Here is a 57671-nt window from a genome sequence, read left to right as displayed (position 1 = left end):
GGGTGATGGAACTCATGCTCATCCAAGCCAGGCTATTTTAGATATGCTGACTATCGTGGAACAAAAACCACATTTAGATAAATTAAAAATTGCTGTATTGGGGAACATCAAACATTCTCGAGTTGCCAATTCCTTCCAAAGTATTTGTAGCACGCTGGGTGTTGGTGAACTGGTATTGATTGCTCCAGAACTTTGGCAGCCTTTAAACCCTGAATACGGTAGGGTAACTGATAATCTAGAAGACGGTTTAGCGGATGCTGATGTTGTGATCTGTTTACGGGTACAGCGTGAACGTTTGTTAGAGACAGAGCATTTAGATCTAGAGTCTTATAGGCGAGATTTTGCCTTAACCCAAAAAAGTTTGGCTTATGCTAAGCCTGATGTCATGGTAATGCATCCTGGCCCAATAAATCGTGGCATAGAAATAGATTCTGATATAGCTGATGGTGAGCGCTCATTTATTCTCCAGCAAGTGGCTAATGGTGTGTTTGCTCGGATGGCTATTTTTGATTCATTGCTCCAGAGTGAATAGAATTATTCCACCAGCTGCCTCCTAATGCCTGAAACAATGCTACTGCATCAGACAGTCTGTTGGTTTGTGCTTGGATTAATGTAAGTTGTGCTTGCTCGTACATTTGTTCATTGGTGAGTAATGTTAGTATACTGACATCACCTACCTGAAATTGACGGCGCGAAATGTTGAGACTACGTAAGGTGGCTTGCTCTGTTTGACTCGCGACATTTAGTGCTTCAGCATCCAACCTAATGGCCTTTAAAGTATCCGTTACATTCTGAAAAGCATTAATAACCGTTAATTTATATTGCTCAACTGTTTGTTTATATGCTGCTTCTGCCGCTCGTTGTTTGTGCAGCAGTATGCCCCCTTGGAAAACGGGCTGGGTGATAATTCCTGCTAGAGACCAAAACAAGGTATCTGTTTGTAATAGATTAACAAGGCTTGCCGCTGCGGTTCCGGCACTAGAGGCACTAGTGAGGCTAATATTGGGTAGGCGATTAGCTGCAGCGACTCCAATGAGCGCATTAGCTGCTTTCATTTGTTCTTCAGCCGCTCGTATATCAGGCCTATGTTCCAACAGTGTTGAGGGAAGAGCAATAGGTAATTCAGTAGGCAGATGCAATGAGTTAAAAGTGAACTCAGGAGTTCGTTTGTCATCAGGAAAACGTCCTGTGAGGGCATTAAGCAGATCACGTTGAAAGGCTAATTGTTTTTCTAATGGCAGCAACGTTGATTTTGATGTGGCTAGAGCTGCTTCTTGCAGCGCTACATTGGCCAAAGAAGTATCTCCGAGCTTGTATTGTTTGTGCATAATGGCTAATATTTTTTCTTGGCTGTTTATAATTTGCTTGGTAACCTTTATTTGTTCACGAAGAGCTGCCTCTTGAATGGCCGCATTAATTACATTGGCTGCTAAAGTAAGATAGGTTGCTTCTAATTGATAGCGTTGTAATTCTGCTTGGGCGACTGAAGACTCGACTTGCCGTCTTATACCACCGAAAACATCGATAGTATAAGAAACAAAAACTTGGCCAGTAAATAAATAATAATTGTTTTGATTGGAGGCTAAGGCTGAGGTGAGGATAGTTGCTATTTGTTGTTTTGTCGGCGCAAACGACGCCCCTACCGCCGGGTAAAATGCTCCTTGTTGTATGCTAATATTTTCCAGGGCCCCACGTAGGGCTTCCTGAGCAACGCCAACGTTGGGATTATGTTTGAAGCTGGCGATGACTAGATCATTCAATGGTTTTGAATGAAATAATTCCCACCATTGAGCAGCAATTTGTTTATTCGTTTGAAAGTGTTGTGCGTTACCCAATTTTGTTTTAGTGGCTACAGTGGGTTGAGTTGTTTGAGGAGTATAGTTTTGGGGTATGTTAATTGCTGGTCGCGTGTAATTAGGGCCTACCTTACAGCTATTTAATAATAAAAAATTGACGAGCAAACTAGCCCACGCTAATGCGCTTCTATTCATTGCATTGCTCTCCCAAATAAGAGCTTACTTTCTTTTTTATAAAAGCGTTCCATTCGGTAGTAGTAAGTAGGTAAAATGAACAAGGTAAGTAATATCGATACGATTAATCCTCCAACTACTATGGTCGCTAATCCACGTTGAACATCAGTGCCTACGCCTGTTGCCAGTGCTGCTGGAAGCATTCCAAAAGAGGCAACGCTTGCCGTCATTAGTACAGGTCTTAAACGTTCAACAGCACCATCAATGACCGACTTATACAGTATTACTGATACGGCGAATATTAGCTACGATAATAATTCCATTTTGCACAGAAACACCAAATAGGGCGATGAAACCAACGGCAGTTGCTGCATTGAGCGTTTGGCCTGTGATATGTAAGGTAATCAGTCCTCCAACCGTTGCTAGTGGAACAACACCTAGGACCAGCAGAACAAACCGTAATTTTTGGAATTGTAGAAAAAGCAGAATAGACATTAGAACTAAAACGATAAGTAAAATATAAGCAAATCGTTTTTGTGCCCGTTCTTGACTTTCGAATTGCCCAGCCCACTCTAAGGTAAATTTTTGATGATCAAACTGAACTTCGGAGTTTATTCGTTTCTGAGCTTCATGGAGATATGAGGTAAGATCGCGGCCTCTGTTATCAATACGTACTGTAATTTCACGTTTCGTTTGTTCGTGCATAATATTACTTTCCCCGGTTTGATAATTGATAGAAGCAAGTTGGGAAAGTACTATTTTTGCTCCAATTGAGCTGCTTAAAAATAGATTCCCTAAAGCTTCGGTACTATTTTTATTATCTTTAGGAAAGCGCACTGTTGCATTGTAAATTCGATTGCCCACATAGATTAGGGCCACTGGGGCCCCTCCTAGACCTGTTTGGATGAGGTTAGTGATATCACCAACATTTATTCCATAACGTGCTATTTTCTTTCGGTCTATTTTTACTACCATCTGTGGAATAGGTGGTTGCTGAAAAACTGAGGCCGATGCTGTTCCTGGAATAGTTTTTAATATGTTGACAATTTCTTCTCCAATACGACGCCCCTCCTTTAAATCCTCGCCATAAATTCTTAAGGCCAAGGGGCTGTGTGAGCCTGAAATCAAGTCATTAATATTATCGATGATAGGTTGACTAATACCGACGGTATAACCAGGCATTTGTGAAAATTGTTGGTCTAATTTTTCAATAAATTGGTCTTTGTTTTCTCTATCGGGCCACTGAGAGTAGGGCTTTAAACCAACACAAGCCTCAACATGAGAGGGAGTCCATGGATCCGTACCATCATCGCTGCGTCCTAACTGTGTGACGACATAGGAAACTTCAGGATGCTTTAATAAGCTACGACGTAATTCGCCGGCCATTTCATTCGCTTTTTCTAAAGAAATACCAGAGGGCATATCCGCTTGAACCCATAGTGAGCCCTCATCTAGATCAGGTAAAAATTCTCGTCCGGCAGTAATGCCTAATAAGAGAACCATAATAAGTACTAAAGCTCCACTAATATAAGCAAATCTAGGGCGAGTTAATAAATGAGCTAATAGTATGCGGTAGCGTCTGGTTAACCATATTAGCGGGCGGTTATGAACTATTTTTCGTGGTTTATGTAGAGCGGTATAAGCAAGCCCGGGAACAAGGGTCAAAGCACAAATTAATGCACCAAGTAGGGCGTAAGAAATGGTATAAGCCATGGGAGTAAATAGTTTTCCTTCTGCTCGTTGAAAAGCAAATAAAGGTAAATAGGCTGAAATAATAATCAATGTAGCAAAGAATATAGGACGGGCAACGTATCCGGTAGCTTTAAGGGTATCTTCAACAGATAACGGTATTTGGGGATTCTCTTCACGTTGACGCAAAATAGCTTCCATGACCACTATGGCGGCATCGACAATGACACCAAAATCAATAGCGCCCAGAGAGAATAAATTAGCGGGAGTATGGGTTTCATTCATCATGATAAAAACGGAAACAAGCGCGGCAGGAATAGCAATAGTTACTACGAGGGCTGTTCTAATGTTTCCAATAAATAAAATAAGAACGAGGCATACAAAAAAAATACCCTCTATAATCGTTTCTCTGACTTGTCTGCTAGTTACTTGGACTAAGTCATCTCTATCAAGGTAAGGCGCTATTTTGACGTCTTGAGATTTTAATTGTTCTTGTAATGTGTCTATTTGAGCATGTAGTTGTTTAAGTACTTGGGATGGGTTTTCATATTTGCGCATCAGTACTACGCCTTGTATAGAATCTGGGTTGTTGTTCTTCCCTAAGATTCCCTCCCGCTCTTGATGGCCAAATTGTAATTGGCCAAGGTCCCTGACAAGTACTGGCACACTATTTTTTTGAGTAACTACCACCTGTCCTAAGTCACTTAGAGAGTTGATTTGTCCTATGCCTCTAACAATATAGCTTTGTTCTCCACGAGAAATACGACCTCCTCCAGCATTAGAGGTATTATTGCCAATTGCGGTAGCGACGTCGTTGAGTACTATTCCGTAATGCTGCATTTTTTGTGGATCAATAACTAGCTCATATTGTTTCGTGAGTCCCCCAAAATTATTGACATCACTAACTCCCGGAACTTGTTTTAAAGTAGGAATTACAATCCAGCGCTGGATTTCTGATAATTCCATTAGATTTTTGGTGTTTGATTCCAGAGTATAGCGATAAATTTCCCCACCAGCCCCTGTAAGGGGATCCAGTGTAGGTTGAATACCATTAGGTAAGGTTGCTTGACTGATATGATTTAAGACCCGGTCACGAACAAAATAATCGTTTGCCCCATCTTGGAAAACTAATGTAATCAATGAAAGAGCAAAGGTGCTACTGGAGCGAATACTAGATAGCTCAGGAACATTAGTCAGCACTCGTTCGAGAGGAATAGTGATTTGTTTCTCGATTTCCTCTGCTGCTAATCCAGGAACTTGGGTTGTTACTTGCACTGTGACATCGCTTAATTCAGGGTAGGCCTCTACTGCCATATGAGTACATGAAATATAACCGTAGAATGCGAGAATAATAGCAACTCCCCAGGCTATGTGACGTCGTCGAAAGCACAATTCAATAAGCCGGTTAATCATTGATAAATATCCCGCCATTAACCACGATGCGGTCACTGTCTTTTAAGCCGGATTCAACGCGTATTGTATTGCCGTCTTCTGTACCGAGTTGAACGATTTTTCTCTCAAATGTCCATGGGGCTGTTTCAACATAAACAGAGGTCGTATCGTTATTCATGAACAGTGCTGAGATCGGAATAAGAATCGATTTGGGTTGTGGAACTGTCACTTTGATTGTGGCATACATATTGGGTTGGAGTTTTCCATCCGGATTAGGGAGAGCGATGCGCGTTTTGTTTCTATGGGTGTCAGGATCCACTAGCGCATTGACAAAAGTAATTTTGCCTTGGAGATATTGGTTCGGATAGGCAGATAAAGAGATTTCTACTGGCTGATTTGGGGCAATAGAACCAATTATGTTTTCTGGAACATTGGCGGTGACCCATATTGTTGAAAGATCCACCAGGCTCATCAATATGGCTGTTGGATCAGTAATGTACGAACCTAGTCCATAATTCAATGCGGTAATTTTACCATCCCTTGGTGCTCTTATCGTTAATGAACTGAAACCATTATTGCTTAAGGTGTGTAATCTGTTAGCTGTGCGTTTTGCTTCAGCTTGAGATTGAATGTAGTTGCTTTCTGCTATTTGTACGTCTTTAACCGCACTTCCACCAGCATGATTTACTGCTTTTGCTCGTTTTAATGCTTCAGTTGCTAATTGGAGCGTCGCTATCGCTTTGTCGTTATCTGAGGAGGCTTGGGCTAAGTCCGGAGAACTAATTTCTGCTAATATTTGATCTTTTTTAACCAAATCACCAATGTTGGCATTGAGTTTTGTTAGGCGCCCGGTTAATGGCGGCAAAAGATTAACATTATGTGTTGGATCGATCTCTATTACTCCAGGAAGAGAAACAATGTGCGGCAAATTAGAAACAGAAACAGGCTTAATCGTTAATTGTGCGCGTAAAGGAGAATGTTCAGGAATTTTAATTTGATTTCCTTGGCGTATCATCATAGGCGGGACATCAGACTGCTCTCGATTCGAATACCAATAGTATTGAAATAAAATAGTAATAAATAACAGACAAACTAATGCCATCAGTAATATGGCAATTGATTGTTGTTTCGTGGAAAGCTTTTGGTATTGAGCACTGATTCTTGCTCTGAATTTCACCTAAGTTGTCCTTGTGATTTTAGCGCGCTGATTCAAAAGGTTATCCGAAAAGTAACGCCTCTACAACAAGCATTAAGGGTTTATTCGGCTATAAAACCATCCCGTTGACCTGGCTATCCCAAAGTTTTTTAAAATAACCTGCTTCATTATTGATTAATTCATCAAATGTTCCTTCTTCTATGATGCACCCGCCTTCCATCACAATGATTCTATCCATATGGCGTATAGTCGATAGACGATGAGCGATGGCAATGACTGTGGCTTTATTTTGCTCTAATATGAGATTAATAGATTGTTGAATTTCTTGTTCAGTAATACTATCCAGGCTTGAGGTTGCTTCATCAAGAATAATAATAGGGGCTTTTTTTAGAATAGCTCGTGCTATGGCAATTCTTTGTCTTTGTCCTCCTGAAAGCTTCACTCCTCGCTCACCAACCAAGGTTTGATATTGTTCTGGAAGAGATTCAATGAAGTGATCGATATTAGCCATTTTGGCCGCTTCTTTAATATCTTGGAGCGATGCATCATCTCTTGCGTAACCAATATTGTCGCCTATGGAGCGATGGAATAGCATAATATCTTGGGGTATCAGCGCTATTTGTTTCCGCAAGGAATCGGAGGTGATGCGATGTATGGATTCATTATCTACGAAAATAGAGCCTGTAGTTGGTGTGAAGTTTTTTAGCAATAAAGAAATCAGTGTTGATTTTCCTGCCCCAGAGTGGCCAATCAAACCTATTTTTTCTCCAGGTTTAATCCTTAGATTGAGATGAGAAAAAATCTGATCTCCTTGGTCATAAGCAAATGATACATTTTGAAACTCTATGCCTCCTTGGCTAATGCTATACTCTTTGGCATCAGGGCTATCTGTTTCTGTATGAGAGGTTTCTAAGATAGAAAATGATGATTTGAAATCGCCGAGCTCTTTCATAAAAGAGCATAAACCGGTCATGAAACTCCATAAATCAAACGAAATAGCAATAGTTGTTAACATGACAAATATAAAATCGCCTGTGGTAATTTGTGCATTTTTTCGCAGATAGATCATGAACAAAAAAATAGTGATTAACATGAACCAATATAATACAGAGCCAATGATGTTGAATTTGAAATCGTATTTATAAAGAGCAATTTGGCGAGGTACATAACTTTCGGACATCATCGTTTTGATCCGCTTTAATTCAGCTTGACGTTTAGCGAAATAAAAAAGGGAAAAAATATTGGTAATATTATCAGAGAATACGCCTATTATTTGATGTTTACTTTCTGCTGCTTCATTGGATAAGTCATTCAATTTTAGGGACATAGGGAACATGATGACAGCAAATAAAATGCACCATAGCGCCATAAATAAAAATACGCTGGTATTGACCAGTAACAGCACGAACACAGAAACGAATACGACACAGAAATGCTTGCCAATGATGTGGTGAATATTAGCAAAGATACTGTCATAGCCATCTAAAATCCCTTTTAGTTTACTAATAATGGAACCCGTGGGAGTATTTTGAAAGTAATTATAAGAATGATATTGCACGTAATCATAGGCTGTGAGCAGAAGTTGTTGCCGTGCATATGGTTCTGATTTCCATTCGGCAAAATTGCTTAGTCGCCAAACCAGATCCAAAGTAACTTGTGCCGTAATAAAAAGAGTAATAGGGGTTATTAAATGGCCGTACTCAATGATTGAGTCGGTAGAAAAGACATCGATTAATAATTTTAATGAGTAATTATTCGCAAATACATACAATGCGGTCATCACAGGAGCTTGCAGCATTAATACATACCACCACTTATAGGGTTTCATTACTCGCCATAGAAATAGCCAGGCAGTGAGGGGATGTTTTTTAAAGTTTTTATTGAACATCAATCTATTCCAAAATAGTGCTCTTATTCATTCAACCTCTTCGGAAACTCTACTACAGAGGAGAATTGCTTCATCGATACGGTGATCGAATCCTTTTTATATACACTCTTGCTCTATGCTCCATATGTCTTTGCCGTTCTCTGTAGCGACTTTCCGACGACGTCTATTACTTAGAAGTCATATCGAATGCCTTTGTTGGGCTTTCATCTTCTAAGTACTCTTTACTAGGCGTTTTATTTAATTTGAAACTATGAAATATAGTTGGACTATAAGCACTATCGCTTTGATTTGCAAAGACAACAGTGGATGTTCTCACCTCCGCTGTTTGTGGTGGTTCAGTCACTGCGCTATTGTATGGCGTCTTGCTCATCAAACCTGGTTCGCTATTTTTTCTTTTTCTTATTGATGTTGGCGAATAAGATGGTGTCTTTTCAAGTTGAATATGATGTATCAAAAATGGTAAAGCAGCTTTATCTGAACACTGATATACAGGTGTACCGCGACCATTTAATAAAATGTCACAAAAAAATGGATAAGGAATTTGATGAATCGTACGCGGTTCATGAGGCATACTCGCATCATTGGGATCAATAAAATAAACATGCTTCAAATCAGCTCCAATGAGCCTTATAATGTGAGTATCGCTTTCCTCTTCGTCTTCTTCTGAGTCGTTTTTAGCTACCTCATAAATCTGATACCCCGGGTCATTAATGGAGAACCAACAATATCTTGGCTTACCGGTACCAATTAGAACATTATTAACATCAATCTCAACTAAACAGGAATAATGGCGCAACTCATCAATCAACGACTGAATCCCCATATTGGGATGCCAGTGGGCTTGGGTATATCCTTGTAGTTTCCAAATATGGTGAATCATCAAGAAATCATAGTAATTAGCGAGGGAGTCGAGATCTAAAACTTCTTTAGTGATTTTATCTTGGGCTAATAAGGTTGCCAGCTCGCTTTCAATATCGTACTGCAATTGCCCGCTAGTCATCTTTACTTCTTTAATTATTGTTTTGGCCTGTTCCGCTTCAATAAAAGTACGAAATGTGCATTCCTGTGGGTAATGAATAAAAGCTGTCGTAAGATAATACGCTCCTTCTTCTTTAATACCCCCTTGCTGCAACATCATTTGAGCCACTTCTTTTTCTGTTAAGTCGAAGAGTAAGTGCTGTGATATATAGTCCTCAAATTGAGTCAAAAACCAATTTTCAAACGCGTGTATTCTGGTCATTTCAGTACATTTTTTACGATAGTTGGAAATAATTATTTCTTTACTACGTTCTGTCCCCATATAAAATTTGCCATAGCGCTGATGCGCTGCGGCATAATACCAGCAGGTGCCTTCCTTTTGCGCTGATTGCGGCTCTCTTTTTCTCGTATTATCAATAAAAGCTAATTTACCATCTTCTTTAAGATAAGAGATAACAAAACCTTGCTGTTTATTTTTCTTTATCTTACCGCCAGGAACCTTTTGAATAACAAAATCTTTTTCGTTTACATAGAACATAATTAATTTATACCTGACATTTGTAAAAAGGGTTAAGGCTCACATAATTTACGGATTGTATCATAAGCGCTCATGAATGTAGTAAACCATTCTGCCCACTAAATTTGCAATTATTGGCGTTTTCTTACGTTGCTAATCTATTGTGGGAGAATGTGCTATTGATACAGTGCTTGACTTTAGGAGGAGCACTATTGTTTTGTGCTCCGTTTTATTTGGGTAACTGTAATGGTTGTTTAAACGATAGTGCTTGTTGTAAATGTTTTAAACTTACTATTGGATTGTGATTCATATCCGCTATAGTTCTAGCTACTTTGAGTAAGCGATGGTAGCCACGAGCAGATAATTTAAGTTGGTTCATCGCTTGGCTTAGAAAATTTTGTTCTGCATCGCCTAGTTTACTTACTAACTCACAAGCTTTGGCACTTAAGTTAGCATTAAGACAATGTTGCCTATCGGTTTGTATTTTTCTGATGGTGATTACTTTTTCGCGGATAATAAGACTTTGTTTGTCTGGGTTGCTATTAGGTTTTACTAGTTCTTGTTGAGATAAGGCGTGAACAGTAATATGCATATCAATTCTATCGAGTAGCGGGGCAGACAATTTGCTCAGGTAGCGACTAATACGTTCAGGGGAGCACAGACAGTTTGCCTGTGAATTGCCCCATTGCCCACAAGGGCATGGATTCATGGCTGCGAGTAATTGAAATTGTGCTGGGAACTCTATTTGTGCAGCAGCTCTAGAAATACAAATATGCCCTGATTCTAGTGGTTCTCTAAGCGTTTCAAGTACGTTTCGATTAAATTCAGGTAATTCATCGAGAAATAAAACGCCGTGATGAGCCAATGAAATTTCTCCGGGCTTAGGAGGATTTCCCCCCCCAACTAAAGACATAGGTGAGGCTGTGTGATGCGGTGCGCGAAAAGGGGGGGATCGCCATTGAGAAAAATCAGGTGACTTACCGCGGATGGAGTTAATTGCAGCACATTCTAAAGCTTGAGTTTCGGTGAGTTCTGGTAATAAGGTAGCAAAACGTTTTGCCAGCATGGTCTTACCACTTCCTGGAGCGCCACTTAATAAAATGCTATGTCCACCGCAGGCAGCGATTTCCATCGCGTTTTTGGCATGGAACTGTCCTTTGATATCAGACCAATCTAATTCCTGATGGGTTGAATGGATAGTGGGTCTAGGAGGCAAGCCAGATAAAGTAGCATCTTTGCTAAGATAAGCGCAAACCTCCCTTAAATTGTTGGCGACATACACCTCTGGAGAGCCCGTTAATGAAGCTTCATCGGCGTTGGCATGAGCAATAATTAATAGTTGTTTATCCCTATGGGCAGCAAGAACTACGGGGATAATTGCAGAAACAGCTCTTAGTTCGCCACTTAAAGCAAGTTCTCCTATGAATTCATGACCTATTAAATTTTTATGGGGAATTTGACCTGAGGCAGCAAGAATACCCAAGGCTATCGGTAGATCAAAACCACTGCCTGTCTTAGGTAAATCGGCGGGCCCTAAATTAACGGTAATTTTGCGGCAAGGGAATTCAAAGTTGCTGTTGATAATAGCGCTGCGAACTCTGTCTTTGCTTTCTTTGACAGCAGTTTCAGCAAGTCCGACTATAGCAAAACCCGGTAAACCATTAGATAAATGGACTTCTACTGATACGGATTGGGCCATAATACCTATGGCACTACGCGTTTTAGTGAATGCGAGATTCATTGTTATTCTTCCTGTATTGTTGGCTTGATTGGTCGACCATTACTTCCAAATGGTGACTAAAAATCAGATATTCTTACATCGATATTCACCTAACCCAGCCTTGATGCAAAACAGGATTAACGCTGTTTTTGTAAGGCTTATTTAATTACAAGGCGCAGGTTTAATAGAGATGAAATGATGAAGAAATCATAAAAATGTTAGGCTCTTTATCAATTATTCCTATGGCTTGATTAAGAGCTCTAAATGTCTATTATTTTTAATCCTTATCTTTTTCTTGATGGCTCACTAATTCATCAATTTGTTGCTGCAGTTGTTCCAGTTTTTCTCGGGTGCGTGCTAAAACTTTACACTGTACATCAAATTCTTCACGAGTCACTAAATCCATGCGTGCGAAAGCTGATTGGAGGACTTCTTTAAATTTGTGTTCAATATCTTTTTCGAGATTCTGTAAGCTAGTCGGTAGCGTTGAAAAAAGTTTTTTTGCTAAGTCATCAAATTGTTTTGGGTCAAACATAGTAACTCCATGCTAGTTGTTGTCGACAGTCTAACAAAACTGTCTAATGAGAACTATACCTTCAAGAACTTTTACCAGGGCTTACGCACGAAAAAAACTTTTGCGCCGATTGTTACTGTGTAATCCGATTTTAATTTTCATGCGTAGGTTCTGTCGCTCTTACCGTGCGTCCTTAGGAGCATATTCACTGGCTGCTTGCAAACCTAAGCTCGCACCAAATTTTTGTGATGCAGAGATAAAGCTAAAAAATGCAATTAGTTCAATTATTTCTTCTTCAGAAAAATATTGTTTCATTCTCTCGATTTCTGTTTGGTTAATATTATGGTGATTTATTGCAAAGAGATTAGCTAAGCGTAATGCCTCATTTAAGCGAATCGAATCCGGTTGCTCATCAGGCGGGCCGGCCTTTGTCATACAATAATGACATAAATTATTAAAGGCTAAAGCACGGCGCAATTGCTCTAAAAAATCGCTATTAAAGTGTTTACTTTTAAAGAATTCATTTTCAAGTTGCTCCCAGTACTTTAAAATACGAGGAGCATGTCCCATGAGGCGTTCAAAAGCTGTGTTACCATGGTCCGACAGTTTAATATAAGACATATTTAATTCTTAGAATTTTATCCTGAGTATAGTATGTTGCAATACGACAACTAGGAGAAGATACAGTGGGAAAGTGCTCTAATGTAAATTAGAGTTAATTAATTTTAAATACCAATAACAATATTTTAAGTTTTTATTATGATCAAAAATCTAACATCTAATATTAGGATAGCTACCTTGCACGATGCAGAGGCTATCGCGTTAGTTCATTTGCGTTCTTGGCAAGAAATGTATAAAGAGTTTATTCCAGAATCTATACTAATGAATTTATCTTTAAAAGAGCGCACTCAACAGTGGTTTGATCTCATCAAACAAGGAGTGAATGTTTTAGTATTTGAAATTGATAATCAGATGGTTGGTTTCGTTAGTATTTGTGCTTTTCGTGACAATAATGCAGATAGTGTGACCGGAGAGATCAGTGCTATTTACATACATCCAGAATACTGGCGTAAGGGATTTGGTGCCCAGTTATGTCGGATTGCAATTTCTGAACTAGAAAGTCAAGGGTATAAAAAGGTCGTTCTTTGGGTATTGGAAGGAAATATTCAAGCGCGAAAATTTTATGAGGCACTGGGCTTTGAAGCGACTAGTTCGACTAAATTAGAAGAGTTTTATGAAAGCGGTGCGTTATTGACTGATATTCTCTATCAGAAAATATTATAAAATGCTAAGTTGCATTCGCGTGTGCGCCCTAATTTAGTATATTCTTTCGCATGTTTTTTGTCTTTTGGCAAAAAACATTACCTCAGGAGCTGATATGAAAATGATTACTGCAATTATTAAACCGTTTAAGCTTGATGATGTTCACGAAGCATTAATGGAAATTGGCGTACCAGGAATTACTATTTCCGAAACCCGTGGTTTTGGTCGCCAAAAAGGGCATACAGAATTGTACAGAGGAGCAGAATATGTGGTCGATTTCCTTCCTAAGATTAAAATAGAATTAGCCTTACCAGTTGACATGGTTGATGCAGCAATTGAAGCAATTTGCAAATCAGCCTATACCGGTAAAATTGGCGATGGCAAAATTTTTGTTTACAATTTAGAACAAGTAGTGCGTGTCCGTACAGGGGAAGTAGGAACAGACGCCATATAAATTAAGCGGCTCGCTTTATGCCGGAGGGGTGCGCCAATATATGGCTTTTTGCGTGATAACTGCATCAAGAGGTATATCCCAGGGTTGAGGTTCGATAAAGTCAACTAGTTGGAATTGGTAGGCTACTCCAAATAGGTGTTTAGGTTTTTTATTTTCTAATGCTTTATCATAATAACCGGATCCCATCCCAATACGTATACATCGCATATCAAAGGCAACTAAGGGCAGGATAATTAGATCGAGTTCTTCAACTGGTATTGCCATATCCAAACTTACATCAGGCTCGGGAATTCCATACTTATTGTTTTTAAACGGTGTAGCAGGAGTTGCTGGCAAAAAAGAAAGTGAGGACTCATCCTTTAGGACAGGAAAATAGCAAAATTTGCCATGCAAGGGAGCGCTTTTCCATAAAGTATATAAATCAATTTCTCCATTGACGGAAAAATACAGCGCTATATTTTTTGCTCGCCTGTATTGTTCTAAAGTCTTAATACGCGTACAAATCTGGCTAGAAGCTGTAGCTCTATAAGTCGAAGAAATTTTAGAGCGTACCCCTTTAATGGTATTTCTAACTGCTATTTTGTATTGATCAGCCATGTGGTTTCTGTTCTTTTATTTTCTCCCTAGATTATTAGGGGTTTATAATTAAAGTTCAAGTAGTAACGTTCACAGTCTCAGTACATCTATATTAAAAAAAATAAAAAAATACTAGGAAAAGAAAAAAAAATACGGTATATAGCCGTCCTGGTATATGATTCCTGATCATACTTGACTTAACGAATAGGTGTTAACTCTCTGAGAGAATGATATGAGCGAATTATTTGAAGAAGATGAAGAAGAAGTAATTGAAGTTGTTGATGACTTTGATGATGTTGAAATAGATACCGAAATTACGGAGACGCCTAGTGCTAGTCTAGACGCACGTAGAAGGTTAGAAAATATGTTAGAAGAAAAACGTCTACGAGAAGAACTTGACGATTTCTTAGATGATTAAAATGGGCATATTATGCACACGAGAGTGTTAGTAGACAAAGGTGATATCAGTCCGGCATTTGCTATTGATGATCGCATTTTTCTGGGGGAGGGCTTATTTGAGACCCTTAGAGTAGATAGTTCTAGGCCTTGTTTCGCAGAGTTGCATTGGCAACGGCTTAGTGATTCTGCCCAGAAGCTAGGTATCCCTTTTGATCTTTCATTAGATGATTGGCAGGAGCATTTGATTGCTCAAATTAAACGAGATAATTTGTATCACGGCGGAATTAAAGCCATATTAAGCGGGGGATCTGCTCCTCGAGGTCTTGCTGAACAAGGTCAAGTCAGTCAGCTAATGTTTCAAACATTCAATTATACGCTGCATAAACACCCAGTGCGCTTATCCAGCGTTTCTTGGCTAAGAGACGCTTCTAGCCCTATTTATAGATTAAAGTCTGTCAATTATTTGGAAGCGATTATTGCTAGACGGCAAGCTCTTGTAGCAGGTGCTGATGATGCCTTATTTTATAATACCGCGCATCATGCAACTGAAACTACTTGTGCTAACCTTTTTTTAATTAAAAATAACAGCCTTTTGACCCCTCCATTAGATGATGGGGTATTACCGGGTATTACTCGTGCCCGTTTGTTAACAATAGCGGCACAAGAGAGTATTTCTTGTACGGAGCATTCTTTAACTAAGGAAATGACAAAGAATGCGGATGCCGTTTTTATTACCAATAGTTTACAAGGTATTCGATTTGTCCATTCGTTAGATGATGTTGTTTTTGATTTAAGTCATCCTTTGTTGGAAGAACTGGTTGCCTTGCTTGCCCAAGAACAAGGATTGTAAGCGTTATTTTCTAGTTTTTCCTTTTTAAAAACTTCATCAGGAAAAGAAACAAAATAGCGAGTCCGGAGAGGATAACGCCCCCATTTCTATAAAAATGTCCAGGATTGGATAAGGCATCTATTCCTGCATAGCCAAAATAAGTATAAATAATTTCAGCCGGTATAAGAAAAATAAATGTAGTAATGATGTAAAGTCGGAATCTTATTCCTGTTATTCCCAGGCCATAGTTGACTATATTGAAAGGAACAATGGGAAATAATCGTAGGAGAGCGACGAACATCCAACCTTTTTCATCGACTCCTGCAATTAACTTGTTAAGCCTTTCTCCTCGTTTTTTTGTAAACCAGTCATAAACTAGATGTCTGGTTATTAAAAAAGAAAAGGCTGCACCAAATGTTGCACCAATCAAATTGAGAAGGGTTCCCATAACCGGGCCAAAAATAGCGCCTCCTGCTAGAGTGAGTATCATGGTAGGCAAAAACATTAAACTGGCCAAACTGTATAGAATTAAAAAAAGAACGGGCGCAAGCCATCCGAGATCATTGATCCAATCAATGATCTCAGGATAGTGTTTGTGAAAAGCCCATGCGCCAAAAATGAATACAACTAAGGCTAAAATAAAACAGATTGTTTTTATATAGTAATTTCGTCTATCAGTCATGATGTACACTTTATTACAGCTCGTGATGAGTCGCAAGTCATCTTGCAAAACAATACTTGATTGGGTATAACCGATATCAATTTCTTTTAGTGAATAAAAAAATGGACTATCTGGGTGGGAACGAAAAACAGGGGAAATGGGTCAAAAAATGGATGAGTACTTTACTGTCGCTGTGCTACAACGTAGACATTTCAAATTATCGTCGCTCGGCGTTTAACTCTTTAATTATTACCCACAGAACTTCGATACGGGATGTATTGCTGTTAGCTTGTTGTTTACCTGGACAACTCACTTTTGTTTTACCTTTGCAATTATGTGACACATTATGGGGCAGACTATTACGTCGTTTTACGGATATTATTGCTATTGATCCAACTACAGTTTTATCGACACGAAGCATAATCAAAGCAATAAAGACGGGAAGGCCTTGTGTTATTTTTCTGCAAGATATACCGGGTTTCTTAGAATATGACCTCAGATTCTATGAGCGATTTAGTTTGCTCTTGCAGAAATTACAGACAGAGGTGATCTCTATTCATCTTAAAGGTTCTAAAAGGGATAAATTATTCCCGCAGATTATTGCTCGCTCGCTCTCCTCTGAGTTATTTATAGTACCAGATCATGACGCAGTGCAACCTCACATCGCCAGTATGCGCCTTTTTCGGTTGATTAGTGATTTGGCCTTTGTCACAGGGTTCCAGCCACAAACATTATTTACGGCATTATTGCAGGGAGTACGTAAGGGAATTGCGCATCGGGCAACAATTGAAGATGCTAATCCCACTTTGTTGACGTACAGACAATTTCTTATTCGCTGTTTTGTTTTAGGAAGGCAAATTAAAAATCAAACAAAGCAAGGGGAATATGTAGGGGTGATGATGCCGACCTCTATAGCTGGGATGGTCACTTTTTTTGCTTTACAGGCTTATAAGCGTATCCCCGCCATGCTGAATTTTAGTACGGGATTCCATAACTTATTCTCCGCATGTTCCGTTGCAGGAATAAAAATTATTTATACCTCCAGACAATTTATTGCTATAGCTCAATTAGAAAGTTTGATCGATGAATTGCAATCAGCAGGACTAAAGATCGTTTTTTTAGAGGATTTAAAAAACTCCATCCATCTCAGGCATCGATGCTCTGGACTCATCAAGGCGATGTTTCCGCACTTAACTTATAAATGTCTCGGCAAAAAGAGCTCCCCTGAACAAGTTGCCCTTATTTTATTTACTTCGGGTTCAGAAGGAACTCCTAAAGGGGTGGCATTAAGCCATATCAATCTATTAGCTAACTGTCATCAAATGATCTCTAGGGTCGATTTTACTGCCAAAGATGTATTTTTTAATTGCTTACCTATATTTCATACTTTCGGTTTGACAGCGGGAAGTATTATTCCTTTAATAACAGGGACTAAATGCTTTTTTTATCCCTCTCCTTTGCATTATAAAATCATTCCTGGTTGCGTTAGGAAATCAGGTGCAACGATTATGTTTGGTACGGATACTTTTTTAATGGGGTATGCTCGTGCCGCGGAGAAACATGATTTTAGTAAAATACGTTATATTTTTGCGGGGGCGGAAAAGGTTAAGCCTGAAACGTTAAAGTATTGGCGTGAGATGTTTGGGGTTTCCATTTATGAAGGGTACGGCGCGACAGAAGCATCTCCGGTAATTTCTCTTAATTGCCCTTTAGCGTCCATACCAGGAACTGTAGGAATGGTTCTGCCTACCATAGCGAGCCGCATTGATCCTGTCGAAGGAATAGCCGAGGGGGGGCGTTTAGTATTGCATGGGCCTAATATTATGCTAGGGTATTTGAATCCTGATGCCCCTTGGATTATTAATGCCCCTTGTGGCGGATGGCATGATACTGGAGATATAGTCACAATGACTACGGATGGTTTTATTACCATCGCAGGCCGTGCCAAACGCTTCGCTAAGATTGCTGGAGAGATGGTTTCCCTTTCTGTAGTTGAGGGTATTGCTGCATCTGTTTGGCCTGAAATTTTGCATGCGGCTGTGATCGGTAAATCTTCTGCTAAAGGGGGAGAGCAGATCTTATTATTTAGTGAAGCCGCTCATGCAGATAAGGCTTCCTTTATTAAGAAAATAAAGGAAGAGGGATATTCTGAATTATTCATTCCTCACCTTATCTATTCTGGAAGTACTATTCCCGTTTTATCCTCAGGAAAAATTGATTATGTTATGTTGGATAAATTATTGCTGGAAGAACGGCAAATTGCTGAAGAGTTGTAAATGGATCTCTTCGGAAACTCGCTGAGGGGGATGAAATGTGCGGAGAGGCAGCGCGCAGAAGCGGGGGTGGCAAGTACATGAGCGTTCGAGCACCGGAGCGACGAAGCAATTTGTCTGCCTCAGCGAGTTTTCGAAGAGGTCTAATGAGGAACAAGCAGCATAAGCGCCAAGTCAACATCGAGCTTCGTCGTTTATGGCTGCTTTAAATGTATAACAAAATTCAGTATTCCGTGCCCTCGGATTGTTTCGCTACACTCATAACGACGATTAAGCCTGTCTCTATTTTTTTAATGGCTCCTTAGGTACTGCATCACTATGTTTCAGCACATAACCACCGGGGGCATCCATTAACGAGGGGAAGGGGAGTTGACTAAAGTCTGGTGCAGGAATTGATTTTCCTGAATGCGTTTTCAGCCATTTTAACCATTCGGGCCACCAAGAACCTGCATGGACAGTTGAGTGCTCAAACCATTCTTCTGCGCTAGCGGGGGCATTAGAATTCGTTCTATGACCATATTTAGTGACACTAGGAGAGTTGATTATCCCTGCAATATGTCCGGAACCGCCTAGAACAAAACGTTTGGGGCCTTTCATTAATTGAAAGCCTGTATAGGTGGTTTTCCATGGAGCAATATGATCTTTTTCAGTGGAGAGAAAAAAGGTGGGGGTATCAATATGCGTAACATTGATAGGCGTATTATTGAGGCGAATTTTTCCTGGCTTCACCAAGTCATTATTCAAGTACATCCAACGTAAGTATTGTGAATGCATGGTGGCTGGCATATTGGTTGAGTCAGCATTCCAAAATAAGATGTCAAAAGGAACAGGGTTTTTGCCACGCAAATAATTTTTGATGAAAAAAGACCAAATTAAATCGTTTGCTCTTAAGGAGTTGAAGCTCGAGGCCATAAATTTCCCGGCGAGATAACCCTTAGCCTCCATTTCCTCTTCCAGCGATTTAATCTGCTGTTCGTCAATGAACACAGCAATATCACCAGGATCACTAAAATCAATCATAGCTGCTAGAAAAGTAGCACTACGAATAGATTGATCTTTATGAGCTTTATTATAAGCCAATAATATGGTCAGTAAGGTTCCTCCGATACAAAAGCCCAAAGTATTGACTTGTTTTACATTCATTTGTTTTTGTATGGTGGCAATCGCAGTTCTAGGACCTTCTTGTAAATAATCAAATAGGCTTTTCTTCGCAAAACTGGCATCAGGATTAACCCATGAAATAATAAAAACGGTAATGCCCTGAGCAACTAGCCAACGAATTAATGAGTTGTGTGGGCTTAAATCTAAAATATAATATTTATTTATCCATGGCGGGATCATTAGTAAAGGAACTGATTTTACTGTTTTTGTTTGTGGTGTGTATTGAATTAACTCCATCATGGCATTGCGAAAAACCACTTTTCCGGGGGTGACAGCAATATTTTCTCCCACTTTATAAGCAGTAGAGTCGGACATTTTGATCATCAGTCGCGAGGATCCTACTTCCAGATCGGAGAGTAAATTATGCAATCCTTGTAATAAATTTTTCCCTCTGCTTTCCAGCGTTTCTGCCATAACTTGAGGGTTGGTGTGAAAGAAATTAGCTGGTGATAAGGCATCTAAATATTGTTTAGTAAAAAACTGTAGGCGTTTTGCAGAATTTTTATCACTGTACTCCATATTTTCTAATAAGGAACTAAAGTGTTCACTTGCTAAAATATACTGCTGACTTAACAAGTTAAAAAAAGGATTATGCAGCCAATCGTCACCACTAAAACGTGAGTCATTAATAGGCATAGGCTTGCCCTCTAGCCAGGAATTAAAGAGCGACTGAGCGAGTGTCACCGCGTCTTCCCAGTAAGCAACCTGCATAGCGATTACTTTTTCCGGATTTTTCAGAATAACAGTAATTAAATTTTGAAAATGTTCAGTAAGATTAATAAACTCTTTAACTAGTGTGGGGATTTGCGTTGGTTTTTCTTTTAAATCGGCAATAAGCTGTAAGCTTTTTTCAGCCACAGATTTCATGAGCTCATCAAGCTCGTCATCGTAGAGCATCCTAACTCCTATAGATTAATCATTTTGTTTCTTATTCTTATGTGTTTTGCATTCTTTAGCAAGATGATAGGTGTAGTTTTAAATTAATACATATCAAAAGAAAATTATCTATTTTTGAGTGCTAATCAAGAAATCATAAGATAATTATACTTTTTTTGCTCGCGAGATTCAGTATTTGCAGGTGATTTCTAAAATGGAAGTTTTGGTAAGAGTAGCTTGTCGGGCTATTTTTAGCCCGACCTAAGCTAAGTTGACTAAGGGGTATTCGACGCTAGTTTTTCAGCGCTATCAGTCAGATCAATATCAATAACTTTGGGTTTGAACATGCCGACAGTACTGACAGAGGCTGCTGTTTGTAACGTTTCTGGCCTCTGGATGATTGGCCTGTTCAATTGAGCCTCAATCTCATCAACTGCGTTGAGATCAGATTCTAGCGAGTGAATCAGGTCAGTATGATTAGCATTAGTTGTGAAGAGGTCTTTATCTATTACCGTTGTTGGTACCTCTATACCTAAAGCTTTTTCTGGATATAATTTGGGGGGTACCTTAAAAAAATTAAGCTCTTCTGCGGTCATACTTTCAATACTAATCATACGAATACCTTGTTCAACAGCTGTATCATAGTATTGCGATAAAATATTTTGAGGTCCTATTATAATAGTGTCTTCTTGATTTAGCTCTAAAGATAAATATTCACCCTTATTCTCATAAGGTTTTAAAGTGTATACCTCCCCTTTTTTTATATCCCACGTTTCGTTTAACGTCAGAGAACTGATACTAAGTATATTGTTGGGATTACCTTTTAATACAACTACATCACCATAAGTCCAATAGATAGAATTATAGCCTGCACGAATCTCAGCGTTTAGCTTACTTATTTGAATAATGTTGCTGCGAAGATCAAACAGGTACTCATCTAGCGATTTTTTACCTATAATCCCTATATTGAAAGAGCTATAATAATCCCAAGCATCTGCTAATATTTTATTGACTGATTCTTGGCGTGCGCAATCTATTGCTATTTGTAAGGCGAAATTAGGAACAGTGCTGAACCGTTTCTTTAGTTGGTTAATGAGTGAACTTCCGGCTAATGAATTTGCTATTTTGTAAGAATCTATACCCTGTATTTTACAAACATAGCGTCCGCCATTGTAAAGTGAAAACCCTTCGTCAATAATTACTGAGTAATTTTTACCATTTTTCAAAATAATTTCAGATATTTTTTTTTGTTTACTTGACATGACAGCAAAGTCTTTCTTTGAAAATTTTGCATAGTCCATTTCTTTATCTCTAAGCCGATTACCCTCATCAACTGATATCAAATTAAACTTTACTGCATCCTCAACAGTAATATTATCTGATTTCACTATTCCATGTGTGAGCTGTTCAGGAGAAAAATTGTCACGTATAAAATCTGTAATGGTATCAATATTCAACAAGGCCCTACCGCCATAAACACTGGATTGCTCATAAGAAACTTTTTGATATTTCCTCAGCACCTCCTCGGCCGCTAAGATTTTACCAGAACGAAGCACTTTCTCAACATTATCTCCCCAAATAGCATGAGCAATGTACGAAACTTTGTGTTTATCAAGCCAATGTTTAAATTCAAAACGAGATTGCATTGATACTCTCCTTTGTGGTTAAAATTTATGCTTGCGGCAAGAATCGTGTGAAAAATTATATCATACCGAGTTATTACTGATCTATTATTGGCGTAATGTTAACTGACTCCAATGCACTGACTCATTAAAACCATAACATTTTGCAAGCTGATTATTTTTATAACAAAGCCTTTTTCGTATTCAGATGTTTGCTCAATAATTGCGTGGAACTGGAGGCTCATTTGATGTACGGTAGAAAATGAAGTGTCTATTATTGGATGCATTTAGATTACGTATTCACAATATTTTGGGGAAATAAATGTGCCGTTTAATCTGGATTTTAACTTGCATTAGTGGGATAGCCTTCGCAGGCTACAAATAGTACAGAATAAGATATTGCCTTACGTCACTTAAAAGATAAAGTTCGCCGTTATTGGCTTTTAAGAGAGGATTAGCTTTTCCCGGTATTTCTAGAAGACCGCTCTCTCCTAATTTAATTGCGCCTGATTGTTCTAAATCCTTAATAAACTCATAGATATCTTCAGTTGATTTGAAATGGATGAGAGAAGGGCGTGATGAAAAATAATCGCAAATTGTATCCTAAATAACGTTTGTGATATATATTTGTTCTTTGATGTATGTAAGGATTCAAGTTAATAGAATGCAATTTGTCACGTTACTCCATGCAACAAGCTCAAAGACTTGCTTTGTCGGCACGGTGTGCTAATCCTCATGTGATTTTCTCGTTTGCATGTCGCTTTCACACTCTGTGTTGCATCGCACGCGAGTTTAGAAGGAAGCTATTATTTGACTAGAGTGCTAAGATGTTAAAGATGATTCATTTCAGGAGGAAGTTATGGCTCGGTCTTTTTTAGTTATTATTTTAGCAATGGGATGCACGGTTGCTTTTGGAAAAAATGCATGTTCATCACTTGATGATCAGGCGATTACCCAATCAGTTTACAATTATGTAAAAAATAAAACAGCAGTGTCTTCGGATAATATCATTACGGATAGCATTCGTTGTGTCGGCTCTTTCTCTTCTGCTCAGGTTACCCCTAAAGATCACAGTACAGACGCTGCGACAGTTTATTTACATAAAGATGAAGATGGCCAGTGGGTAGTTATGTCTCTTGGAACTTATTTTGATCAGGATTTTTTAAGTAAAATACCTAAAGAGTTGCGATAAAAAGTAGGCAGGGCAATGGACCAACCTACTCTCTAAATTTTTAAGGCCCAATTGCGACTAGCTAAAAGAAGACTTTTTGGTTAAGACACTATCGTCTTGAGCCTGAGCGATTTCTTTATTAGCCTTGTCAAAAAGTGTTATCCCTGAACTTATTTCAGAAAATGAGGCTCTACGTTCTAATCTTGGCCTTAATCTTAGGCTTTTTTTAGCAGGATTTTTAGGTTCTTCCTGTTCTGTTTGGAAGGCTTTTAATCGTTTAGTGACTTTTTCTCTATTAAATTCAGGCTTTTCTTGTTTCCATTTGGCTATTTGTTTTTGCTGTTGTGCTATCACCTTGCTCTGTTCTTCAGTAAGCTCCGCCCCATCTTTTTTGAGCAGCTCGATCAGTACTCCATCACCGTTTTCCAGTGCGGACATATAAGGAGTTGTATTCTTTTTCAATCCATATTCATCAGTAACCGGTTGATTTAATAAATTTTTTAGCTCCTGAGCACTAAAACCTGCCTCTTTAAGGTGTTTTCTCAACGCAAGGTATGCCTTTAAACTATTCATGCAGTTAAAGACGAGTCTATTATCATCGCTCTTAATAGCATCAATAAATGCATTTTTGTTAGTTGCGGAAGTAAAACAACCCGCTTCAGCTAGTTTTTGCAATAACAATATTATGGTTTCTGGACGGTAAATTCGAGACATAATCGTGCTGCCATATGTATTTGCAGCAAAAATCGCATCAATAAATTGTTGTTGGTATTTTGCTTTATCGGGGCCTGAAAAACAACCCGCTAAAGTTAAATGCTCCATCAAGAAATTAAAGCTCTCATGATGACAATTTGCAAAAAGCGCTGATTCACCATTTAGAGTATTCTTAGATAATACCGCTGCGATAAAATTGGCTTGATTGGCCTTCGCATTAGGACCCTCCAAGAATTTAATGGCTTTAAGTTTAGCTACTAATTCATGCTCCTTACGGGAAGATAAATGGTACAAGCAATTAGAACCATATCTATCTTTGACAAAGACTGCATTAATAAATTGTTGTGTGAAGTCATCATTTTTGAAACAATCCGCTTCTTCTAATAGTTCTAGTTGCAACTTTGTAACTTCTTGATCCTTTGCTTCAGATAGAGCACTTTGACCATCATTATTTGGACTAATAATGGCCTTTATCAGTTTCTCTTTATTTGCTGCTCCCGTGGAGCCGTTCAAACACCCCAGGCTTTTGAGTTGATCACTTACTAATTTTAAAGATTCTTTATTGCGCGAAGCATGATACAGCACACTGCGATTAAGTAGATCAAAGTCCACTAGTCTATCGAAGAGAGCTTGTTTATTTTCCTCTTGCGAAAAATAACCTGCTTGCTCTATAAATTTGAAAATAAAAGCAACTACTTCAGGAATAAACATTGCGTGTTCTAATGTCCGGCGGAGTCTGCCTTTGTGGAGGAGTCCATTAATGAATATCTCTTTGTTTTTTTGGACATCTTCACCCTGACCAAGACAATGTGTTTGTACTCTTTCTATAAGAAGCTGAAAATTAGGTACTTTTTCCGCTAATGAACTTAAACTACTACCAAAATTAATGTGTTGTAGTGACTGAGATAAGGCATTTTCGCCATCGTGATTTTGTGCCGCTAAAGCGGTTACGAATCGATGTTGATTTTCAGCAGTCTTTGGCCCTGTAAAACAGCCTGCTTCATCTAGGGTATTTAATAAAAGAGCTAAGGGATTTTCTTCAGCTTTAGTTGATTTTGTTTGAGGCCATGCGGTATGTGCTAAGGAATTATGTTCACCATTATTGGAGATGAAGGTTGCCTCAATAAAGGTTTGTTTTAGCTCTTGAGCATAAGGGCCTTGAAAGAAGAGCGCTTTAATAAAATCCAAAAGCTCTCTAAGTGGGTTTATATTACCGCCATTCCACGAGTAAAAACGGCTTAGAGCCTTACTATAAGCATCAGTTTCATAAGCATCGTAGGTAAATAAGGATTTAAGAAAAGCTTGCTTACGACTTAATTCCTGCTCGCCACTAAAAAATCCGCTATCCTCAATTAATTGATAGCGTCTTTTTATAGTTTGAAGATCTGTTTCATTAGTTAGAGCATACATCAGATTTTCAGTTCCTATGAGCCAGCGAAAAGCTAATCCAGTTTTTACCCAACCAGCATCCACCAAGGTGGTGGCTAACCATCCAAACATACTAAAACCCCGCAACTTGAACAAAAAAAAAGCATTTTACATTATTTATGATTCTTTATCAATGAGGTTTGAATAACATGGCATCGCCAAGTTAATGACGTGTCAAAACTGAGTTTATTTAAGCTACGTTAGCAAAAAAAAGGAAAAGATATCGCTCTCCTAAATCTCGTTTAAGAAGGATATTTTAATTGCATAGTTACTTTGCAATAAGGTATCATTCACTTTTTGCCAGATATAGAACCAATTTAGTACTATATTTATACTATAGGGATTAACTTTTTAATAATTAAGTTTTAGGGGTTGTTGGCATTTCGTATCATCGCTGTCTTACGATAATTTTCGAGGATGACGTTCGTTTAGCGACATAAAAGCATTTCCATACTTTTATGTCGATCTGACGTTAATTAAGACTTATTTGGTACTAGATTATTTGGTGTGGGGGTGTTATGCTGCGCATCAGCAAATTGGCCGATTATGGAACAGTTGTTATGGTGCATCTTGCCAAACATGCGCAAGAGTTATGTAATGCTCGTGATATCGCATTACATACCCATTTAGCTGTGCCTACGGTAAGTAAAATATTGAAGCGTTTAACCGCTGCAGGTTTATTATCTTCGGTACGAGGTGTAACGGGAGGGTATAGATTACAAAGGCCTGCTACTGAAATATCAGTATCTCAAATTATTTATGCCTTGGAGGAACATCGCGGTTTTACTGAGTGTAGTTTGCAACCTAATGATTGTTCTTTGCAACGAGTATGCACTATACAAGGTAATTGGCGATTGATAAGTCATGCAATAGAAACCGCGCTGGATAGTGTGAGTTTGGATGCATTGGCAAAACCAACTCTTCAGACGCGTGATCTTGAGCGCGTCCGGCAGTTAGCAAGTGGAGTAAATCGTGGCTAAAAGCAGTGAGCAAATTAATTCTCTGCTCGATAGAGAATACCAACACGGGTTTGTAACCGACATTGAAGTGGAAACGTTTTTACCTGGATTAGATGAAGACGTTATTCGTCGTTTATCAGCTATTAAAAAAGAGCCTGAGTTTTTATTGGAATGGCGTTTAAAGGCATTCAGACATTGGCTGACTATGTCACATCCTGAATGGTCTAGCGTGCATTATTCACCTATTGATTATCAATCGATTTCTTATTATTCAGCACCTAAAAGTAAAAAAGATGCTCCTAAAAGCTTGGATGAGGTAGACCCTGAGTTATTAGCAACTTATGCTAAATTAGGTATTCCTTTACGAGAGCAAGAAATGCTGGCTGGAGTGGCTGTTGATGCTGTTTTTGATAGCGTTTCTGTAGCAACCACTTTTAAGGCAAAGCTCGCTGAAAAAGGCGTTATTTTTTGCCCACTTTCTGAAGCAGTGCACGAGCATCCTGAATTAGTGATGAAATATCTAGGCTCAGTAGTGCCTTACCGTGATAATTTTTATGCGGCATTGAACTCTGCTGTTTTTAGTGATGGTTCCTTTGTTTATATTCCTAAGGGAGTTCGTTGCCCTATGGAATTATCCACTTATTTTCGTATTAATGCAGCTTCTACAGGTCAGTTTGAGCGTACTTTGATTATTGCCGATGACGACAGCTATGTGTCTTATTTGGAAGGATGTACTGCTCCAATGCGCGATGAAAACCAATTGCATGCAGCTGTTGTAGAGTTAGTCGCCTTAGATGGTGCGCAAATTAAATATTCGACCGTACAAAATTGGTATCCAGGTGATAAAGAAGGTAAGGGCGGTATCTATAACTTTGTGACCAAACGAGGAGCTTGTCGTGGTAAGCGCTCCAAAATATCTTGGACGCAAATTGAAACAGGTTCTGCTATTACCTGGAAATACCCTAGCGTGATTTTGCAAGGCGATGACTCTGTTGGGGAATTTTATTCAGTTGCCTTAACCAATAATTTCCAACAAGCCGATACTGGCACTAAAATGATTCACATTGGTAAGAATACACGTTCCACCATCATTTCTAAGGGAATTAGTGCGGGACGAGCTCACAATGCCTATAGAGGGATGGTTCGTATTGCTCCAACGGCGACTAATGCACGTAATTATACTCAATGTGATTCTATGTTAATGGGTAGCCTTTGTTCGGCACACACCTTTCCTTATATCGAGGTGAAGAATCCAACAGCTCAAGTAGAGCACGAAGCAACTACCTCCAAAATTAGTGAAGAGCAATTGTTTTATTGTCAACAACGCGGCATTGATACTGAAGATGCAGTGTCAATGATAGTCAATGGCTTTTGTAAGCAAGTATTAAAAGAACTACCTATGGAATTTGCAGTGGAAGCCACTAAATTGTTAGGTATAAGTTTAGAAGGGGCAGTGGGTTAATATGTTAAAAATTAATGAGTTAAATGTTTCAATTAATGAACAGTCCATTTTAAAAGGTATTAACCTTCATGTGAAAGCAGGTGAAGTGCATGCCATTATGGGGCCTAATGGCTCTGGGAAAAGTACTTTATCTAAAGTACTGGCTGGACATCCTTCTTATACAGTGACTGCAGGACAAGTCAGTTACTTGGATCAGGATTTATTGGCTTTGGCTCCCGAAGAGAGAGCTCAGGCTGGTGTCTTTATGTCCTTTCAGTACCCAGTGGAAATTCCTGGAGTAACTAATATTAATTTTCTTAAAGCCTCGGTTAATGCGGTACGAAAAGGCCAGGGGAAAAATACTCTTGATGCCATAGAGTTTTTAAGCTTTATACGTGAAAAATGTCAGTTGTTAGATATGGATGAAACTTTTTTATATCGCAGTATCAACGAAGGTTTTTCTGGTGGCGAGAAAAAACGCAATGAAATTTTACAAATGGCTGCTTTAGATCCTAAATTAGCTATTTTAGATGAAACTGATTCAGGCTTAGATATAGACGCTTTGCGGATTATTTCTCATGGAGTGAATGCCATGCGTTCGCCAGAGCGTGCGATTATTTTGGTAACTCATTATCAACGATTACTTGATTATATTGAGCCGGATTTCATCCATGTTCTGGTGAATGGTCGTATCATCATGTCAGGTGATAAATCATTGGCGCTGGAGTTAGAGAAAAAAGGGTACAGCTGGCTTGAGGAAGTGGAGCAGCAATGAACGAGATTTTAGAGTTTTATCAAGAGCAAGCGCAACGGGGAAGATCAACCTACCCTTGGCTGGCTCAATTACAATCTAAAGCGTCAGCTGACTTAAATAGTCATGGTTTTCCAACACGACATAATGAAGAGTGGAAATATACCAATGTTGATGCGCTGCTAAAACGATCTTTTACCTCTCCATTGGAGGAGAAAAGCTCAGGTACTCCACTGCATTCTGATTTACCAGTCAAATACTCTTTATTAATGCATAATGGACACCTTTCGGGCGAGCAAGAGTTAGTGAAGCATTTACCCAAGGGCGTTGTGCTTCTTCCTTTATCTGCCGCTTTAGAGCAGCATGCTGATTTAATTAAGCCTCATTTAGCAACGATTTTACAGCAAGAGCATGGATTTCACTTTTTAAATACGGCGATGCTCCAATGTGGTTTGTTTGTGTATATCCCCCAAGGAGTGTGCATAGAAGAACCTATTGCCCTTACTCACGTGCAGGATCAAGCTAATCAGGCTATTCATTTACGTCATTTAATTATTGCAGAAGCTCAGAGTCAGGCCACTTTTATTGAAGAATATTGTGGTGACGAGGATAGTTGTTACTTAACCAATACAGTGACAGAAATATATCTGGGTGCTGGCGCACAATTGACGCATTATAAAATCCAAAGAGAGAGTAAAGCAGCTTATCACCTTGGGCATATCGCTGTGAAACAATCAGCTCACAGTCAATTGTTCAGTCATTCATTAAGTCTGGGGGGTAAACTGGTACGTAGTGATATCAGTATGTATTTGCAAGAAGAATATGCACGATGTTTGATGAATGGAATTTATGCTCCAGCAGAAGGACAACATGTCGATCATCACACAACGGTGAATCATTTGGTACCTAATTGTTTTAGTGAACAGGATTACAAAGGTATTTTAACAGGTCATTCTCGAGCCGTATTTAATGGCAAGGTGATTGTTGCTAAAGATGCGCAACATACCGACGCAAAACAACAAAATAAAAATTTATTGCTTTCTGCCCATGCTGAAATTGATACCAAACCGCAATTAGAAATTTTTGCTGATGATGTGGTGTGTTCTCATGGAGCAACGGTTGGGCAATTGGATGAAGAGGCTTTATTTTATTTAGCAACCCGGGGAATTGGTCGGTTAGAGGCCTCACAATTTTTAATTCATGCTTTTGCTCAGAATAATTTACAGCTTATTCCTCATCGTAATTTAGCTGATTGGATGGGCAAGTTATTAACTCAACAGTTGGGGTGAGCAAAATGAGTACATCTATTTCAACACTTTCATCACTCCAGATTAAGGAGATTCGTAATCAATTTCCGGTCTTAAACCAAAAAGTGAATGATTATGATTTGATTTATTTTGACAATGCTGCGACGACGCAAAAGCCAAAGTCAGTAATTCAAGCGATAGCCAATTATTATGAACATGATAATGCGAACGTTCATCGAGGTGTTCATGCCCTAAGTGTTAGGGCTACAGAGCATTATGAAGAGGCTCGAGCTAAAGTGAAGCGTTTTATTAATGCTCATACCACGCGAGAGTGTATCTTTGTTCGTGGCACTACCGAAGCCATTAATTTAGTCGCTCAAAGTTTCGTAGCACCTAAGATCTTACCTGGCGAAGAAATTTTGATTACCCACATGGAACATCATTCCAATATTGTTCCCTGGCAGATGGTTTGTAAAAAAACAGGAGCTAAGTTAGAAGTCGCTCCTATTTCGTTGACTGGTGAAATATTATTGGATGAGTTTGCTAAAAAATTAAATAAAAACACCAAATTTGTCGCTATTAATCATGTTTCTAATGCCCTGGGTACAATCAATCCCGTAAAAGAAATGATAGAGATGGCACATCAATATGGTGCAAAAGTATTGCTTGATGGGGCGCAAGCAGTAGCACACTTGCCTGTAGACGTACAAGATTTGGATTGCGATTTTTATGCATTTTCAGGGCATAAGATGTATGGTCCTACTGGTATCGGTGTTTTGTGGGGCAGAGAAGAGCTTTTGAATGGTATGTCGCCTTATCAAGGTGGTGGTGAGATGATTAATTATGTCACTTTTGAGGCTACTGAATATGCTCCTCTTCCACAAAAATATGAAGCAGGTACTCCTAATATCGCTGGTGCTATTGGCCTAGGAGCCGCCATAGATTTCTTAGGTTCTTTAGATATAGAAGCTATTGCTGCCTATGAGGCACAATTGCTTCACTACGCTACCGCTGCAGTTGAGACGATTAAAGGTTTTAATATCATAGGAACAGCAAAACAAAAGGTACCTGTTATTTCTTTTATTCATGGCAAAATTCATGCTCATGATATAGGTACTATTCTGGATAGTGAAGGCATAGCTATACGCAGTGGACATCACTGTACTATGCCATTGATGGACTTTTTTGAGGTTTCTGCTACTTCTCGAATTTCATTGTCTTTTTATAATACTAGAGAAGAAGTGGATCAGTGCATCATCGCATTGAAACGAGCTAAAGAGGTATTCGCATGAGTGCAGAGTTGCGAGAGCTTTATCAGGAAATCATTATTGATCACAATCGTAATCCCCGAAATCATCATGCTATGGATGATGCGACAACCCAAGCTAATGGTTTCAATCCCCTTTGTGGTGATAAATTAACTGTTTATGCCAAGATAGAAAATGGTTTGATTGCTGATTTAAGTTTTGTTGGATGTGGTTGTGCCATTTCGCAAGCATCGGCCTCTTTGATGACTGATGCCTTAAAAGGTAAAACAGTAGGCGAAGCCCATGAATTGTTTCACCGAGTTCATCATATGTTGACTGTGGATAGTGAAATTCAACTAGGCGCTATGGATAGATTGACTGTTCTTGCTGGAGTTAAAGCATTCCCGGCTCGAGTCAAATGCGCCACTTTAGCATGGCATACTTTGGAAGCGGCATTAAATAAAGATATTGCTGTAGTAAAAACGGAGTAACCTTCAATGTTTGGCTTTAAGAAAAAACAGGATAAGGAACAAGTACAAGATACAGCACCATTAGTGCGTACTAAAGAGCAATTAAATGATGCGGTCATTGATGCGCTTAAAGGTGTTTTTGACCCTGAGATTCCCGTCAATATTTACGATTTAGGTTTAATTTATAATGTGACTATTGATGACGAACGACATGTGCTTATCCAAATGACCCTAACGACACCTGGTTGTCCAGTTGCGCAAACTTTTCCTGGGACTGTAGAGCAATCTGTAAATCAAGTTGAAGGTGTTAGTGATTGTACTGTGGAATTGGTGTGGGAGCCTCCATGGTCTCAGGATCGGATGACTGAGGCAGCACGACTTGAATTGGGACTTTTCTAATGGGCGGTGAGTTATCTTGGCAGCCTTCAGCATCTATAGAATTATTACGTCAACGTGCGCAATTTTTGGCAGCAATTCGTCAGTTTTTTACCCAACGTCTTTATTTGGAAGTAGAAACTCCTATTATGGCACGGTATGGGGTAACGGATGTCTATTTAAGTAACATTAAGGCTTTTTTCAGAAATGAAGCTTATTGTTTGCAAACCTCTCCTGAATATCATATGAAGCGTTTGTTAGCAGCGGGTTCTGGCCCTATTTTTCAGCTAGCACGGGTTTTTCGTGATGATGAGCTAGGGCGATGGCATAACCCAGAGTTTACTTTGTTGGAGTGGTATCAATTATCTGTTGATCACCACACATTGATGGATGAGGTTGATCTTTTTTTGCAAACGTTAATCCATTCAGCCCCTATGATGAGAAAAACCTATCAAGAGGTCTTTCTGCAATCCTGCGATCTCGATCCTTTTACTGCATCAAGAGAGCAATTAAAACGAGTAGTGCAGTATTATCATTTAGATAATGTCTTATCTCCGGACGAACAAGATAAAGATCAATATTTGTTTTTGTTAATGAGCCACGTAGTTGAGCCCTTTCTGGGTAAAGAGAGTGCTCCTGTAGCGGTATATAATTTTCCTCCATCACAAGCGGCACTGGCCAAGCTAAATGGAACTGTAGCCGAACGTTTTGAAGTTTATTTTCAAGGGGTAGAGTTGGCTAATGGGTTTCATGAGCTAACGGAAAAAGAGGCACAAGCCCGACGTTTTTTTCAGGATCAACAAATTAGAGAAGAAAAAGGATTGCCTTCTGTCGCCGCAGATGAGTTTCTTTTACAGGCGTTAGAACATGGATTGCCATCATGCAGTGGCGTTGCTTTGGGAGTGGATCGCCTATTGGCCTTGGCATTAAAGCAACCTAGCATTTCTCATATACTCTCTTTTGATTTTTCTCGAGCTTAGAGCCTGCACGCTGTCCCCTCCCCATCGCGTTTGAAACGAGATCTATTGGTAGACGAATTGCCGGCGAAAGCCGGCATTCCTATTTTATGGATGCCGACTTTTGTCGGCAATTCGAAAGTGAAGTGAAATTGTTCCGTCAATACGGTGCTCCAGTTCAGCACATCGTTTCTCCTTGCACGCCACATCCCCTTCGGCGAGTTTCAGAAGAAAACTGGCAAGCTAGGTGTTAAAAAATGATGAGTAACTCTCCTGTGCAATGTTGTGCTCTGTTTCCTTCTCTAACTCTCCGTTTCCGCTATGTTGAGCAATTTTTACCAAAATTTCTTTTTGTGCTTCAATATGTCCCTCTTTCTTAATATCTCGTTGCTGTTTCGCAGACATTTCCGGGAAAAAAAGCCCTTTTTGATGACCTTGGCACAATATTTGGGTGTTTCTAAGAATGGTTATAAAATCCTGAGCTCCCCGGTTTTTAAGGAAGTTATTGCCTGTAGGGTAGGATTTTCCCCCTAAGTTTTCTGCTAAGGCAACAGCATTCACGGGATCTGAAATTAATGTATCAAAATTAAATGAATCTAATTTTTCACCATAGGCCAAACACTGTATACCGCTATACAGTGTTTTAATGAAAGATAATCTTGGCAAGAGCATATTAAGACTTGTTTGATCCAGAATTTTTGCTTCATTCATAATTTTTAACATATTAAGTAACGTGTTGCTCGTTAATTTCGCATTGCAAATAGCAATAATATTCTTTTCACTATGATGTTTATGTTGTCGTAGAAACTCAATCACCTCGGCGGTATAGGCAGCGCATTGTGGTTGTTGCAACATAGTCTCTCGCGGGGTTTGATTGACGCATTCTACTTTAGAAAATTGAACCCAAAATTGAGCTAAGTCCGCAGCGTACTCGGGATTTGAACAAACATATACTTGGGTGGTTGCATTATAACACTGCTCTTTTTGAAGTGTCACAAAAGCCGTAGCAACCTTATTGGAAAATTGAGGGACTTCAAAGGTCAGTTTAAGAAAATGTTCATCTAAGCCTTCTTTGTGCAGTGTTTCCACGGCATCCATTACTATAGTACTTTCATTGGAGTGGGTAACAAGAGTGTGCAAAATTAGGGGTAAACGCTCTGGTTTTAATTTCAATTCTATTAATTTTGTTATCGCTCTTTTTAATTCCAAGCCATTGATTTCCTTACCAAGAATTGTCTCTAAAAAGGGGTGTGGATCCCAACCTGCTTCTTTAAAGTTTATAAGGATGTCTTTGCACCAATAACTTTGAGCCAAGGTATCATTTGTTTGAAATAATCTATCCAGCGATTTCTGATCCGGGGGAAGGTTTTTAAACAACCCATGAAAGGTATGGATTTTTTTTATTTTTAAAATATTAATCAGGTTAGGTAAGGTAATCAGCGATGGATTTCTTTCTGCCAATGTTTCCAGTATTTTGTGAATAATTATAATATGTTCTGTTTCTTTTAATAAGGGTATTACCTCATCACTATTTAAATTGTGTTTATTTAGAAGAGATAACGCATCAATAAAGAAATGAGAGTTTTCTGTTCGTGACATTAACTCCAACTCTTCAAAAACAGCAATGAGTTCTTGAGGTTTTTTCATTTTCTCCATTGCACAAAATATTTTTTTTACAAAGGAGATTTTTGTGTTTTTTGAAATAGAGACTACGATAGGAGCTAAAGCTTTCGCCTTAGTGGGGTGTTTTTCCAGAAACGCTACGTTATCTTCAGTTATTTGATGCGCGGCATTTAAGATATCAAGCGCTTCATACCCTCCTAGTCGGTTAACCAGTCCTTTGAACGTTTTACCACTTTCAGTTGTATCCGTACGTGTATTTTTGCCAATTAAAATTAAGGCTAATTTCAGTAATGAGGAAGAGGATAGATTATCTTCCGTCAGTTCCTCATAAAAACTGCGCAATTCTTTGATATGAGGCTCTTCTTTAAGAAGGGTTCGGCCATAACCTTTATTGCTATCATACTCTTCGAGTGCTTTCTGTATGGTTATCCTTTTCATTTATTATTCCTATAGTGTACGTATTCTTGTTACATGTATGCACTACTGGTTTTTTGTAGCTATTTCCCCGTTAGTAATAATACTTTTGTAACATGTCAGTTTACGAGTTATTCCTTCCGTTTATTAGCCATTCAACCTTAGCAATAATTTTGGTGCACGTCACATAATTATTTATATTCGGCCTAGTATATGCATAGGATAGAGATATCAATCAATATAAAGAAACGTCCTGTAGAAGAGGGCAGGTACGCGATTTTATAATAGTACTTTGGTTGCTATCCGATAACCTAGGCAAAGTGAGCCTGCCGTGGAATACTTATAAGGGAAGATTGTGTTAGTATCTCTACATAGTAGGGATACAGGAAAATTAAATTAATGCCAACCATAGTTCTTAACTTATTAAAATTCATAATAATGCTCTTTTGCATCAGTGTAATTACTCTGCTAGCAGTACGAATTTATGACTCACAACGCGGCCTGCCATTAGAGCTCTGGCACACTTACGTTCCCAAGGAAATGCACGCCCAGGAAATTGATAAGCTCGATTGGAAGCAATATATTGAGAGGGAAAATAAAATCTTTGATGAGGTTCGGCAAGAGGTTACGCAAAAATTAGAAAAGAAAGATCGAGTTTCTTTTAATCGCTATTTTACAGGGAGTCCCGTTTATCCTGATAATTTTTCACCTGACTGGAATCGCTCCTATCTGCTAGAACCACAAGGAGCTCCTGTTGGTGCGGTTGTGTTCTTACATGGCCTGACTGATTCTCCATACAGCCTCCGCCATATTGCTCGACGTTATCGCGAACAGGGCTTTATCACCATAGCGATAAGATTACCTGCACATGGCACCGTACCTGCCGCATTAACTGATATTGAATGGGAGGATTGGCTCGCTGCCACGCGATTAGCAGTTAGAGAGGCACGAAAGCGTATAGGTCCAACTCAATCATTGCACCTTGTGGGATTTTCTAACGGCGGTGCGCTCGCATTAAAGTACGCACTCGATGCCATTGAAAATAACAAACTAGCACGGCCAAACAAAATTATATTAATTTCGCCAATGATCGGAATTACCCGTTTTGCCCGCTTTGCCGGATTTGCTGGTTTGCCAGCCATATTACCTGCCTTTGCCAAAGCAGCTTGGTTAAGTGTGCTCCCTGAATTTAACCCATTCAAATACAATTCGTTTCCAGTGAATGGGGCACGCCAATCCTACCGTTTAACAATGGCTTTGCAACAAGAAATTCTCCGTGTCGCCGATAAAGGGCTTCTCGCTCAACTACCCCCTGTGCTAACTTTTCAATCTGTGATGGATTATACAGTCAGTACTCGCGATATCGTTTCTGCTTTTTATGCCAAATTACCGGCTAATGGCAGTGAATTGGTGTTATTTGATCTCAATAGAGCGGCAAAATTTGGCGTTTTATTACGCAAATCGTCAGGAATGGCGTTGGCACGCTATCTCAATAAACCACCTCGGCAATTTCGCACAACAACAATTACTAATGCTAACGTTACTAGCGGAAAAGTTGCCGAACATATTCTTGAAGCGGGTGGCCTTGAAGAAAGCATTCATCCGTTAGAGCTGTTCTATCCTTCAGATGTCTATTCCTTATCGCATGTAGCCTTACCTTTTCCTATAACTGATGGACTATACGGCCTACAACCAGACCCAAACGAAAACTACGGCATTCAACTAGGAACAACTGCCACGCGAGGGGAACGCAATGTATTGATCATAAGCTTAGATGCCCTGATTCGCATTTCGTCAAATCCATTTTATCCGTATATGCTCAAACGCATTGAAGAAAATATAAAATCTACAAAAAAAGCATAGCTTGCGTCGGTTAGACAATAGATTGGCTAACAGATGAACTATGCGAGTAATCCCCTGTTTAATTTATAGAGACATTCGCTTGAAGAAGACATCGTGAAGTTGGGTCTGTGTCGGTGATTTTTCAGATGGGGAGTTTTGAGTGGACTATTGTAGTTCTACCTATACGGCTTAATAGTTAGTTAATAATTAGTAATTATAATGCATGTTTTTATATTTAGGAGATATTCTATGCCCAATACTCAATATGCACGTTTAATGGAACTATTAGGAACTCAACAGGAAGGCGTTTTTCGTTCTCAGGAAATTGTGGATGAAGAAGATATGTTAATGCGACTTATTTCTATTCAAAATCCAACGCCAGAGAAAAAAGAAGTAGACGAAGCAAGTGATGTAAATTCATTGATTACTCAATCTCGTTTTTCAGAGGAACAATCAGCGGCAGCATTGGTTCTATCTGAAGAAGATGCAGCGTTAGCAGAAGAGTCTATCCGTGCGATGAATGAATTTCGATTATAATAGCCGTTGAGGGCTAACGGTATTTTAAGAATAGCGGTTCTAATGGGGCATGGAGACAGAAATCTGAAGATTTGAATAAATAGACTTCTTTTCAAATGCGAGTTTGGAACGAAGTCTAATAATCTGAATTGAAACGCTTCTGACTCTGCTGGGGGCATTAGGGCTATAACAAGTTTACCTCGTGGCATTAATACGGCAAAATGTTTCATCATGATTTTTTGTTGAATTCAAACTAATTTGAGGTAATGGAATGACTTTAAAATACAGGAATGCGTTTTTACTTTTGTTTGCGTTAAGCTTACCTGTTTATGCCAAAGGTAATCCTGAAGCACAGACATGTAGGCCCCCTGCCGATATCAAACTGTCTCAATTTATCATCGGTTATGGATCACTAATGAAAGAAGAGTCCAAGCGTGAAGACAGCGCCAATGTTGGTGATAACATTCCTATCTATGTAACTGGTTTTGAGCGTGGCTGGATTGAGCACAGTACCGATCCACGGTTTGGTACTACCTATTTGGGGGTAAAAGCAAAACCCGATGTGACAATGAATGCCGTTTATTTTAAATTAAAGGTCTCCGCGGATCTCTTCAATTATGATAAGCGTGAAAATACTTACTGTAGGGTTAATGTACCTAAAGAGAAAATTCAATCACTGACTAAAGATCCATTGCCTGAAGGACAATATTGGATCTACACCACTCTCGCCGATAATGCTCTTCCATCTACCCAATATCCTCTTGTGCAGTCTTATGTAGATATATTTTTATCTGGGTGTTTTGAATTAGAAAAAAAATATAAATTACATGATTTTGCGAAAGGTTGTGTAAAAACCACAGGAAATTGGTCTGGTTCATGGGTGAATGACAGGGTGCATCCACGTACAGCAGTGGATGATGTTCCCTATGTTGCGGAGGTAGATTCTTTGATTTCTGACACTTTGCCTCAATACTATAATTCAATCAAAATTGAATGACCTCTTCGAGCTTGTTAATTAATTTGCTCATAACTAGAGTTCCTGAGTGGAGTTCAGTTACAGAGTAAGTGTTCACGTAATGACATCAACTTAAGAGATATAGCCTGGGTGAAGACACGGACGTAACCCGGGGCGACACTGATTCGAGCCATGCTCCCGGATTCGCTTCGCTCCATCCGGGCTACAATTTTCTTCTCAGTCAACATCCTTATGAGAGCTTCGGATCTTGCGAACGAGTCGCGAGACGTCAAAATTGAGAGGAGATCAATTTCGCAGTTTGATTGCGCATCATTAGGGCAAGCAAGGGGTTAAGACTTGCTCTTCCGATTGTTCTCGCTCTAGTGAACGGTAAATATCATTAGGGCCATTGTGTTCTTTATCGGATGCTTCTAGTTTACTTTGATGATTGGTATATAGGCGATAAGCAGCATAAGTTAGAGTTAAACTAAGAGCTACAGGCCATGAGATGACAGTGGCGGTAATAATAAAGGCAGTTGCTCCTACATTGAAGGCTAAAGTTTTCCAAAACTCAATGCTGGCTTGGTTGCATTGTTCATAAAGTTTGCTCATGAGTTGTTGATGGTGTTCATCATTCAATAGGGCGCCATTAGCTTGTTCTCTGCGAATAGCAATTTGGGCTTGTTGATATTTTTTAAATTCTTCGGCTGTATTATAAAGGGCATTGCCTAGCATGCTTAAAAAGGCCATGCCCGCAAGAATGAATCCTCCTGAACAAAACATGCTGACTCCAAAAGCTATAAAGATAATATTGGCTGCCAGAATATTAATGAGATAGTAAGCACATTGAGTTTCCCATTCATCATTTAATAAATCAATCTGTCTTTTAATCGTTGCTTTCTCAAGTGACGCCGCATTTTGTTCTTGATTCATTAACTCTTCTAATCGCTTATTATATTTGGCTGTTTCCACAGCCCATTGTGTTATCAATAATAAAGAATCAAACACAAGAAAACTGAGAACAATTGGGGAAATAGCTGCGGTTGGGATTTGAAAATAGATGTTATAAGTCGTCAATAAAGTAACTGTTGCCCAGACAAAATCACTGGACATGGTAAAACCGCGTTTATCCATTTCATGCGTTAGTACTTTTTTGACAGAGAGTTCTTTGCTTATTGCTGCTTGTATTATATGTTTGAGCAGGAGCACTAAATTGATTAGAAAGCGAAGTCCAAAGAGTGCAATACCTAAAACAGCCATTGGCTCTCTTGTTTTATCCAAGAAACTAATAATCTCGGTGGAAACACATTGACCACCTGTGGTGTCTGTATGCGTGCCGCAGTTGTTTTGTATATAGACAATTGCATGGCTTGCCAAAGCGCGGCTATAACCCCATTGAGAGCGGTTAGTATTGAGAATAGAAATATATTGGCGTATTTGAGCAATGCTAATAGAAGACGGTGTGCTAATTGAGCTGCGGTCTTTTAATTCTTTAGATAATTGGTAGATTGCTTCTTGTGCTTGTTTAGAAAAGCTCGTTTCAATAAAATTTTCGATGGCTTTTCTTTTTTCTTCTAATTTTTGCAAATCAGCACTGACATAGTCATATTGATAATAAAGAATCATTAAATTACAGAGATAGTACATATAAGCAACTAAGTCTTCTTTTTTTACCCACAGATGTTTATTAGAAATAAATAATTGATATAACGAGGAAAATTCTGCTTGTAAATAGTCTAAATCAAAATCATCTTCTTTAAAAAGCGAAAAGTCAGTATTCCTTTCGTTACCTGCTGCTATAGGGGGTAATTGTGTTGACGGCTTTCCTGGTTTTGGTGCAAGTACGACAGTTTCATCTGTCGCGTCTTCTTTCGTTTGCTTTTGCTCAGGGGGAATAGAAAGAGATGTATTTTTCTCTTTTGAGGATTTATCAAAGAAACGATGTTTTATGAGACTTATTCGTGAATTACCCATATATTTGTTTATTTAATAATTAATTAAACCTTTATTATCCTTCCTTTCTATCATTCTGAATTAAACAATGATAATCCGTGACCGTTATCTTATCATAAATTTATTAAGATAATATTAGTTCTGTTTATATTTCTACCATTTTGGCTCTCGCCTTGATTTACCGGGCTTTAGTGCTCCAAAATCAGGCCATTGGGACTCATGCTTGCGAACGGGAACCGACCCTGAGGGGGATCAATTCCATTCAGGGATAAGTTCACCCCGAGGACTAAAACGATAATGCTGTTGATCCCAGCCTTGGCCAAAAAGCCGCAGTACTGAATTATAATAATCTCCTGGAGCTATAGGGGATTTATCCACACGTGAACGTTGTTCTTTAAGGGCAGGGGAGTTGGCCATAAGGGGTAATAAGGCAGCTGAGAATCCTACTGGTCCTTTACCAGAATACGCTCCTGTAACCGTGTTGATTTGCTCTGGCGGCACTCCCTGTTGTTGGGTAATTTTTACCATTGGCATAAAGTGCTCAACCAGTTCTTTTTTGTAACCTAGATCATCAGCGAGCATACCAATCCATAAATAGACACGAATGGCATTATAGCTACCAACATTGGGCTGTTCTTGATCGGGTTGCCAACCCGCATTTTTGTTCCAAATAATCCAATCAGGGGCATAACCTTTGGGTGAGGCGTCGACCAATAAACGTAAACTGCTTTGTTCCACATCTTGCCACTGCTTATTGACGGAAACAAATTTGGCAAGCGCTTGGGGTGGCAAATAACTTGGATTAAGCCGCCAGTTGTTTCCATGAACGAAGCCCATTTTACCCGGTAATACCGTTTTTCCTATACCGGGAATATCGGCTACTTCTTCTTTTAAAATTCGTTCGAGCAATTGGGTTCCCAATGACTCATAATGTTGATTCCTCCATAAACGCCCTGCTTCAAGTAGAGTATAAGCTATCCACTGATCGGAATCAGAGGCCGAATTAGGATCTAGGATTTTCCATTGTTTTTGCTGATTTTGCCCCCATAACCAAGCGGGTAATTGCGCACTTAAATCTCCTGCAGCAAGATTATTTTCTGTCCATCGAATTAATTTATCAAACATCGGACGATCGTTAGCAACCAAGGCAAAAAATAGCGCGTAACTTTGTCCTTCAGAGGTAGTAACCTTATTCGGGGATGATGAGTCAACTACTCGCCCATCATCACTAATATACAATCGTTTGAAATCAAGCCATGATGGCCAATACATTAACGTTTTCAGACTGCTCGAATGAAGCAAAAGGAGCAAAAAAATGACTACCAAAGTTTTAAAAAAAAAAGTGTATTGATCTTTCATTTTATTTAATCCTAGTCGCTCACGTGACTTGTTTGTAAATCCTATACGACAAAGCCTCTGGCGGGAGGCTGCGGATTTACCTTACTCTCATCTTTTAATTTGCGCCAAGTAGTACTGAGTTATTAAGGCGGTCTATTTTTTTAAGCGATGTCGACTAATCGCCCTTAAAGCTTGCCATAATAAATAGGTCACAATCAGCGCAGCTACTAATGAAGCTAAAGCCATATTGATCGGATGTTGTTGCAGTGCAAGCCAAATATGCATATACCACGGTAAATAGCCAACATGATAAATGGGGCCAACTTGTAAACTATTTATCCCTGATTCTTTAATTACGGCTACAGAACCAAATACCTGGCCACTAAGACTTTTTACAGAAAATGTTTCATTAAGTAGTTCAAAGCCACGCGGTGTGTCTGCAAGAAGGCCTATGATACTGCGTTGTTTGTAGTAGGGGGATTGCAGACCTATTATGGCAGCAAGTACTCCATTAGAGCTTACCACGGTTTTATTGTTTACTGCTGCATTACCAGGGGTTACGGGTATATCAGGTAATTCTGCTTGGCGAAATGGTGAGTTAATCCAACTTTCCGTTTTCTTCATCAGAAGATTAATTTTGCTATCATCATATAACTCACCAGGTATATTGCCGATGATGAGAGTGTCAACATCTTTGTTTTTTAATTGTGCCCAGTCATCAGTTAAACTCATTGCTAAAACAGGAAATCCTGTCTGGGAACCTATGCTACCCATAGTATTTAATAACGTAGTTACTTCTACGGCGAGAGGTTGTTTGCTGATTAAGATCCAAGTTTCAGACAAGTCAGCAAGACGGCTAAAAGGAAAACCCGCGCTGATAAAGGCTCTTAAATTAGGCAGCGCTATATAATGATAATAATTTGAGAAATCTATAGTAGAGTTACCATCAATAGCAGCATAATTGTCTGTTAAAGTGTAGGATTCACAACGCCCATCTATTGTCCCCCCGCCTATAGAGTTAGTATAAGCAAAATCAAATACCATTTCGTTGTTTGTTCCTAAGTCTAATACTGGGATAGTAAATTGTTTTGTTGTGTCGTTTGCTGCGGATAAAGGTACTACGCCAAGTAATTTTGGTTCTTGCTCGGATGTCGACAGCAACTTAAAGCTTTGGACGAAGTAGTTATTTAGACTGACATTGAGATGTGAAACACCTTGTGGTGGCGGTACAGTATAACGATATTTCAGCGATATTTTTACCCCTGGACTACCATTGAGAAATAAATCTGGAGGTAAATTAAATGGCAGGGAAATGGGACTGGGATTAAATCCCCTGGTTTGTAATTGCTCTTTAAATTGCTGTAGTTCTTCAAATGAGGTGGGTCTATCGGTGCGAACCCAATAAGGTGCATCATAGGGTTTACGTGGTGCAATAGTTTCTACTTGATCCACTGTTACACTGGAACCACGAAACAGAATATTACCTGTGACTATTCCTTTTACCGCAGTGATTAAATCGTTGCTGTCACGGCCGGAAATAACCAATAGCTTGATATAGGGATTGTCTGGATGACTAATCATTTCTACTGTAGGGGCATTTACCGTTTGATAACTTTTAAGAAAGTCGGGACGTTGCGTGTTTGTAAGAAGTACAATAGCATTACGTCCGGGCAATTCATTAAATAGAGCAGGGAATGATTGACCATGCCATCGTGATTTAGCGCCAAACCACGATGCCAAAATTGCTGCGGCTCGTTGTTGGGTTAAATCCGGTTGTGCTGCAAATACCATAGGTAGTACTAATGGTTTATCATCCAAACGATCAAAAAATGGTTCAGGGAAGTGGGTTAGTTCATTTTTTAATTCTAAAGTTTGAGTCATCAGTTCAAGAAAACTGAGCTTGCTGATTTCCATCCATAGAGTGGTATTCGCTGGGTTTTCGCATATGGCTTTATAGTGACCAATAAAGTGTAGTTTTAACCGATTAAAATCATTAATAAACCGAGGATCGATTGGTATTTCAAGGTGATTGGATTTTCCTAACATCTCATCTATGAGAGTTATCAGGCCTACAAGTTCCTCATTCAGATAGATTTTCAATTGAGATTGTATCGGAATTAATGATGGGGACGGAGTAAATTGCAGGTTTAATTGGGCTTGAGTAACCAGTTGATCTTTGCGGATGGTAAACTCCACGCTATTGTCCGGATTGAGGCCAAAAATAGTAAAAGTCTTCGGTGTCAATGTGTCTTTATTAAAAAATAGTTTTATTTTTTGCGTGGGGGCGTCAGTAGTGAGAGCAACTGTGGTTGCTGGTTGAGTAGTGACCTGGTTTTTTGTAGCGGTATTTTGGGCTTTTACAGGCGCGGCTTGTATTATTTGAGCAAGCAAACTGACAGCTATCAAAAACAATGTTGTGATATAGACTGTTTTTTTTATCATTAGGTCATCATCCATTAAATTTCAACTATTCCAACGGCATTAGCGGCTTGCGCCTGATTTTTTTTAATTGTACGAGGGAAAAACGACACTACCCACATTAATATATTAGTTAGAGCAGACAATATACTGCGAATTAAAGGTGGGGCATATTCTATAATACTAAGATATCCACGGAAGTCCAGTTGGAAAACATGGCGCATGCTTTCTATCGTTTTTTCTTCAGGAATGTATTTTTGCCATAGAACCCAGTTGTCTGCTCTAGCGAAGGTACATTGTATAAAATCTATATTTTGTTTTAAGGAAAGCTCATCCAAACGTATACCTACCTCTCGATTAAAAATGCGCATGACGGTACATGGAAAACGGAATTCCTCAAGACCTTTATTCAGTATCAGTGCTATTTTTTCGCCATTTTTTAGCCATGTAGGGTCGTCAATTTCTATACCCACTCCACTTCCTGAATAATTACGCAAGGTACAGGGAAATAAGTGACCATCAGCTCGAGCTATGGCGGCAGGCATAGAAAATTTGACTCTATGCGATTTACGTATTTGCTTGGCTTCAACATCCACGCCTAAGGCTCCGCCAAGGATTGTTATATTATAGATTACCCAGGATAAAGTGATGAGTACCGCTAGAATGTCTTCGCTTGGTCCCCAAAACAGACGGATGAATCCAGCAATTAAACCAATAAAATTGATGCAAAGTAGAATGACGTAAGGTCGCGCAGTTACCCAGTCTGCATAGCGCTCTTTGACTAAGCCCCCTTTGACTGTAACATTAAATTTCCCTTTGCGTGGATTGATTAAAGCGACAGTTGTGGGTATTGCGATATACCAAGCCATTACTGTTTCATAAATTTCATTCCATAAAAAGTGGCGATATTTTCCTTGGATGCGGCTATTAGACAGTACGGCATGAATAATATGGGGGAGCCCATATAATAAAACCATTATTGCAGGAGCATAAACAATTCGAGCATATAGTGCTAGAAATGCTACTGGTGTAACCAGAAAAATCAATCGAGGGATACCTGATAGGAAGTGCATTATGGCATTGAAATAACAGAGACGTTGGGAGATTTTGAGACCTTTACCTGTTAATGGGTTATCTGTGCGTAAAATTTGTACCATACCTCGCGCCCAGCGAATTCGTTGGCCTATGTGGCCTGATAAACTTTCTGTCGCTAAACCTGCTGCCATGGGGATACGTATGTAGGCAGAGGTGTAGCCCTTACGTTGTAAGCGGATAGAGGTAAGCGCATCTTCAGTGACACTTTCTACAGAAAAGCCACCTACTTCTTCCAGCGCACTACGGCGAAGTATACCGGCGGAACCACAAAAATAGGTCGCATCCCATAAATCATTCCCATCTTGTATTATGCCGTAGAACAATGCACTTTCATTGGGTATATTTTGAAATGCCCCTAAGTTGCGTTCAAAAGGGTCTGGTGAAAAAAAGTGATGTGGTGTTTGCACGATAGCTAATTTAGGATCTTTTAAAAACCAACCTATGGTTAATTGGAGAAAGCTATGAGTAGGGATATGGTCACAGTCAAAAATAACGATGAATTCGCCTTTAGAGTATTGTAATGCATTATTGATATTACCCGCCTTAGCATAAGCGTTGTTGCTACGGGTAATGTAATGAACGCCGCTCTCTTGGGCAAATTTTTCCACTGACAAACGGTTTCCATCGTCAAGGATATAGATATTGAGTTTGTCTTTTGGCCAATCTATACCCAGTGCGGCATAAACTCCTGGCTTAATAACGCCTAGCTCTTCATTATAGGTTGGGATCATAATGTCAACGGTAGGCCAAGTGGAGTAATCTTCGGGAAGCGAAACAGGGTTTCGGTGTAAGGGCCAAATACTTTGAAGATAGCCAAGCACAAGGACTACAAAAATATAAGTTTCAGCAAGGATAAGCAGTACGCCAAATATCATACTTACTGTATCTTCCCAGACCAGTGTGGCGCTATAACGCCACCATAAATATCGGCAAGAAACAATGAGTGAAATGACTACGAGCATAATGACTGTGGGGTGTCCAGGTATGTGTCTAATACTTAATGCCGTAACTAATAAAAGCATTAAAAAAATAAATTGGGGTATAGGGCTAAAGGGTTGGGTAATACATAAAATTAATAGTATTCCTGAAAAAAAGCTGAGTAAGATTAATAAAGCTTTGTAGGCATTGTGACTTAACTTTTTGACGTAGTTCCTCGTTTTTTTCCCCATTTTACTGCGATGAATTTTATGAGGTAAAAGATTAATGTTAGAATAGTAGGCATCGATGCTTTGTTTTTGCCATTGCTTAATACTAGGGCTGATTCTGTTTTGTCGCGAAGGAAGAATTAAGATTAGCCAAGTTGATTGAATAAAATAGCGCAGTATATCTCCGATTTTTGGGTGAATTACAGAAATTTGAGGAAATAATTTCAAATGATTTGCTCTGACCCATTGCCAATATGGTGATTCAAATTTTAAGAAAAGCCAACCTAAGCTCCAAAAAAAATTAGCGAGAAATGCAGCAAAAAAAGAAGCGCCGTGGTGTCTATAATTTTGATAGTGTGCCTCAAATTTTTGAGCTAGGGACTCATTGAAGAATAGGCGAAGAATGATACTCATGATATTTGCTTTACCAAAGAGGCGCAGCACCAATTAGCTAATGCCATTAGATCTTTGGCCGCAAGGCTGTTGGCGCCATATTCACCCGGGGGCTGTTTGACCGCGAGTGATTCAGTAATCGCTTCATCGCTATGAACTATTAGTGGTAATAGCTCAGATAGAGCTTGTCGCCATAATTGCATTAGATTTTTTTGTAATAGATAGGACGAGTTGTACTTATTAACTAAAAAATAACAATTACCTGGTAATTCTTGCTGATGTAAACCAACGTGACATGACATGTTGGCATTTAATATACGAATTCTACAATCGATAAGGGATAATCCATAATGAGCAAATGAAGTAAGATGCTCTGTTGGCAGGTCTAAAAGAATCCAATCATAACTCTTGTGAGCGATTAAATCGGTTAGTGTTAGCTGTGATTGCCAAAATGCCGAATCCATTTTAGGTTGAGTTTCTAGCTTGAGTTGTTCTGTTTTGGAGATAGTTCCAAAAGGTACAAAATCTAATAATTTAGTATAACTCATTGCACTTTCTTGCCACGGAATACCGTCTACCATAGCACGAGCCCAACCACGTTTTTGGGTGAACGGCATATTAAAATACAGTCGTAACATATTATCTGGTGAGCAATCTATGGCTAATACGGATGCTCCTAGTTTTTGCAAAGACCAGGCCAATCCCGCAGTTAGAGATGTGGTTCCTGAACCTCCTCGGACTCCTTGTAATCCGATTACTGGCATAATGAAGTCATCCTTTTCAAAATTTAAAGTTAATTTGTATTTGGGGAAGTGAGTTGGGCTAACTCGGCTAATAGAGGCCAATCTTTCATCATTTTCACAAAATGTTCTTGTTGCGCAATATCGATATAGTTTAATTTAGACAAAGAATAGGTATTGGCTAAGACATATAAGTCTTCTGGCAATTTTGTCGCTGTTTTTTTATTAAAGCTCAGTGCCCTGTTATCCATTTTTTTGCTCTTTTAACGATGGTATTAATTTAAATTATAGCAATCATTGTTCCATGTGTTAGTATTTTTTTATGGGAGGGGCTTTGTTTTTACTAAATAATATTCTACATTGTTCTCTCAGGGAGAGACGAGCTTATGTAGTGTAACTAGGTTGTAAGCAACCACGCTACACTTTAGTACATAGGATTTATCTTTAAGGTTAACGCCATTTGATTAATTATCATCCAGTTGTAGAACTTAATATTTTTTTTCTACTCATTCTATGCTATTGATAAATGATAATACTTGTTTTTTTTGCTATAAATAAAATAAAAAGGCTTAATTAACAATGAAACTCACTCATGCTCCAATACAAAAAGCTGTATTTCCTGTGGCTGGTCTAGGAACCCGATTTTTGCCAGCAACTAAAGCTGCTCCAAAGGAAATGTTATCTATCGTTAATAAGCCCTTAATTCAGTATGCGGTTGAAGAGGCTTATGCTGCAGGAATACGACAAATGATTTTTGTCACTTGCCATTATAAACGAGCTATTGAAGATCATTTTGATATATCGAATGAATTAGAGAACGAACTAATTTCCCATAACAAAATGGAACTTTTGTCTTTGGTACATGCAGTGAAACCAGAAGATATGGAGTGTTTTTATGTCCGACAACCGAAACCTTTAGGCCTGGGGCATGCCGTTTTATGCGCTGAAAGTTTGATAGGTGATGAGGCGTTTGCTGTGTTGCTTGCCGATGATCTGATTATTGGTGAGCCTCCCATTATGAAGCAAATGGTCGACATTTATAAAGAATATAGAACCAGCGTTCTCGCAGTGCAAAATGTTTCTCCTGAGCATACCTCACAATATGGCATTATTGCAGGGAAACAACGCACTGAGCGTATTCTCGATATTACTGACTTAGTAGAAAAACCACTTCCAGATCATGCTCCTTCAAATATTGCTATTGTTGGGCGTTATATTCTTAGCGCAAGTATCTTTGATGAAATTAGAGCGTTGCCGCATGTTGATGGAGACGAGATTCAACTGACAGATGCAATTAAATGTTTATTAAAAAAAGAATCTGTTTTAGCGTATCGCTATGATGGAACACGTTATGATTGTGGCAGTATATTAGGCTTTTTAAAAGCGAACGTCGATCTAGGAAGAATTGATCCTGTAGAGGGGGAACGTTTTTCTAAATGGTTGTTAGAAACAATACATAAGCAACATTTTGAACGGTAATATTTTATGCTCGCATTAACACAAATTAGTTCGTGGAAGCAGCTAGAGCACTATAAGCAATCCAATTGTGATGAGTCGCATCTTCAGTTACTCGACTCTAATAAGAATATAAGGTCAAAAAAATATTGTGCCACAGCATCAAATATTGCAATTGACTACAGCCAACAATTTATAGACGACGAAGTATTGCATTTGCTCTTTTCTCTTGCGGATGAGTGTGGATTGCAAGAAAAAATAAATCAGCTAATGTCCGGACATCATGTTAATACTTCAGAGCATAAACCAGCATTACATACGGCACTTAGAGCTTCAGCCGATGAACAAATTATTGTAAAGGGTCATAATATTATTCCCGATGTTATACATGCTCGTGAGCTAATGCGGGATATTTCTACTCGGCTCAGAAATGGGGAATGGTATGGATTTTCAGGAAAACCCATTACTGATATTGTTAATATAGGCATTGGTGGTTCTTTTTTGGGGCCAAAATTTTGTACCAGGGCATTAATTGACTTTACAACGGATAAATTAAAATTTCATTTTATATCTGGCATTGATCCACATGAGTTTCAGCATAAATTAAGTCAATTAAATCCAGAAACAACCCTTTTTATCATTGCTTCAAAATCGTTCACTACAAAGGAAACCTTATGTAACATGGATAAGGCTATTGTATGGCTAGCTCAGCCTCAACATATTAATAAGCATATTATTGCGGTTACCGCAAATGTAGATAAAGCGAGGCAATTTGGAATAGATAATGTGATCCCTACCTGGACTTGGGTTGGTGGTCGTTATTCTACGTGTTCTTCTATTAATCTTATTACCTGTATTGCAATCGGATATAAACATTTTTCCGAAATGCTTGTAGGAGCGCGAGAGATGGATAAACATTTTCAGAATACTAAGTTTTCACAAAACTTACCCGTTCTTTTAGCACTTCTTGGCATTTGGAATATTAATTTCTTGAAAATTCATAATCTGTTGATGTTAATTTACTTTTATGATCTTCAGCATTTTGTTCCTTACATACAACAATTGGATATGGAAAGTAATGGGAAATCAATAGACAAAGACGGACGAATAGTTAATTATGCTACAGGGCCTATTATTTGGGGGGGGCCTGCGCATCAAGTTCAACATAGTTATTTTCAGTTATTGTGCCAAGGAACACATAGAGTTGCCGCTGATTTAATCAGTATAGATACTTTAGAAAATGCTATGGTTAATAAAATGTGCAATGCACATCAAAAAGTGTTGAGCAATGGAGCGGGGTCTCGTGATTGTAAGCAATTAAAATCGTTTAAAACGCCCACTAATCATCTCTCTTTATTTGATTGGACCCCTAAAACACTTGGTTCTTTAATGGCTCTATATGAGCATAAAATTTTTACCCAAAGTGTAATATGGAATATTAATGCGTTCGATCAACCTGGTGTTGAGTTATCGAAACAGATAATTGGATAATATAATTGAAAAAACCTATCCGAAATGTCAAATTTAAGCTAAGTAAGCTCAGCTTAGTTTTGTTCAGTGCTGCCTGTATCTCTCAAGCGCAGGCTGCGGATAGTCTCACACCGAAACAATTTTTGTTGCAACAAGTGCTGGCTGGTGAAGCAAATTATAGAGATGATTTAGTGGAACAAGCACTTTATCGTCTAGATCTTATAGCGCCTAATGATCCAGAGGTAATAGTCGCTCGTTTGAGATTTGCTTTGCGCAAGGGGAATCGTATTTTAGCAGAGCAATTGTTGGATAAATTAAAGAGAGTAGCACCCAATTCTGAAATCTATAAACAAGCACAAATCAATGTTGCATTATCGCAACCCGAAGCAGGGCAAAAACTCCAGCAAGCGCGATTATTAGCTGTTGCTGGAAAGCTAGTTGAAGCAAAAAAACTCTATGATGATCTTTTTCATGGCGATCCACCTACCCTCACACTTGCCGTTGAGTATTGGTCTATAGTGGCAAGAATACCTGAACTAGAGAATGAGGGCGTGGCTCATTTGCAGGATTTATATCTTTATCTGCAAAAAAATAATCTTATTCAAAATAATAGATTAAGTAATGTTAATTGGATCAATTCTCTTCAATCTACATTGTCTCAATTACTCAATATAGAAGGGGATAGGGCATTTAAAGCGGGTAATCTTGCTTTAGCTCAGCAAAAATATCAGTTGGCAGTCCAATATGATAGTACTAATGATTTTGCAGTAATTGGCTTAGGGAATGTGGCTTATACTCGAAAAGATTATGTAACTGCGGAGCAAGAATATAAAAAAGCAGAACGTCTTTATCCTAGTGGTAGTATTGCTGTGTATGGTTTGATAGGGATTTATAGGCGCCAATCGCCACAAAAAGCACTAAGTTATTTAGATAGTTTACCGCTGAGTAAACAATTTAAATTTAAAGACATTAGGCGAGACTTACAAAGTGATGTTTTACAACAACAAGCAGAGCGTTTTGTTGCTCGTAAACAATGGTTCGAAGCATTACAAAAATATAGGGATGCGCGTCAAATAACTCCCGATGATCCTTGGCTCGCTTATCATTTGGCACAAGTATTACATGAGTTAAAACAAGATGAAAAAGCAAATGACGTATTATTGTCACTAGTTGCAAAACAAAACAATAATCCCAAAGTAATCTATGTTTATGCACTTTTTTTATCTTCAATTAAGCAGGATGAAAAGGCAATTGCTTATTTGAACAAAATTCCCAAAAAACTTTGGGATAAAGACAGTCTCGATTTGGCACAACGTATAGAAAAAGAGTTAGTACTTAAGCATGCTCGCATGGCTATGGATTATGCTCAAAAGATGAGGGATCGAGGGAATAAGGAAGGTGCTAATGCTTATTTACTAAAACAACCTAAAATGCCCATGATTACGTTGAAATTAGCCGATTGGGCGTTAGAGGATGGTAAAATTAATGAAGCACTAGCGTATTATCGTGAAGTTAGAGCAGCAGAACCCCAAAATTCCGATGCTCTTTTAGGAGAAATAGAAGCTTTGGTTGCTGGAAATCATATTAAAGAAGCACATCGTCTTCTCTTAGTAGAACAACCAAGCGAAGCGTCGTTAGACTTTAACATGCAACGCAGAGTCGCTAATGCCTGGATTGCCGTAGGTGAAGCAAATAAAGCCTATATGATTTTTCAACGCATAAAGCTGCAAGCACGCATAGCTCCTCCCGGTATGGTTTCTTCGTTGGTATTTCGTGATGCAGCAAATTTGGAGCGGAAATTACAGCAGCCGCAATTGGCTAGAGCTGATTATGCAGAAGCAATGGTTAAGAGCCAAATTACCTCTATTTATCCAGGAGATAATAATACTTATACTTTTTTAACGCGTAATCATAAGAGTGATGATTGGTTGAAACGAGGAATTCGTTCTGAAGCCGCTCAGCTTTATCGTCAACGGGAGGTGCGGATCACGGCGGAACATGACAATTGGACTTTGAGTGGAACTGGTGGAACCTCTCTTTTAACCATTAGAGACGATATAATCCAAGCTGATATGCCTTTATATGATGGGCGAGCATATGCACGAAGTGATATTGTTTATGTAAGCGCAGGTAATTTTGCCACTAACGGAGGTGCTTTTTTTAATAATTTTGGCACCTGCGGGATTAATGGTTGCTTCACTGATATAGCGCAAAGAGCTAAGGGGCTTGGTGGTTCCGTCGGTTGGGTAAATGATAAATGGGCTGTAGATGTTGGTGAAACTCCATTAGGATTTAATGTTGTTAATACGGTTGGGGGGATTGCTTATTCTGGAAGCTTCAATCATGTGGGGTGGACCTTAGCGGCGTCTCGTAGGCCGATGTCAAATTCATTATTGTCCCTGGCCGGAGCTCGAGATCCTAATACTGGGATTATATGGGGTGGTGTTGTTGCCAGCGGCCCTAGCTTATCTTTAAGCTATGATAGAGGGGGGTCTTTTGGCTTATGGGGCTTTATGGACGCAGATCAATTAACGGGTAAAAATGTAGCTAACAACTACCGAGTTCGATTGATGGAAGGCTATTATTATAAACTTATTAATGAAGATAATGCTCGAATGTCTATTGGTATTAATAATATGCTTTGGCATTATCAAAAGGATCTGAGTGGTTATACCTTAGGGCAGGGGGGATATTATAGCCCACAAAGTTATCTTTCGTTTGCTCTTCCCGTTGATTTTAGACAAAGAATAGCCAATTGGTCTTATGAATTTGGCGGTTCAATTTCCTGGTCTACTGCAAATAATCAGAATAGCTTGCTTTATCCTTTGCCATATTTATTTCCACCAGTCACACTCGCCCAAAATTCTATTGTTACAGGCGGGCCAAATACTGGATGGGGATATACCTTATTGGCTTTAGTGGAGCGTCGCCTTGGTCCTCATTGGACCTGTGGCGGTGTGGTTAATATCCAGCGAACTAGAGACTTTACTCCAAGCCATATATCCGTTTATCTTCGTTATTCTCTTGACGGTTGGATGGGTGATCTTGATATGCCACTAAGACCTCTTGTTCCTTATACGAATTTTAGTTAAGCGATAATTTTTGAGTAGTCGAGCGTATTTCGACCTATATTGTTCGTTCGAAAGGCACTAAATTAAAGAAATTCACGGAACAATGTAGCCCATTACACTACGTTAATACGCATAGCCGTCAAGTTAAGAAGGAAATGAGGTCAATTTCCCCCTCTCCTTCGATGGAGAGGGAATTAGAAGCAGAATAATATTCAGATAGCACGAAAAGCCCCCTCACCCGCGAGAGATATTTGAACCCAATACTTAATCGCGGGAGAGGGGTAGAGATAGGGCTTTAGAACGATATTTCGCTTCTTAACTTGACAGCTATGTAATCCGGGCTACATAAAACTTAACTTAGTGTCATTCAGCTTTTTCGCCCAACAAATGGTCTTCAACTCAGTCAGGCGCACCTACATTTCGTTTTATGGCTGAGGATAGGGAGCCCAATTACTGTCTCCTTTTAGGAGTACATAGGGTTTACCTTGATAATCTATGACTATAACCCCTTCATTTTCAGAAACTTCAGCTGTTTGCGGTAATTTATTAGTTAATGCTTTTAAATCCAGCTGAGGCGAGTTAAATAGTTTTCCATCCGCCAGACGTGATATTAATTCAGAGATTGCAAGATAACTGCTTGGATTGTTTATTTGTACCGCTTCCCCTTTATTTAGTGCTTTAGCACCAATTAATTTGATGCCAACAGGGATTTGGGTAATTGCTGGACTAGGGATGTCGCGTAATCCGGGCATTTGTAACTTATCTCCAGTAAGATTGGCGCCATGTTCTGGAATGACAACAATCACAACTTTTCGACCGGATTTTTCTAGAATAGTAAAAAAATCAACTAGCTGATCAAACAATTTTTTTGCTCTTGCTTCATAAGGAATGACCTTGCTGTCTGCTAAAGAGCGATTGCCATCATGTAGGGTGATAATATTATAGTAAGTGGCGGTTGGCTTGCCATTATTTGCAGGTCTTTCTTTAAGCCATTTATTAAGCAGCTCATCATTGCTAAAAAGTGGGCTGCCATCAAACTCTATCATGGATTGATTAATGCCAACATGAGACATTAATGGCACCTTGGCTATGTCTCCATCATCTTGCAATTCTTTTAGAAAATTACCAAAAACACCATTGTGATCCAGCATGACTTCTGTAGTAAAACCAAGCTTAGCGAGGTTCTCTAACAGATAGCAATCTTGATTGACAGGATCATAGAGAGCGGTGTGCGATGTTTGTCCACAGCTGGCTCGTAGTAGGCGAATTCCAGCCGGGCCACTGTAGGATGCAGCTGAATTAAATTTATTAAAGAATATGTCAAATTGACTCCATAAAGGATGATTTCTTAAATGTACCGCGTCCAAGTCAGCCCATGCCAAGGAGCAAATGTGAATAATTAAGAGATCAAATGCCTGGGCATCAGCAGCTAATTTATCAGGAAAATTAGTTTTTCGTGGTTTTTCGGTGTTATAAAATTGATTCAGATAAGCATTCAGATTCTCATTTGTTGGTGGCATATTGGTTGTTGATGTTGTCACAGCAGCAGATGGCTGGCCGGTAGTCGCTGTTGTTTGACTGGGATTTGCGGTAGTTTTATTCGCCATAGGAAGTAGCGAAATAGCCGGCCCCTGAATGGTTAATATATTGAGCCAACAGAGCAATACTACAGTGAAGACAGTGATGCGAATCCATTGAGATAAAAAGAGATATGCAACCAATAGAACAAAGGCGGCACCTACCATCTGCCAATTTATAAAGCGATTTATCAGCTCAAGTATATAGTCCGGGCTGAATTTAAAAATATTAGCCCCTTGATCCATGATGCTATATATATTGGGTAGCCAAGTATCATGGTAAAACAAGCCAAGGCCAATGGGTAAGGCTAACCAATTTCTGCAACGATGTAAAAATAAAGACGGTAATGGAAACAGTAAAACTGCTAGGAATATTAGATTAAGGAATGGATGAAAATTCAAATATCCATACCATAAAAGAGCGAATTTTAAGATAAAATAGTAGTTCCATGCACCTAAACCACGCCAGTTGCGCCATGCAGAAGAGGTTTCTTGAGAGAGTTGTTCTGTATTTATCATTATTTTTTCTTAGTTTGTGCCGAGTGATTAGTATTCGATAAAAACCCAGCAGTTTTTAGATATCGAGGTTTTAAGAAAAAGCTCTGTAATGCTCTTAACCCTTTTCGCACTCGGGATTTACTCGTCCATCCCAGTACAAAAAAGAATACGCCTGATATGGAGATGATTTGAATAACATCAGTTAGTTCCATAGTTCATTTCCTTTTGTTCCTATTAATAGTCAGTGTAATAGGTTCAGGGACTCGTCTTGCTACTGCTACCGGAGGTTCCTGTAATTTTGTTTCTTGCTCAGGTAATGTCTCCCCTTTATCTTCTATGCTCTTGCAATATAATTCAAGTTGTTTTATCTCTGAAATAATTTGTAAGTCGAGATCCCAGGCTACGTGATTAGTAAAGATCACGTTCACTGGCTGTTGAAAAATATAACTAAGCGCTGTATCCAGATCACTGACAGCACAGGTAGAAAGGAATAGAAATAATCTGTTTTTAGTTATAGTGACTATATCACCTGAACGTTTTAAATCACATAAGGATAATGCTTGTTCGGTTGCCACATTCTCCTCTGGCATCAAAGCAACCAGTAGCCCTTTACCATTATCAGGAAGAATTGTATTGTACATTCGGGACAAAACTATTTGGCTAAATTGTTTTACAGGGAGATAGCCTTTTTGTTCTATGGGGTGCATTGCGCTGAGTAGAGCATCGAAATTTTTAGGCACGAAACGATTAAATCGTTGTCCTTGTATACTTTCCAACATAGTGAGAAATTTGGGTAGAGAGACTGTCTGAGGTACAGTTAAATTGGCGCCGCAGGCCAACAGTAAGCGTTCATCGCTATAACGTATGTTATTGCTCATTTCACGTATCACTATTTTTAAAGCATCACCACATTGGCAACGTAGATAATGAACTTGCTTGGCAAGCTCGTCCACCTGATTGCTGTCTGATAGGGAGAAAATTATAGTGGCGGCCTGTAATCGTTCGGCCTGTTGTACTAATAAGGTATTATTATCTAATAACTGCCAATTTTCAGAGGGTGGTAAAGCTCCCTCCAGAGTTTTTTTATCTGCTAAATAAAGAAATTCATCATTTTGTGATAGGGGCGACTTTTGACTGTTATCAGGTTGCATGCTCCAGTCTTGTTGATCTTTATTCATGGAAAGAATTTGATTGGCGGTGAAACCTGTTTCTGTTGCCCACCAAGAAATGCTGTATTGTAAAAAATCTTCTTGCCAGTGTAATTGCGACAGTCCGTCTAGAAATCGATGTTGAGAAAACAAGTGGCTTTGTAATTGATGACTGCCTAGTCCATGATTAATCAGTAGTAAAGTACTTTGTTCTATATTGAGCCATCTACTGGTTTTTTGTATCCATACTTTAATTTCATGTTTGGTGAATAACTGCCATAGACTGGAATTGACTAATAAAATAAGCAATCGTTTTTGGGGCTTTAATGCACGCATTAGATCGGTGGTAATATGCAAAATGGCCGCTTTTTTAGTGGGCATAGTAAATAAAGGTAATTTTTTTATGGATAGAGTAGTCATATCAGTTAAGAAAGAGGGGGGTATTTCATGTTGGCATATTAAAGCAGCATTAGTGTCCTCAGATTGAGCCATAATTATTTGTTTACAAAATTGATCTGCGTCTGTTGTACGGTCTGCATTAATCCAATAAAAACCAGGAGATTGCATCATCGATAATGCACCCCAGTTTTGACTAATACCCATAGAAAAAGATAACGTCATAGATTCCTGTCCAGTCGTTTAAGAAATACCATACGTAACTATTCTTACCTTAATCTTCACCATACTTATAAACTCAATCCATTTAATCTCTTTTTTACATAAAAAGGAAGATTTTTATCACACTGATTATACAAGAGATTTATTTATTTCTGTATTGCTCACTAATACGTACTTTAACTTTGTATTTTGCTGGCTTAAAGTGATAAGCCAGCATGATAGAGGTTAAATAGGGTAGCCCGAATAGAATAAGGGCATGTTTTATAGATTTCGACAAACTGAGATCGCCGAGTAAACTAACCGCAAGACCTAGTTGAGTGGTGCGGTTGCGGATGAAGTCAGTGAAAAAGAGTTGGCGCATGTTTTCTATTCCTAATGACATTCTGATTTGCTCTCTGCAATAATGGAATACACTTCATTATCGCCAATGATGAGATGGTCAAGTAAACGTACATCGACTAATTCTAGGGCGTCTTTGAGACGTTCAGTAGCCGCTATATCTTGCTGACTGGCATCAGAAATTCCAGATGGATGGTTATGGGCAAGAATTAAAGCCGCCGCATTGAGTTGTAGAACTCGCTCGATAATAGGTCTGGGATGAACAGTAGCTGAATTAATAGTACCAGAAAATAACTCTTCATAGGCGATAACGCGTTGTTGATTATCAAGAAATAAAGCGGCAAAAGTTTCATTTTTATAATCACG

47 protein-coding genes (2 of these 47 running past the window's edge) are annotated in these 57671 nt (G+C 39.0%); 21 read left to right on the top strand and 26 right to left on the bottom strand.

Going from position 1 to position 57671, the window contains the following annotated elements:
• Positions 1–532, top strand: partial view of an aspartate carbamoyltransferase catalytic subunit gene (locus tag LFA_RS15565; protein ID WP_045096984.1) — the 3' portion only. 365 nt of this gene lie to the left of the window's left edge; 532 of the gene's 897 nt are visible here — the last part of the coding sequence; its start codon lies beyond the left edge, outside the window; the stop codon is at positions 530–532.
• On the opposite strand, the gene LFA_RS15560 is transcribed toward LFA_RS15565, so the two are convergent.
• The 9 genes from LFA_RS15560 to LFA_RS15525 all read right to left on the bottom strand — a co-directional run bounded on the left by LFA_RS15560 (position 501) and on the right by LFA_RS15525 (position 12445).
• Positions 501–1991: an efflux transporter outer membrane subunit gene (locus LFA_RS15560; RefSeq protein ID WP_052674007.1), complete on the bottom strand. Its 1491-nt coding sequence runs from the start codon at positions 1989–1991 to the stop codon at positions 501–503. The two genes, LFA_RS15565 and LFA_RS15560, sit on opposite strands and share 32 nt — an antisense overlap.
• Complete coding sequence (locus LFA_RS20500) at positions 1988–2200, bottom strand: efflux RND transporter permease subunit (protein ID WP_269447720.1); 213 nt, start codon at positions 2198–2200, stop codon at positions 1988–1990. The genes LFA_RS15560 and LFA_RS20500 overlap by 4 nt, the downstream gene beginning before the upstream one ends.
• A 43-nt stretch (positions 2201–2243) precedes the next feature.
• On the bottom strand, positions 2244–5072 hold the full coding sequence (locus LFA_RS15555; protein WP_269447719.1) for an efflux RND transporter permease subunit: 2829 nt from the start codon (positions 5070–5072) through the stop codon (positions 2244–2246).
• Positions 5065–6228 carry an efflux RND transporter periplasmic adaptor subunit gene (locus LFA_RS15550; protein WP_052674006.1) on the bottom strand — a complete coding sequence of 388 codons (1164 nt, stop codon included), beginning with the start codon at positions 6226–6228 and terminating at the stop codon, positions 5065–5067. Before LFA_RS15550 ends, LFA_RS15555 begins: the two co-directional genes overlap by 8 nt.
• 88 nt (positions 6229–6316) lie before the next feature.
• Entirely contained in the window at positions 6317–8095 is a 1779-nt protein-coding gene (locus LFA_RS15545; RefSeq protein ID WP_052674005.1) for an ABC transporter ATP-binding protein, read from the bottom strand.
• Between the two features lie 166 nt (positions 8096–8261).
• A complete protein-coding gene (locus tag LFA_RS15540; protein ID WP_045096982.1) occupies positions 8262–9611 on the bottom strand; it encodes a hypothetical protein in 1350 nt (449 codons plus the stop codon).
• A gap of 208 nt (positions 9612–9819) precedes the next feature.
• On the bottom strand, positions 9820–11331 hold the full coding sequence (locus LFA_RS15535; RefSeq protein WP_045096981.1) for a YifB family Mg chelatase-like AAA ATPase: 1512 nt from the start codon (positions 11329–11331) through the stop codon (positions 9820–9822).
• A gap of 256 nt (positions 11332–11587) precedes the next feature.
• On the bottom strand, positions 11588–11845 hold the full coding sequence (ubiK, locus tag LFA_RS15530; RefSeq protein WP_045096980.1) for a ubiquinone biosynthesis accessory factor UbiK: 258 nt from the start codon (positions 11843–11845) through the stop codon (positions 11588–11590).
• Between the two features lie 159 nt (positions 11846–12004).
• Positions 12005–12445: a carboxymuconolactone decarboxylase family protein gene (locus LFA_RS15525; protein ID WP_045096979.1), complete on the bottom strand. Its 441-nt coding sequence runs from the start codon at positions 12443–12445 to the stop codon at positions 12005–12007.
• Positions 12446–12583: 138 nt separating this feature from the next.
• Between LFA_RS15525 and LFA_RS15520 the strand changes: the two genes are divergently transcribed.
• Together LFA_RS15520 and LFA_RS15515 are read left to right on the top strand one after the other, a co-directional pair.
• Positions 12584–13108 (top strand): GNAT family N-acetyltransferase, encoded by a 525-nt coding sequence (locus LFA_RS15520; RefSeq protein WP_045096978.1) that lies wholly within the window; start codon positions 12584–12586, stop codon positions 13106–13108.
• A 94-nt stretch (positions 13109–13202) separates the two neighbouring features.
• Positions 13203–13541 carry a P-II family nitrogen regulator gene (locus LFA_RS15515; protein ID WP_045096977.1) on the top strand — a complete coding sequence of 113 codons (339 nt, stop codon included), beginning with the start codon at positions 13203–13205 and terminating at the stop codon, positions 13539–13541.
• Positions 13542–13556: 15 nt separating this feature from the next.
• Here the strand turns inward: LFA_RS15515 and LFA_RS15510 are convergent, their stop codons facing one another.
• A complete protein-coding gene (locus tag LFA_RS15510; protein WP_045096976.1) occupies positions 13557–14138 on the bottom strand; it encodes a 5-formyltetrahydrofolate cyclo-ligase in 582 nt (193 codons plus the stop codon).
• Between the two features lie 211 nt (positions 14139–14349).
• On the opposite strand from LFA_RS15510, the gene LFA_RS15505 reads away from it, so the two are divergent.
• Positions 14350–14535, top strand: a complete 186-nt coding sequence (locus LFA_RS15505) for a PA3496 family putative envelope integrity protein (RefSeq protein WP_045096975.1) — start codon at positions 14350–14352, stop codon at positions 14533–14535.
• 12 nt (positions 14536–14547) lie between these two features.
• On the top strand, positions 14548–15366 hold the full coding sequence (locus tag LFA_RS15500) for an aminotransferase class IV (protein ID WP_157010391.1): 819 nt from the start codon (positions 14548–14550) through the stop codon (positions 15364–15366).
• A 10-nt stretch (positions 15367–15376) separates the two neighbouring features.
• On the opposite strand, the gene LFA_RS15495 is transcribed toward LFA_RS15500, so the two are convergent.
• Positions 15377–16027 carry a TVP38/TMEM64 family protein gene (locus tag LFA_RS15495; protein ID WP_045096973.1) on the bottom strand — a complete coding sequence of 217 codons (651 nt, stop codon included), beginning with the start codon at positions 16025–16027 and terminating at the stop codon, positions 15377–15379.
• Positions 16028–16128: 101 nt separating this feature from the next.
• Here LFA_RS15495 and LFA_RS15490 point away from each other — a divergent pair, with 101 nt between their 5' ends.
• Positions 16129–18282, top strand: coding sequence for an AMP-binding protein (locus LFA_RS15490; RefSeq protein ID WP_045096972.1), 2154 nt, complete (start codon positions 16129–16131; stop codon positions 18280–18282).
• Between the two features lie 279 nt (positions 18283–18561).
• On the opposite strand, the gene LFA_RS15485 is transcribed toward LFA_RS15490, so the two are convergent.
• Positions 18562–20337 carry a PHA/PHB synthase family protein gene (locus LFA_RS15485; protein WP_045096971.1) on the bottom strand — a complete coding sequence of 592 codons (1776 nt, stop codon included), beginning with the start codon at positions 20335–20337 and terminating at the stop codon, positions 18562–18564.
• A gap of 254 nt (positions 20338–20591) precedes the next feature.
• A complete protein-coding gene (locus tag LFA_RS15480; RefSeq protein ID WP_045096970.1) occupies positions 20592–21962 on the bottom strand; it encodes a hypothetical protein in 1371 nt (456 codons plus the stop codon).
• Between the two features lie 835 nt (positions 21963–22797).
• Here LFA_RS15480 and LFA_RS15475 point away from each other — a divergent pair.
• Complete coding sequence (locus LFA_RS15475) at positions 22798–23130, top strand: hypothetical protein (protein ID WP_045096969.1); 333 nt, start codon at positions 22798–22800, stop codon at positions 23128–23130.
• Positions 23131–23187: 57 nt separating this feature from the next.
• Here LFA_RS15475 and LFA_RS15470 read toward each other — a convergent pair whose 3' ends face one another.
• The gene (locus tag LFA_RS15470; protein WP_045096968.1) at positions 23188–25323 is read right to left on the bottom strand and encodes a hypothetical protein; all 2136 of its coding nucleotides are present in this window, start codon (positions 25321–25323) and stop codon (positions 23188–23190) included.
• A gap of 446 nt (positions 25324–25769) precedes the next feature.
• On the opposite strand from LFA_RS15470, the gene LFA_RS15465 reads away from it, so the two are divergent.
• Genes LFA_RS15465 through epmA form a run of 8 tightly spaced genes read left to right on the top strand, consistent with a single transcriptional unit; the run spans position 25770 to position 32721 of the window.
• Positions 25770–26231 (top strand): SUF system Fe-S cluster assembly regulator, encoded by a 462-nt coding sequence (locus tag LFA_RS15465; protein WP_045096967.1) that lies wholly within the window; start codon positions 25770–25772, stop codon positions 26229–26231.
• The gene (gene sufB, locus LFA_RS15460; protein ID WP_045096966.1) at positions 26224–27672 is read left to right on the top strand and encodes a Fe-S cluster assembly protein SufB; all 1449 of its coding nucleotides are present in this window, start codon (positions 26224–26226) and stop codon (positions 27670–27672) included. Before LFA_RS15465 ends, sufB begins: the two co-directional genes overlap by 8 nt.
• 1 nt (position 27673) lies before the next feature.
• The gene (gene sufC / locus LFA_RS15455) at positions 27674–28426 is read left to right on the top strand and encodes a Fe-S cluster assembly ATPase SufC (RefSeq protein WP_045096965.1); all 753 of its coding nucleotides are present in this window, start codon (positions 27674–27676) and stop codon (positions 28424–28426) included.
• Positions 28423–29691, top strand: coding sequence for a Fe-S cluster assembly protein SufD (gene sufD, locus LFA_RS15450; protein WP_045096964.1), 1269 nt, complete (start codon positions 28423–28425; stop codon positions 29689–29691). Before sufC ends, sufD begins: the two co-directional genes overlap by 4 nt.
• A gap of 5 nt (positions 29692–29696) precedes the next feature.
• Complete coding sequence (locus LFA_RS15445) at positions 29697–30941, top strand: cysteine desulfurase (RefSeq protein WP_045096963.1); 1245 nt, start codon at positions 29697–29699, stop codon at positions 30939–30941.
• Positions 30938–31387, top strand: coding sequence for a Fe-S cluster assembly sulfur transfer protein SufU (gene sufU, locus LFA_RS15440; RefSeq protein WP_045096962.1), 450 nt, complete (start codon positions 30938–30940; stop codon positions 31385–31387). Before LFA_RS15445 ends, sufU begins: the two co-directional genes overlap by 4 nt.
• Before the next feature lie 6 nt (positions 31388–31393).
• Entirely contained in the window at positions 31394–31765 is a 372-nt protein-coding gene (locus LFA_RS15435) for an SUF system Fe-S cluster assembly protein (protein ID WP_045096961.1), read from the top strand.
• Positions 31765–32721, top strand: a complete 957-nt coding sequence (epmA, locus tag LFA_RS15430) for an elongation factor P--(R)-beta-lysine ligase (protein WP_045096960.1) — start codon at positions 31765–31767, stop codon at positions 32719–32721. The genes LFA_RS15435 and epmA overlap by 1 nt, the downstream gene beginning before the upstream one ends.
• Positions 32722–32940: 219 nt before the next feature.
• Here epmA and LFA_RS15425 read toward each other — a convergent pair whose 3' ends face one another.
• Positions 32941–34758, bottom strand: coding sequence for a hypothetical protein (locus tag LFA_RS15425; RefSeq protein ID WP_045096959.1), 1818 nt, complete (start codon positions 34756–34758; stop codon positions 32941–32943).
• Between the two features lie 375 nt (positions 34759–35133).
• On the opposite strand from LFA_RS15425, the gene LFA_RS15420 reads away from it, so the two are divergent.
• The 3 genes from LFA_RS15420 (at position 35134) to LFA_RS15410 (ending at position 38089) form a co-directional block, all read left to right on the top strand.
• Positions 35134–36597 (top strand): alpha/beta hydrolase, encoded by a 1464-nt coding sequence (locus tag LFA_RS15420; RefSeq protein ID WP_045096958.1) that lies wholly within the window; start codon positions 35134–35136, stop codon positions 36595–36597.
• 228 nt (positions 36598–36825) lie between these two features.
• Positions 36826–37113 (top strand): hypothetical protein, encoded by a 288-nt coding sequence (locus LFA_RS15415; protein ID WP_045096957.1) that lies wholly within the window; start codon positions 36826–36828, stop codon positions 37111–37113.
• 250 nt (positions 37114–37363) lie between these two features.
• Complete coding sequence (locus tag LFA_RS15410; RefSeq protein ID WP_052674004.1) at positions 37364–38089, top strand: hypothetical protein; 726 nt, start codon at positions 37364–37366, stop codon at positions 38087–38089.
• A gap of 291 nt (positions 38090–38380) precedes the next feature.
• Here the strand turns inward: LFA_RS15410 and LFA_RS15405 are convergent, their stop codons facing one another.
• From LFA_RS15405 to bcsR, 6 genes are all read right to left on the bottom strand, one after another.
• A complete protein-coding gene (locus tag LFA_RS15405) occupies positions 38381–40021 on the bottom strand; it encodes a hypothetical protein (protein ID WP_052674003.1) in 1641 nt (546 codons plus the stop codon).
• 231 nt (positions 40022–40252) lie between these two features.
• Positions 40253–41359 carry a cellulose synthase complex periplasmic endoglucanase BcsZ gene (bcsZ, locus tag LFA_RS15400; RefSeq protein ID WP_045096956.1) on the bottom strand — a complete coding sequence of 369 codons (1107 nt, stop codon included), beginning with the start codon at positions 41357–41359 and terminating at the stop codon, positions 40253–40255.
• 132 nt (positions 41360–41491) lie between these two features.
• Positions 41492–43780, bottom strand: a complete 2289-nt coding sequence (gene bcsB / locus LFA_RS15395) for a cellulose biosynthesis cyclic di-GMP-binding regulatory protein BcsB (RefSeq protein ID WP_045097680.1) — start codon at positions 43778–43780, stop codon at positions 41492–41494.
• A 14-nt stretch (positions 43781–43794) separates the two neighbouring features.
• A complete protein-coding gene (bcsA, locus tag LFA_RS15390) occupies positions 43795–46410 on the bottom strand; it encodes a UDP-forming cellulose synthase catalytic subunit (protein WP_045096955.1) in 2616 nt (871 codons plus the stop codon).
• The gene (gene bcsQ, locus LFA_RS15385) at positions 46407–47153 is read right to left on the bottom strand and encodes a cellulose biosynthesis protein BcsQ (RefSeq protein ID WP_045096954.1); all 747 of its coding nucleotides are present in this window, start codon (positions 47151–47153) and stop codon (positions 46407–46409) included. Before bcsQ ends, bcsA begins: the two co-directional genes overlap by 4 nt.
• A gap of 29 nt (positions 47154–47182) precedes the next feature.
• Entirely contained in the window at positions 47183–47380 is a 198-nt protein-coding gene (gene bcsR, locus LFA_RS15380) for a cellulose biosynthesis protein BcsR (RefSeq protein WP_045096953.1), read from the bottom strand.
• A gap of 328 nt (positions 47381–47708) precedes the next feature.
• On the opposite strand from bcsR, the gene galU reads away from it, so the two are divergent.
• Genes galU through bcsC form a run of 3 tightly spaced genes read left to right on the top strand, consistent with a single transcriptional unit; the run spans position 47709 to position 53146 of the window.
• Complete coding sequence (gene galU, locus LFA_RS15375) at positions 47709–48608, top strand: UTP--glucose-1-phosphate uridylyltransferase GalU (protein WP_045096952.1); 900 nt, start codon at positions 47709–47711, stop codon at positions 48606–48608.
• A 6-nt stretch (positions 48609–48614) separates the two neighbouring features.
• Complete coding sequence (pgi, locus tag LFA_RS15370; protein ID WP_045096951.1) at positions 48615–50075, top strand: glucose-6-phosphate isomerase; 1461 nt, start codon at positions 48615–48617, stop codon at positions 50073–50075.
• 5 nt (positions 50076–50080) lie between these two features.
• Positions 50081–53146 (top strand): cellulose synthase complex outer membrane protein BcsC, encoded by a 3066-nt coding sequence (gene bcsC, locus LFA_RS15365; protein WP_197541195.1) that lies wholly within the window; start codon positions 50081–50083, stop codon positions 53144–53146.
• 404 nt (positions 53147–53550) lie between these two features.
• Here the strand turns inward: bcsC and bcsG are convergent, their stop codons facing one another.
• The 5 genes from bcsG to radC all read right to left on the bottom strand — a co-directional run.
• Positions 53551–55221 carry a cellulose biosynthesis protein BcsG gene (bcsG, locus tag LFA_RS15360; RefSeq protein ID WP_045096950.1) on the bottom strand — a complete coding sequence of 557 codons (1671 nt, stop codon included), beginning with the start codon at positions 55219–55221 and terminating at the stop codon, positions 53551–53553.
• Positions 55221–55412, bottom strand: a complete 192-nt coding sequence (gene bcsF, locus LFA_RS15355; RefSeq protein ID WP_045096949.1) for a cellulose biosynthesis protein BcsF — start codon at positions 55410–55412, stop codon at positions 55221–55223. The genes bcsG and bcsF overlap by 1 nt, the downstream gene beginning before the upstream one ends.
• A gap of 3 nt (positions 55413–55415) precedes the next feature.
• The gene (gene bcsE / locus LFA_RS15350; RefSeq protein WP_045096948.1) at positions 55416–56969 is read right to left on the bottom strand and encodes a cellulose biosynthesis protein BcsE; all 1554 of its coding nucleotides are present in this window, start codon (positions 56967–56969) and stop codon (positions 55416–55418) included.
• A gap of 139 nt (positions 56970–57108) precedes the next feature.
• Complete coding sequence (locus tag LFA_RS15345; protein ID WP_045097678.1) at positions 57109–57327, bottom strand: hypothetical protein; 219 nt, start codon at positions 57325–57327, stop codon at positions 57109–57111.
• Between the two features lie 11 nt (positions 57328–57338).
• A protein-coding gene (radC, locus tag LFA_RS15340; protein ID WP_045096947.1) for a RadC family protein crosses the window boundary here: on the bottom strand, positions 57339–57671 show its 3' portion. 351 nt of this gene lie beyond the right edge of the window; only the last 333 of its 684 coding nucleotides appear in the window; its start codon lies off the right edge, out of view — the gene reads right to left on this strand; its stop codon occupies positions 57339–57341.

This window comes from Legionella fallonii LLAP-10 (genome assembly GCF_000953135.1).
Taxonomy (GTDB): Bacteria; Pseudomonadota; Gammaproteobacteria; order Legionellales; family Legionellaceae; genus Legionella; species Legionella fallonii.
The sequence above is the reverse complement of the archived record's forward strand: the minus strand, read 5'-3'. Positions and strand labels throughout refer to the sequence as shown.

Bases quoted from the DNA above. Each gene is read 5' to 3' on its own strand.
- LFA_RS15475 (WP_045096969.1), top strand. From the start codon at position 22,798: ATGGCTCGGTCTTTTTTAGTTATTATTTTAGCAATGGGATGCACGGTT.
- LFA_RS15505 (WP_045096975.1), top strand. From the start codon at position 14,350: ATGAGCGAATTATTTGAAGAAGATGAAGAAGAAGTAATTGAAGTTGTT.
- bcsB (WP_045097680.1), bottom strand. From the start codon at position 43,780: ATGATAAAAAAAACAGTCTATATCACAACATTGTTTTTGATAGCTGTC.
- LFA_RS15425 (WP_045096959.1), bottom strand. From the start codon at position 34,758: ATGAAAAGGATAACCATACAGAAAGCACTCGAAGAGTATGATAGCAAT.
- LFA_RS15465 (WP_045096967.1), top strand. From the start codon at position 25,770: ATGCTGCGCATCAGCAAATTGGCCGATTATGGAACAGTTGTTATGGTG.
- bcsZ (WP_045096956.1), bottom strand. From the start codon at position 41,359: ATGAAAGATCAATACACTTTTTTTTTTAAAACTTTGGTAGTCATTTTT.
- bcsE (WP_045096948.1), bottom strand. From the start codon at position 56,969: ATGACGTTATCTTTTTCTATGGGTATTAGTCAAAACTGGGGTGCATTA.
- LFA_RS15470 (WP_045096968.1), bottom strand. From the start codon at position 25,323: ATGTTTGGATGGTTAGCCACCACCTTGGTGGATGCTGGTTGGGTAAAA.
- bcsQ (WP_045096954.1), bottom strand. From the start codon at position 47,153: ATGCCAGTAATCGGATTACAAGGAGTCCGAGGAGGTTCAGGAACCACA.
- LFA_RS15405 (WP_052674003.1), bottom strand. From the start codon at position 40,021: ATGGGTAATTCACGAATAAGTCTCATAAAACATCGTTTCTTTGATAAA.
- LFA_RS15435 (WP_045096961.1), top strand. From the start codon at position 31,394: ATGTTTGGCTTTAAGAAAAAACAGGATAAGGAACAAGTACAAGATACA.
- pgi (WP_045096951.1), top strand. From the start codon at position 48,615: ATGCTCGCATTAACACAAATTAGTTCGTGGAAGCAGCTAGAGCACTAT.
- LFA_RS20500 (WP_269447720.1), bottom strand. From the start codon at position 2,200: ATGACGGCAAGCGTTGCCTCTTTTGGAATGCTTCCAGCAGCACTGGCA.
- LFA_RS15520 (WP_045096978.1), top strand. From the start codon at position 12,584: ATGATCAAAAATCTAACATCTAATATTAGGATAGCTACCTTGCACGAT.
- LFA_RS15410 (WP_052674004.1), top strand. From the start codon at position 37,364: ATGACTTTAAAATACAGGAATGCGTTTTTACTTTTGTTTGCGTTAAGC.
- LFA_RS15535 (WP_045096981.1), bottom strand. From the start codon at position 11,331: ATGAATCTCGCATTCACTAAAACGCGTAGTGCCATAGGTATTATGGCC.
- bcsR (WP_045096953.1), bottom strand. From the start codon at position 47,380: ATGGATAACAGGGCACTGAGCTTTAATAAAAAAACAGCGACAAAATTG.
- sufC (WP_045096965.1), top strand. From the start codon at position 27,674: ATGTTAAAAATTAATGAGTTAAATGTTTCAATTAATGAACAGTCCATT.
- bcsF (WP_045096949.1), bottom strand. From the start codon at position 55,412: ATGGAACTAACTGATGTTATTCAAATCATCTCCATATCAGGCGTATTC.
- ubiK (WP_045096980.1), bottom strand. From the start codon at position 11,845: ATGTTTGACCCAAAACAATTTGATGACTTAGCAAAAAAACTTTTTTCA.
- LFA_RS15540 (WP_045096982.1), bottom strand. From the start codon at position 9,611: ATGTTCTATGTAAACGAAAAAGATTTTGTTATTCAAAAGGTTCCTGGC.
- LFA_RS15545 (WP_052674005.1), bottom strand. From the start codon at position 8,095: ATGTTCAATAAAAACTTTAAAAAACATCCCCTCACTGCCTGGCTATTT.
- LFA_RS15500 (WP_157010391.1), top strand. From the start codon at position 14,548: ATGCACACGAGAGTGTTAGTAGACAAAGGTGATATCAGTCCGGCATTT.
- LFA_RS15560 (WP_052674007.1), bottom strand. From the start codon at position 1,991: ATGAATAGAAGCGCATTAGCGTGGGCTAGTTTGCTCGTCAATTTTTTA.
- LFA_RS15495 (WP_045096973.1), bottom strand. From the start codon at position 16,027: ATGACTGATAGACGAAATTACTATATAAAAACAATCTGTTTTATTTTA.
- galU (WP_045096952.1), top strand. From the start codon at position 47,709: ATGAAACTCACTCATGCTCCAATACAAAAAGCTGTATTTCCTGTGGCT.
- LFA_RS15415 (WP_045096957.1), top strand. From the start codon at position 36,826: ATGCCCAATACTCAATATGCACGTTTAATGGAACTATTAGGAACTCAA.
- sufU (WP_045096962.1), top strand. From the start codon at position 30,938: ATGAGTGCAGAGTTGCGAGAGCTTTATCAGGAAATCATTATTGATCAC.
- LFA_RS15445 (WP_045096963.1), top strand. From the start codon at position 29,697: ATGAGTACATCTATTTCAACACTTTCATCACTCCAGATTAAGGAGATT.
- LFA_RS15345 (WP_045097678.1), bottom strand. From the start codon at position 57,327: ATGCGCCAACTCTTTTTCACTGACTTCATCCGCAACCGCACCACTCAA.
- LFA_RS15420 (WP_045096958.1), top strand. From the start codon at position 35,134: ATGCCAACCATAGTTCTTAACTTATTAAAATTCATAATAATGCTCTTT.
- epmA (WP_045096960.1), top strand. From the start codon at position 31,765: ATGGGCGGTGAGTTATCTTGGCAGCCTTCAGCATCTATAGAATTATTA.
- LFA_RS15485 (WP_045096971.1), bottom strand. From the start codon at position 20,337: ATGCTCTACGATGACGAGCTTGATGAGCTCATGAAATCTGTGGCTGAA.
- sufD (WP_045096964.1), top strand. From the start codon at position 28,423: ATGAACGAGATTTTAGAGTTTTATCAAGAGCAAGCGCAACGGGGAAGA.
- LFA_RS15515 (WP_045096977.1), top strand. From the start codon at position 13,203: ATGAAAATGATTACTGCAATTATTAAACCGTTTAAGCTTGATGATGTT.
- LFA_RS15555 (WP_269447719.1), bottom strand. From the start codon at position 5,072: ATGATTAACCGGCTTATTGAATTGTGCTTTCGACGACGTCACATAGCC.
- LFA_RS15525 (WP_045096979.1), bottom strand. From the start codon at position 12,445: ATGTCTTATATTAAACTGTCGGACCATGGTAACACAGCTTTTGAACGC.
- LFA_RS15490 (WP_045096972.1), top strand. From the start codon at position 16,129: ATGGACTATCTGGGTGGGAACGAAAAACAGGGGAAATGGGTCAAAAAA.
- LFA_RS15480 (WP_045096970.1), bottom strand. From the start codon at position 21,962: ATGCAATCTCGTTTTGAATTTAAACATTGGCTTGATAAACACAAAGTT.
- bcsG (WP_045096950.1), bottom strand. From the start codon at position 55,221: ATGATAAATACAGAACAACTCTCTCAAGAAACCTCTTCTGCATGGCGC.
- LFA_RS15510 (WP_045096976.1), bottom strand. From the start codon at position 14,138: ATGGCTGATCAATACAAAATAGCAGTTAGAAATACCATTAAAGGGGTA.
- bcsA (WP_045096955.1), bottom strand. From the start codon at position 46,410: ATGAGTATCATTCTTCGCCTATTCTTCAATGAGTCCCTAGCTCAAAAA.